This window comes from uncultured Microbacterium sp., from assembly GCF_963524805.1.
Classification (GTDB): domain Bacteria; phylum Actinomycetota; class Actinomycetes; order Actinomycetales; family Microbacteriaceae; genus Microbacterium.
Genome location: NZ_CAURGG010000003.1, coordinates 57,672 through 113,781, shown reverse-complemented (window position 1 = coordinate 113,781; position 56,110 = coordinate 57,672). Strand labels below are relative to the sequence as shown.

The 56,110-nt window shown below is 69.6% G+C and carries 51 protein-coding genes (2 of these 51 only partly in view); 21 read left to right on the top strand and 30 right to left on the bottom strand.

All coding sequences use genetic code 11. The annotated features are described in order from the left end of the window. Together pheA and RWQ91_RS08085 are read right to left on the bottom strand one after the other, a co-directional pair. Positions 1-869, bottom strand: partial view of a prephenate dehydratase gene (pheA, locus tag RWQ91_RS08090; protein ID WP_314505466.1) — the 5' portion only. The gene continues 73 nt to the left of window position 1, outside the view; only the first 869 of its 942 coding nucleotides appear in the window; its start codon is at positions 867-869; its stop codon lies off the left edge, out of view. Between the two features lie 48 nt (positions 870-917). Beyond that, complete coding sequence (locus RWQ91_RS08085) at positions 918-1,043, bottom strand: hypothetical protein (RefSeq protein WP_314504605.1); 126 nt, start codon at positions 1,041-1,043, stop codon at positions 918-920. A gap of 82 nt (positions 1,044-1,125) precedes the next feature. Between RWQ91_RS08085 and pgm the strand changes: the two genes are divergently transcribed. Beyond that, positions 1,126-2,769 carry a phosphoglucomutase (alpha-D-glucose-1,6-bisphosphate-dependent) gene (gene pgm / locus RWQ91_RS08080; RefSeq protein ID WP_314504602.1) on the top strand — a complete coding sequence of 548 codons (1,644 nt, stop codon included), beginning with the start codon at positions 1,126-1,128 and terminating at the stop codon, positions 2,767-2,769. A 7-nt stretch (positions 2,770-2,776) separates the two neighbouring features. Here the strand turns inward: pgm and RWQ91_RS08075 are convergent, their stop codons facing one another. From RWQ91_RS08075 to RWQ91_RS08035, 9 genes are all read right to left on the bottom strand, one after another. Further along, a complete protein-coding gene (locus RWQ91_RS08075; RefSeq protein ID WP_314504598.1) occupies positions 2,777-3,784 on the bottom strand; it encodes a substrate-binding domain-containing protein in 1,008 nt (335 codons plus the stop codon). 21 nt (positions 3,785-3,805) lie between these two features. After that, the gene (locus RWQ91_RS08070; RefSeq protein WP_314504596.1) at positions 3,806-5,317 is read right to left on the bottom strand and encodes an alpha-N-arabinofuranosidase; all 1,512 of its coding nucleotides are present in this window, start codon (positions 5,315-5,317) and stop codon (positions 3,806-3,808) included. 41 nt (positions 5,318-5,358) lie between these two features. Next, on the bottom strand, positions 5,359-6,285 hold the full coding sequence (locus RWQ91_RS08065) for a carbohydrate ABC transporter permease (RefSeq protein ID WP_314504593.1): 927 nt from the start codon (positions 6,283-6,285) through the stop codon (positions 5,359-5,361). Then, positions 6,282-7,211, bottom strand: coding sequence for a sugar ABC transporter permease (locus tag RWQ91_RS08060; RefSeq protein WP_314504590.1), 930 nt, complete (start codon positions 7,209-7,211; stop codon positions 6,282-6,284). Before RWQ91_RS08060 ends, RWQ91_RS08065 begins: the two co-directional genes overlap by 4 nt. 72 nt (positions 7,212-7,283) lie before the next feature. Next, positions 7,284-8,651, bottom strand: coding sequence for an extracellular solute-binding protein (locus RWQ91_RS08055; RefSeq protein WP_314504588.1), 1,368 nt, complete (start codon positions 8,649-8,651; stop codon positions 7,284-7,286). Between the two features lie 267 nt (positions 8,652-8,918). After that, positions 8,919-9,872, bottom strand: a complete 954-nt coding sequence (locus RWQ91_RS08050; RefSeq protein WP_314504586.1) for a 3-hydroxyacyl-CoA dehydrogenase family protein — start codon at positions 9,870-9,872, stop codon at positions 8,919-8,921. Continuing rightward, positions 9,869-11,638: a dihydroxyacetone kinase family protein gene (locus tag RWQ91_RS08045; protein ID WP_314504584.1), complete on the bottom strand. Its 1,770-nt coding sequence runs from the start codon at positions 11,636-11,638 to the stop codon at positions 9,869-9,871. The genes RWQ91_RS08050 and RWQ91_RS08045 overlap by 4 nt, the downstream gene beginning before the upstream one ends. After that, complete coding sequence (locus tag RWQ91_RS08040) at positions 11,635-12,627, bottom strand: sugar phosphate isomerase/epimerase family protein (protein WP_314504582.1); 993 nt, start codon at positions 12,625-12,627, stop codon at positions 11,635-11,637. Before RWQ91_RS08040 ends, RWQ91_RS08045 begins: the two co-directional genes overlap by 4 nt. 81 nt (positions 12,628-12,708) lie before the next feature. Then, positions 12,709-13,410 (bottom strand): GntR family transcriptional regulator, encoded by a 702-nt coding sequence (locus tag RWQ91_RS08035; RefSeq protein WP_314504579.1) that lies wholly within the window; start codon positions 13,408-13,410, stop codon positions 12,709-12,711. 128 nt (positions 13,411-13,538) lie between these two features. Between RWQ91_RS08035 and RWQ91_RS08030 the strand changes: the two genes are divergently transcribed. Next, a complete protein-coding gene (locus RWQ91_RS08030; protein WP_314504576.1) occupies positions 13,539-14,606 on the top strand; it encodes a LacI family DNA-binding transcriptional regulator in 1,068 nt (355 codons plus the stop codon). A gap of 86 nt (positions 14,607-14,692) precedes the next feature. Here RWQ91_RS08030 and RWQ91_RS08025 read toward each other — a convergent pair whose 3' ends face one another. The 3 genes from RWQ91_RS08025 to RWQ91_RS08015 all read right to left on the bottom strand — a co-directional run bounded on the left by RWQ91_RS08025 (position 14,693) and on the right by RWQ91_RS08015 (position 19,252). Then, positions 14,693-16,939 carry an alpha/beta hydrolase-fold protein gene (locus tag RWQ91_RS08025; protein ID WP_314504573.1) on the bottom strand — a complete coding sequence of 749 codons (2,247 nt, stop codon included), beginning with the start codon at positions 16,937-16,939 and terminating at the stop codon, positions 14,693-14,695. A gap of 238 nt (positions 16,940-17,177) precedes the next feature. Next, the gene (locus tag RWQ91_RS08020; RefSeq protein WP_314504571.1) at positions 17,178-18,290 is read right to left on the bottom strand and encodes a glycerate kinase; all 1,113 of its coding nucleotides are present in this window, start codon (positions 18,288-18,290) and stop codon (positions 17,178-17,180) included. After that, a complete protein-coding gene (locus RWQ91_RS08015) occupies positions 18,287-19,252 on the bottom strand; it encodes a LacI family DNA-binding transcriptional regulator (RefSeq protein WP_314505463.1) in 966 nt (321 codons plus the stop codon). The genes RWQ91_RS08020 and RWQ91_RS08015 overlap by 4 nt, the downstream gene beginning before the upstream one ends. Before the next feature lie 273 nt (positions 19,253-19,525). Here RWQ91_RS08015 and galT point away from each other — a divergent pair, with 273 nt between their 5' ends. From galT to RWQ91_RS08000, 3 genes are all read left to right on the top strand, one after another. Then, a complete protein-coding gene (gene galT / locus RWQ91_RS08010; RefSeq protein ID WP_314505462.1) occupies positions 19,526-20,617 on the top strand; it encodes a galactose-1-phosphate uridylyltransferase in 1,092 nt (363 codons plus the stop codon). Further along, positions 20,614-21,783 (top strand): galactokinase, encoded by a 1,170-nt coding sequence (gene galK, locus RWQ91_RS08005; protein ID WP_314504568.1) that lies wholly within the window; start codon positions 20,614-20,616, stop codon positions 21,781-21,783. Before galT ends, galK begins: the two co-directional genes overlap by 4 nt. A 101-nt stretch (positions 21,784-21,884) precedes the next feature. Then, entirely contained in the window at positions 21,885-22,721 is an 837-nt protein-coding gene (locus tag RWQ91_RS08000; protein ID WP_314504565.1) for an alpha/beta hydrolase, read from the top strand. Positions 22,722-22,815: 94 nt separating this feature from the next. On the opposite strand, the gene RWQ91_RS07995 is transcribed toward RWQ91_RS08000, so the two are convergent. Further along, on the bottom strand, positions 22,816-23,655 hold the full coding sequence (locus tag RWQ91_RS07995) for a tryptophan-rich sensory protein (protein WP_314504562.1): 840 nt from the start codon (positions 23,653-23,655) through the stop codon (positions 22,816-22,818). 88 nt (positions 23,656-23,743) lie between these two features. On the opposite strand from RWQ91_RS07995, the gene RWQ91_RS07990 reads away from it, so the two are divergent. Further along, positions 23,744-24,085 carry a DUF2834 domain-containing protein gene (locus RWQ91_RS07990; protein ID WP_314504560.1) on the top strand — a complete coding sequence of 114 codons (342 nt, stop codon included), beginning with the start codon at positions 23,744-23,746 and terminating at the stop codon, positions 24,083-24,085. Between the two features lie 57 nt (positions 24,086-24,142). Beyond that, positions 24,143-25,618 carry a carboxylesterase family protein gene (locus tag RWQ91_RS07985; RefSeq protein WP_314504557.1) on the top strand — a complete coding sequence of 492 codons (1,476 nt, stop codon included), beginning with the start codon at positions 24,143-24,145 and terminating at the stop codon, positions 25,616-25,618. 9 nt (positions 25,619-25,627) lie between these two features. On the opposite strand, the gene RWQ91_RS07980 is transcribed toward RWQ91_RS07985, so the two are convergent. Beyond that, positions 25,628-26,614 (bottom strand): LLM class F420-dependent oxidoreductase, encoded by a 987-nt coding sequence (locus tag RWQ91_RS07980; protein ID WP_314504554.1) that lies wholly within the window; start codon positions 26,612-26,614, stop codon positions 25,628-25,630. A 9-nt stretch (positions 26,615-26,623) separates the two neighbouring features. Then, a complete protein-coding gene (locus RWQ91_RS07975; RefSeq protein ID WP_314504551.1) occupies positions 26,624-27,829 on the bottom strand; it encodes an FAD-dependent monooxygenase in 1,206 nt (401 codons plus the stop codon). 67 nt (positions 27,830-27,896) lie between these two features. Here RWQ91_RS07975 and RWQ91_RS07970 point away from each other — a divergent pair, with 67 nt between their 5' ends. Further along, the gene (locus tag RWQ91_RS07970; RefSeq protein WP_314504548.1) at positions 27,897-28,385 is read left to right on the top strand and encodes a MarR family transcriptional regulator; all 489 of its coding nucleotides are present in this window, start codon (positions 27,897-27,899) and stop codon (positions 28,383-28,385) included. A gap of 2 nt (positions 28,386-28,387) precedes the next feature. On the opposite strand, the gene RWQ91_RS07965 is transcribed toward RWQ91_RS07970, so the two are convergent. The 5 genes from RWQ91_RS07965 to RWQ91_RS07945 form a co-directional block, all read right to left on the bottom strand. Beyond that, on the bottom strand, positions 28,388-29,353 hold the full coding sequence (locus RWQ91_RS07965; RefSeq protein ID WP_314504547.1) for a site-specific DNA-methyltransferase: 966 nt from the start codon (positions 29,351-29,353) through the stop codon (positions 28,388-28,390). After that, complete coding sequence (locus RWQ91_RS07960) at positions 29,350-30,399, bottom strand: biotin/lipoate A/B protein ligase family protein (protein WP_314504544.1); 1,050 nt, start codon at positions 30,397-30,399, stop codon at positions 29,350-29,352. Before RWQ91_RS07960 ends, RWQ91_RS07965 begins: the two co-directional genes overlap by 4 nt. A 39-nt stretch (positions 30,400-30,438) precedes the next feature. Next, positions 30,439-31,617, bottom strand: coding sequence for an ROK family transcriptional regulator (locus RWQ91_RS07955; RefSeq protein WP_314504541.1), 1,179 nt, complete (start codon positions 31,615-31,617; stop codon positions 30,439-30,441). Between the two features lie 94 nt (positions 31,618-31,711). Next, complete coding sequence (locus RWQ91_RS07950) at positions 31,712-32,782, bottom strand: ABC transporter permease (protein WP_314504540.1); 1,071 nt, start codon at positions 32,780-32,782, stop codon at positions 31,712-31,714. Beyond that, the gene (locus RWQ91_RS07945; protein ID WP_314505460.1) at positions 32,779-34,254 is read right to left on the bottom strand and encodes a sugar ABC transporter ATP-binding protein; all 1,476 of its coding nucleotides are present in this window, start codon (positions 34,252-34,254) and stop codon (positions 32,779-32,781) included. The genes RWQ91_RS07950 and RWQ91_RS07945 overlap by 4 nt, the downstream gene beginning before the upstream one ends. Before the next feature lie 287 nt (positions 34,255-34,541). On the opposite strand from RWQ91_RS07945, the gene RWQ91_RS07940 reads away from it, so the two are divergent. The 3 genes from RWQ91_RS07940 (at position 34,542) to RWQ91_RS07930 (ending at position 37,928) form a co-directional block, all read left to right on the top strand. Further along, entirely contained in the window at positions 34,542-35,594 is a 1,053-nt protein-coding gene (locus RWQ91_RS07940; protein ID WP_314504537.1) for a substrate-binding domain-containing protein, read from the top strand. 140 nt (positions 35,595-35,734) lie between these two features. Beyond that, positions 35,735-36,892, top strand: coding sequence for a Gfo/Idh/MocA family oxidoreductase (locus RWQ91_RS07935; protein WP_314505456.1), 1,158 nt, complete (start codon positions 35,735-35,737; stop codon positions 36,890-36,892). Positions 36,893-36,926: 34 nt separating this feature from the next. Continuing rightward, positions 36,927-37,928 carry a sugar phosphate isomerase/epimerase family protein gene (locus tag RWQ91_RS07930; RefSeq protein WP_314504534.1) on the top strand — a complete coding sequence of 334 codons (1,002 nt, stop codon included), beginning with the start codon at positions 36,927-36,929 and terminating at the stop codon, positions 37,926-37,928. A 60-nt stretch (positions 37,929-37,988) separates the two neighbouring features. Here the strand turns inward: RWQ91_RS07930 and RWQ91_RS07925 are convergent, their stop codons facing one another. Beyond that, a complete protein-coding gene (locus RWQ91_RS07925; protein WP_314504531.1) occupies positions 37,989-39,545 on the bottom strand; it encodes a glycoside hydrolase family 6 protein in 1,557 nt (518 codons plus the stop codon). A gap of 169 nt (positions 39,546-39,714) precedes the next feature. Further along, entirely contained in the window at positions 39,715-40,575 is an 861-nt protein-coding gene (locus RWQ91_RS07920; protein WP_314504527.1) for an alpha/beta fold hydrolase, read from the bottom strand. An 84-nt stretch (positions 40,576-40,659) separates the two neighbouring features. Between RWQ91_RS07920 and RWQ91_RS07915 the strand changes: the two genes are divergently transcribed. From RWQ91_RS07915 to RWQ91_RS07895, 5 genes are all read left to right on the top strand, one after another. Further along, entirely contained in the window at positions 40,660-42,303 is a 1,644-nt protein-coding gene (locus tag RWQ91_RS07915; RefSeq protein ID WP_314504525.1) for a DHA2 family efflux MFS transporter permease subunit, read from the top strand. Between the two features lie 6 nt (positions 42,304-42,309). Further along, complete coding sequence (locus RWQ91_RS07910; RefSeq protein ID WP_314504523.1) at positions 42,310-42,753, top strand: MarR family transcriptional regulator; 444 nt, start codon at positions 42,310-42,312, stop codon at positions 42,751-42,753. Beyond that, positions 42,750-44,117: an MFS transporter gene (locus tag RWQ91_RS07905; protein WP_314504520.1), complete on the top strand. Its 1,368-nt coding sequence runs from the start codon at positions 42,750-42,752 to the stop codon at positions 44,115-44,117. Before RWQ91_RS07910 ends, RWQ91_RS07905 begins: the two co-directional genes overlap by 4 nt. 198 nt (positions 44,118-44,315) lie before the next feature. Beyond that, the gene (locus tag RWQ91_RS07900; protein WP_314504516.1) at positions 44,316-44,618 is read left to right on the top strand and encodes a hypothetical protein; all 303 of its coding nucleotides are present in this window, start codon (positions 44,316-44,318) and stop codon (positions 44,616-44,618) included. 81 nt (positions 44,619-44,699) lie between these two features. Further along, on the top strand, positions 44,700-45,299 hold the full coding sequence (locus RWQ91_RS07895; protein WP_314504515.1) for a hypothetical protein: 600 nt from the start codon (positions 44,700-44,702) through the stop codon (positions 45,297-45,299). Positions 45,300-45,404: 105 nt separating this feature from the next. Here RWQ91_RS07895 and RWQ91_RS07890 read toward each other — a convergent pair whose 3' ends face one another. Continuing rightward, the gene (locus RWQ91_RS07890; RefSeq protein ID WP_314504514.1) at positions 45,405-46,643 is read right to left on the bottom strand and encodes a D-arabinono-1,4-lactone oxidase; all 1,239 of its coding nucleotides are present in this window, start codon (positions 46,641-46,643) and stop codon (positions 45,405-45,407) included. Positions 46,644-46,745: 102 nt separating this feature from the next. Between RWQ91_RS07890 and RWQ91_RS07885 the strand changes: the two genes are divergently transcribed. Further along, positions 46,746-47,609, top strand: coding sequence for a ribokinase (locus RWQ91_RS07885; protein WP_314504511.1), 864 nt, complete (start codon positions 46,746-46,748; stop codon positions 47,607-47,609). Positions 47,610-47,678: 69 nt separating this feature from the next. Here the strand turns inward: RWQ91_RS07885 and RWQ91_RS07880 are convergent, their stop codons facing one another. The 4 genes from RWQ91_RS07880 to RWQ91_RS07865 all read right to left on the bottom strand — a co-directional run bounded on the left by RWQ91_RS07880 (position 47,679) and on the right by RWQ91_RS07865 (position 52,070). Next, entirely contained in the window at positions 47,679-48,662 is a 984-nt protein-coding gene (locus RWQ91_RS07880; protein WP_314504510.1) for a D-ribose ABC transporter substrate-binding protein, read from the bottom strand. A 68-nt stretch (positions 48,663-48,730) separates the two neighbouring features. Continuing rightward, on the bottom strand, positions 48,731-49,861 hold the full coding sequence (locus RWQ91_RS07875) for an ABC transporter permease (RefSeq protein WP_314504508.1): 1,131 nt from the start codon (positions 49,859-49,861) through the stop codon (positions 48,731-48,733). After that, a complete protein-coding gene (locus RWQ91_RS07870; RefSeq protein ID WP_314504506.1) occupies positions 49,858-51,423 on the bottom strand; it encodes a sugar ABC transporter ATP-binding protein in 1,566 nt (521 codons plus the stop codon). Before RWQ91_RS07870 ends, RWQ91_RS07875 begins: the two co-directional genes overlap by 4 nt. Beyond that, positions 51,420-52,070, bottom strand: a complete 651-nt coding sequence (locus RWQ91_RS07865) for a DUF2291 domain-containing protein (RefSeq protein ID WP_314504503.1) — start codon at positions 52,068-52,070, stop codon at positions 51,420-51,422. Before RWQ91_RS07865 ends, RWQ91_RS07870 begins: the two co-directional genes overlap by 4 nt. Before the next feature lie 189 nt (positions 52,071-52,259). Between RWQ91_RS07865 and RWQ91_RS07860 the strand changes: the two genes are divergently transcribed. After that, complete coding sequence (locus RWQ91_RS07860; RefSeq protein ID WP_314504500.1) at positions 52,260-52,694, top strand: RbsD/FucU domain-containing protein; 435 nt, start codon at positions 52,260-52,262, stop codon at positions 52,692-52,694. Between the two features lie 6 nt (positions 52,695-52,700). Here RWQ91_RS07860 and RWQ91_RS07855 read toward each other — a convergent pair whose 3' ends face one another. Then, positions 52,701-53,444 carry an FCD domain-containing protein gene (locus tag RWQ91_RS07855; RefSeq protein ID WP_314504497.1) on the bottom strand — a complete coding sequence of 248 codons (744 nt, stop codon included), beginning with the start codon at positions 53,442-53,444 and terminating at the stop codon, positions 52,701-52,703. Between the two features lie 308 nt (positions 53,445-53,752). Between RWQ91_RS07855 and RWQ91_RS07850 the strand changes: the two genes are divergently transcribed. The 3 genes in view from RWQ91_RS07850 to RWQ91_RS07840 are tightly spaced (at most 1 nt apart) and all read left to right on the top strand, a layout consistent with a single transcriptional unit that may run on beyond the window. Beyond that, complete coding sequence (locus tag RWQ91_RS07850; RefSeq protein ID WP_314504494.1) at positions 53,753-55,474, top strand: dihydroxyacetone kinase family protein; 1,722 nt, start codon at positions 53,753-53,755, stop codon at positions 55,472-55,474. A gap of 1 nt (position 55,475) precedes the next feature. Beyond that, the gene (locus tag RWQ91_RS07845; RefSeq protein WP_314504490.1) at positions 55,476-55,952 is read left to right on the top strand and encodes a ribose-5-phosphate isomerase; all 477 of its coding nucleotides are present in this window, start codon (positions 55,476-55,478) and stop codon (positions 55,950-55,952) included. Beyond that, positions 55,952-56,110 carry the start of a triose-phosphate isomerase family protein gene (locus RWQ91_RS07840; RefSeq protein ID WP_314504487.1) on the top strand. It continues 708 nt past the right edge of the window, so the window shows 159 of its 867 coding nt (coding positions 1-159); it begins with the start codon at positions 55,952-55,954; its stop codon lies beyond the right edge, outside the window. Before RWQ91_RS07845 ends, RWQ91_RS07840 begins: the two co-directional genes overlap by 1 nt.

Genomic DNA, 56,110 nt, shown 5'->3' with positions numbered 1-56,110 from the left:
CGCTCCGGGTAGCGGACGATGGCCCGGTCCGCGCGCGGGTACGAGCCCAGGAACACGACCTTCGGGCTGAATCTGCGCAGGCCCAGAAGCGCATCGGCCATGCGCTCGTCCTCGACGTGCCCGTCGGCGTCGATCACGAATCGGTACCGCCCCAGTGCGTCCCCGATCGGGCGCGAGGCCAGCAGCGACAGGTTGATGCCGCGCGTGGCGAACTGCTCGAGCATCTCGAGCAGGGCGCCGGGGTGGTCCTCGGGCAGCTCGGCGATGAGCGAGGTCTTGTCGGCGCCGGTCGGCGAGGGGGGCGCAACGGTGCGGGCGACGAGCACGAAGCGGGTGACCGCCTCGGCGTTGTCGCCGATCTTCTCGGCGAGCAGGTCGAGGTCGTGATGCTCGAGGATGCCGGGCGGCGAGATGGCGGCATCCGCATCGCTCGTGCCGTCGAGCAGGCCGACCGCGCTGGCGACATTGCTGGATGCCGGGATGTGCGCGTGGGCGGGCAGATTCTCGGTCAGCCACTGCAGGCACTGCGCGTAGGCGACCGGGTGGGCGGCGATGAGCGACACGTCTTCGAGCGTCGTGCCGGGACGCGCGACGAGCACGAACTCCACGGGGACGAGGTACTCCCCGACGATGCGCAGGCCCGGCATCGTGGCGAGGGCATCCTGCGCGGTCGAGACCCCGCCGTCGATCGAGTTCTCGATCGCGATCATGGCGGCATCCGACCTGCCCTCGACGACGTCGGCGAGCGCTTCGCCGACGTTGCGCACCGACCGCCAGATCTGGTTGCGCGCCTCGGGAACCTGAGCGAGGGCGGCCTCGGTGAAGGTTCCGGCCGGGCCCAGGTAGCTGTACGTGCGTCGCGCGGGCATCTCGGCGGTCTCCGTTGTCACGGGTGTCAGCCTATCCGCGTGCCGAACTCAGGCTGAGCGCTCGCGCCCGGCCACCGCCTCCGCGGGATTGCGGGAGTACGCTCGGGCGGCATCGGCGTTCAGCCTGAGTTCGGCATCGAGCGGGGCCCGGCGGGTGGCCCTCGAAGCGGTCATGCGGTATGCGACCGGGCTCGGCGATCACGTGCGGCGGAGGCGGAACTGTCGCGCACCGGTGCGGAACAGGCAGACTAGGCGCATGACTCGCGCAGGACAGCCCGCTGAAGCATCCGATCTGATCGACGTCGATGAGCTGATCAACGCCTACTACGACCGAAAGCCGGATGCCGCCATCCCCGAGCAGCGCGTGGCGTTCGGCACGAGCGGCCACCGCGGCTCGTCGCTGAGCACGAGCTTCAACGAGGACCACATCCTCGCCACCACCCAGGCGATCGTCGACTACCGCAACGCCCAGGGCATCGCCGGGCCGCTGTTCCTCGGCCGCGACACGCACGGGTTGTCGCTGCCCGCCGAGCGCAGCGCGATCGAGGTGCTCGTCGCGAACGGCATCGACGTGCGCGTCGATGCCCGCGACTCGTGGGTGCCGACGCCCGCGCTCAGTCACGCGATCCTCGCCTACAACCGCGGGCGGGCGCTGGATGACCCGGGCCGCTCGGACGGCATCGTCGTCACCCCGAGCCACAACCCGCCCCGCGACGGCGGCTTCAAGTACAACCCGCCGAACGGCGGGCCGGCCGACACCGACGCCACCGGCTGGATCGCCGACCGCGCCAACGAGCTGATCGCCGGCGGGCTGGAGGGCGTTCACCGCACGCCGTTCAAGGACATCGACGCCGACGCGCTCGGCGAGTACGACTTCCGCGAGGCGTACGTGCGCGACCTCGAGAACATCATCGACATCGCCGCGATCAAGAAGGCCGGGGTACGCATCGGCGCCGATCCGCTCGGCGGCGCGTCCGTGGAGTACTGGGCGCTGATCGCGGAGCATTACGGCCTCGACCTCACGGTCGTGAACCCCGACGTCGATCCCACCTGGCGGTTCATGACGCTGGACTGGGACGAGAAGATCCGGATGGATCCCTCCTCGCCGTCGGCGATGGCCTCGCTCGTCGCGAAGCGGCACGACTACGACATCCTCACCGGGAACGACGCGGATGCCGACCGCCACGGCATCGTCACCCCCGACGCCGGGCTCATGAACCCCAATCACTACCTCGCGGTCGCGATCGACTACCTCTACGCGCACCGTCCCGGCTGGCCCGCCGACTCGGCCGTCGGCAAGACCCTGGTGAGCTCGATGATCATCGACCGCGTCGCCGAGTCGCTCGGGCGAACCCTCCTGGAGGTGCCGGTCGGGTTCAAGTGGTTCGTGCCCGGTCTGCTCGACGGCTCGGTCGCCTTCGGCGGCGAGGAGTCGGCGGGCGCGTCGTTCCTGCGGTTCGACGGCACGGTCTGGACGACCGACAAGGACGGCATCCTGCTGTGCCTGCTGGCCGCGGAGATCCTCGCCGTCACGGGCAAGACGCCCTCGCAGCGGTATTCCGAGCTCGAGGACACGTTCGGCTCCTCGGCATACCAGCGCGTGGATGCCGCGGCATCCCCCGCTCAGAAGGCGCAGCTCGCGAAGCTCGCGCCCGAAGCGGTCACGGCGACCGAGCTGGCCGGCGAGCCGATCGTCGCGAAGCTCTCGCACGCGCCGGGCAACGGAGCGGCCATCGGCGGCCTGAAGGTCGTGACCGAGCATGCGTGGTTCGCCGCGCGCCCCTCCGGCACCGAGGACGTGTACAAGCTGTACGCCGAGTCCCTGCGTGGCGAGGAGCACTTGCGCGAAGTGCAGGAAGAAGCGCGCGCGGTCGTCGCGGCGGCGCTCGGCGACGCCTGAGCCGGCGTCAGCGCGGCGCGGGAGCGGTGGTCGACCCGCGCACGACCAGAGACGTCGCCAGGTCGAGCCGGGTCGAGTCGACCGGCACGCCGTCGCGCAGTCTGAGCACGAGGCGGGTCGCCTCCTCGGCCATCGCCCGCACCGGCTGGCGGATGGTCGTGAGCGGCGGACTGGTCAGCTCGGCGAGCGGGATGTCGTCGTAGCCCACGACGGAGAGGTCGCGGGGGACCTCGAGCCCGCGACGGTTCGCCGCGCGGATCACGCCCAGCGCCTGGAGGTCGCTGCCCGCAACGATCGCGGTCGGCGGCTCGTCCGCCCCCAGCAGCGCCTCACCCTGGCGCTCGCCGGTGCGCTCCCGGAAGTCGCCGTGGCGGACGCGACCGGCCGGCACGGAAAGGTCGGCCGACCGCATCGCCGAGCGGAATCCGTCCAGACGCGCCTGTGCGGCCATGACGTCGCGCGGGCCCGCGATCGCCGCGATCGCGCGATGGCCGAGGTCGATGAGGTGCCGGGTCGCCAGCACCCCGCCGTGCCAGTTCGCCGAGCCGATCGCCGGAACCCCCGGCGCGGGATCGCCGCTCGGGTCGAGGATGACGAACGGGATGCCGCGCGCCCGCAGCTTGCGACGACCGGCGGGCGGCAGCCCGGCGAAGACGAGCACCACGGCCGCCGGCCGGCGCCGCAGGACGTCGGTGAGCCATTCGGCCGCGGGCGCGTGGCGGTCGCCGTTGACCGAGAGCGAGATGGTCAGGTCCGCCTCGGCGGCCACCTCGCGGACACCCTCGATGACCTCCAGCGACCAGTTCGGATCGAGCCGGTGCAGGACGACCTCGATGAAGTCGCTGCGACTGGTGCCGCGCCGGGCGTATCCACGCCGCTGGAGCTGAGCTTCGACGCGGGCACGCGTCGGGGCGGCGACATCGCCCCGGCCGTTCAGGACCTTCGAGATCGTCGTGACGGACACTCCGGTCTCGGCCGCGATCGTCGCCAGAGTCACCCGTTTCGGATCAGCCATGTGGTCTCGGGTGTCTCGACGTCAGGCGAGCGTCATCGCGGTCCACGAGACCGGCGGCAGGGTGATGGTCACGGTGCCGTCGTGCAGTCGTGCCGATTCGTTGCGACGAAGACCGACGCGCTCGGGGTTCTCCAGAGTGTTCGACGCGTGGATGTCCTCATCCCAGAGCGACTCGACGGATCCGAGCTGGACATCGCCGAGCAGGCGCACGTCGATGTCGAGCGTCACCTCCTCCTCGAGGCTCCGGTTCACCAGGAAGACCGACGCCTCGCCGCTCTCCGCGTCGATCGTCGCCACGGCGTCGACCACCGGCACCGCTCCGTACTGCGCGGTCTCGTAGGTCGGGCAGTCCAGCTTCAGCTCGAGGGTGACCCCTCGGGCGAGGCGCGACGTGACCGCGAACGGGAAGAACGTCGTCTGACGCCACGCCGCCCCGCCCGGCTCGGTCATGATCGGTGCGATGACGTTGACCAGCTGAGCGAGGGATGCCGCCGTCACGCGATCGGCGTGGCGGATCAGCGAGATCATCAGGTCGCCGAAGACGACGGCATCCACCACGGAGTAGACGTCCTCGAGCAGGCGGGGCGCGACCGGCCACTCGTCGACGGCGGTGATGCGATCGACGTCGTTGTAACGGGACTGGTACCAGACGTTCCACTCGTCGAAGGAGATGTTGACCGTCTTGTCGCTGCCGCGCACCGCTTTGACATGGTCGGCGGTCGCCACGACGGATTCGATGAAGCGGTCCATGTTCACCGCCGAGGCGAGGAAGCTGCCGTAGTCGCCCCCGACCGGCTCGTAGTAGGCGTGGCAGGAGATGAAGTCGACGTCGTCATAGGTCTGCTCGAGGACCACGCGCTCCCACGTTCCGAAGGTCGGCATCTGCGCCCCGGAGCTGCCGCACACGACGAGCTCGAGGTCGGGGTCGATCTGACGCATGGCGCGTGCCGTCTTGGACGCGAGCTCGGCATAGCCGCTCGCCGTGCCGTGCCCGAGCTGCCACGGTCCGTCCATCTCGTTGCCCAGGCACCACATGCGCACGTTGTGCGGCTCGGCGGTGCCGTTGGCGACGCGCTGGTCGGACAGGCTCGTGCCGGAGCGGATGTTGGCGTACTCGAGCACGTCGAGGGCCTCCTGCACCCCCCGAGTGCCGAGGTTGACGGCATACATGAGCTCGCTGCCGACCTTGTTCAGCCAGATCGCGAACTCGTCGAGACCGACGTGGTTGGTCTCGGTGGAGTGCCACGCCAGGTCCAGGCGCCGGGGGCGCTCGTCGATCGGACCGATGCCGTCCTCCCACCGATATCCCGAGACGAAGTTGCCCCCGGGGTAGCGGATCGTCGTGACACCCAGTTCGCGGACGAGATCGATCACGTCCGTCCGGTACCCGTGCTCGTCCGCGGTGGGGTGTCCCGGCTCGTGGATGCCGTCGTAGACGCAGCGTCCCAGGTGCTCGACGAACGAGCCGAAGAGGCGGCGGTTGATGGGCCCGACGGCGAAGTGCGGGTCGATGACGAGTCGTGCGGTGATCATGCTTCTCTTCTTGAGTCGATCGCGGATGGGGCGGTCACGGGTTACTTGAGGCTTCCGATGGCGAGCCCGCCTCGCCAATAGCGCTGGAGCGTGAGGAACGCGATGATCAGCGGGATCACCGAGACCAGTGAGCCGAGGATGATGATGCTCCACAGGCTCTGTCCGCCCGCGGCGCCATAGGTCGAGGCAGTGGAGTTCCACAGCCCGATCCCCACGGTCACCGGGAAGAGCCGGTTGTCCGACAGCATGACGAGCGGCAGGAAGTAGTTGTTCCAGGACTGGACGATCGACAGCAGCAGCACGGTCACGATCGCCGGGCGCAGCAGCGGCAGCGCCACCGTGAAGAACGTGCGGAACTCACCTGCACCGTCGACGCGGGCGGCATCCAGCAACTCGTCGGGAACCGCATCACGTGCGTAGACGTTCATCAAGTAGACGCCGAACGGGTTCAGCAGCGTCGGGAAGATGACCGCCCAGATCGTGTTCGTCCAGCCCACCCCCGCGAACAGCACGAAGGTCGGGATCACGAGCGCCGTCGTGGGCACCATGACCGCCCCCAGCAGGATCGCGAACGAGAAGCGCCGGCCGGCGAAGCTGTACTTCGCAAGTCCGTAGCCGGCCAGTACCGCCAGCGCCGTCGCACCGACGCCGCCGACGAGCGCGTACAGCGCCGAGTTGGCCAGCCAGCGCGCGTAGATGCCCCCGCTGTAGGTGAACAGGTCGATGAAGTTCTGCACGTAATTGATGTCATCGGCGAACCAGAGCGAGCTGCCGCCGCCGAACAGGCCCGCCGCGCTCTTCGAGCTGTTGACGATCAGCCACCAGAACGGGATGAGGAAGTACAGCACGAGCAGCCCGAGCACGATGTTCAGAGGCACGCGGCCGGGCTGGCGCGGCATCGTGCGGCGCTCGAGGCCTCTGCGTGACGAGCGCCGTTCGTCGGTGCGCTCGATGGGTGTGACGCTCATGAGGTGAAGCTCCCTCGCTTGCGGGTCGCGAACAGGAAGATGTAGACGCACACGAACACCACGGCGCCCAGGGCGAACGAGATCGTCGCGCCGTAGTTGTAGTTCGCGAGCGAGAACGCCTGCTGATACGCATACATGTTGGGGGTGAAGTCGTTCGGGATCGCACCGGCGGCCAGCTGCTGGAGGATCTGCGGCTCGTTGAAGAACTGCAGTGTTCCGATCAGGGCGAAGACGAGGATCAGCAGGAGTGCGGGCGTCAGGAGCGGGATCTTGATCCGCAGGATGATCTGCCACTGCGACGCGCCGTCGATGCGAGCAGCCTCGTAGAGCGTCGGGTCGATGCCCTGCAGCGCCGCATAGATGATGATCATGTAGTAGCCCGCCCACTGCCACGTCACGATGTTGAGCAGGCCGTAGAAGATCAGGCTGGAGCTGAGGAAGTCGGGCGGCTGCTGCCCGAGGGACTCGAAGATCTCGGCGAGGGGGCCGAAGTTGTCGCTGTAGAGGAAGCCCCACATGAGCGCGCCGATCACGGTCGGGATCGCGTACGGCAGGAAGATCATGAGCCGCGAGAAGCGGGCGTACCTCGTGATCAGGATGTCGAGGATGAGCGCGATCGCCAGCGAGACGGCCATCTGCAGCGGGATCAGCACCAGCGAGAACCTCACGACGAACCAGACGCCGTCCAGAAACGACGGGTCGGTGAAGGCTTTGAGGTAGTTGCCGAACAGCACGAACTTCGTGCCGCCGATCAGCGACTTCTGGAACATGCTCAGGTAGAGCGCGTAGAAGATCGGGAGCACGAGGAGTGCGAGGAAGACGATGCCGAACGGGCCGACGAAGAGCCAGCCCATCAGGTTCTGACGGGCTGATGTCGACCGGCGGCGCTTCGTCGGGATGGCGACGTTTTCGAGCGTGGTGGTCATGATTTCTCCAGGTCTGTGAGGGGAAGGACCGGGGGTCGGACCGCGCGGACGCGGACCGACCCCCGGCTCAGATCACTCGACGACGGTGAATCCCTGCTCCTCGGCGTACGCCACCACGTCAGCCTGAAGGGCGTCCGCCGCTTCGGAGCCGGTCGCCGAGCCATCGATGATGGCGGCGATCTGGTTCGTCAGGGCGGAGTAGTAGTACTGTCCGAGCGGCGTGTAGGTCATGCCGGTGTAGGCGTCGGCCGCCGGCACATACACCTCCTTGTTGGCCTGCTGACCACTGAAGAACGGGACCTCGTAGTCCTGGAACTCGGACGAGGAGAGCACGTTCGTGTTCAGCGGGAAGATGATCTGCTGCTGCCAGCCTTCATCCAGCGATGCCGGGTCGGCGTAGACGCCGAAGGCGACCTTGGCGGCCAGTTCGGGGTCCGACGCCTGGCTGCTCACCACGAAGGCAGAGCCGCCCCAGTTGATCGAGACCGGGTTGGCCGGATCCCACTGCGGCATGGGGGCGGCGCCCCACACACCGGCGTCCGCACCCTCGCCGACGCCCGCACCCTGGAGGTATCCCGGAGCCCATGCGGCGGACAGGTACGTGGCGTAGTCGCCGCCGATCACGCCCGCGATGTACTCGGGGGTGAACTGGTCCTCCGTGCCGACGAGCCCCTTGTCGACGAGGCCGTCCCAGTAGTCCAGGACCTCCTTGATCTCGGGACTGTTCAGGTTGATCCCGATCTCGCCCTCGTTCGCCGGGTCGTACGTGAACGGCTCGGCGCCGTTGCCGTAGAAGTACGCCGTCGTCGTGGCGGGCTGGTTCGCCGCGAAGCTCGCGAACACCGGTCCTCCCGCATCCTTCAGCGCCTGCGCGGTGGTCTCGAGCTCGTCCCACGTCGTCGGCGCCGTGAGGCCGTACTGCTCGAAGATGTCGGTGCGGTAGATCATGCCCATGGGGCCGCCGTCGACCGGAGCGCCGTAGACCGCGTCGCCGACCGAGACGTCCTTCCAGGCGCCTTCGCTGAAGTTGTCCTTGACATCCGCGTAGCCGAGGTCGCTGAGGTCGACCAGCGCGTCCTGCACCTGGAAGGTGGGGATGCGGTCTGCCTCGACCATCATCACGTCGGGGGCGCCGCTTCCCGCCGAGACCGCGGTCTGGAACTTGTCGTAGGCGTCGCCTCCCGCGCCGGCGTTCGTCCAGCAGACCTGGACGTCGTCGCTGGCCTCGTTGAAGTTGTCGACGACCGTCTCCATGTTGGGGTACCACGCCCACATCGTCACCACGGGCAGGTCGGTCTTGGTGATCTTGTTGGTGCAGTTCGTCGCGTCGTTTCCGCCGCCGCCGCCGTCCGCGTCACTTCCGCCACCGGCGGAACATGACACGAGTGCACTCGCGAGTGCGAGTGTGGCTGCTGCAGCGATGACCGGTGTCGTCTTCACTGTGATTTCCTTTCGGATGCTGGACATCTTCGTCAAAGCGCCCACGACCCGCGCGTCGCCTTCGCGATGGAAGGGGTTCGGGCCCGTCCGTCGTGGGAAGTTCGGCGCAGTTCGTGTTTGCAACGTTGTACATTCAACGTTGTATAGCGACTATTCCGGATGCCGTCCCACGTGTCAAGAGGATCCCGAAAACTTCCTGCCGAAAGGTCGGCAGCATGCAACCGCCGCCCTCGCCGGAAGGCGGTGGCGGCGGTGCGGGCGCGGGATTCAGTACGTGACGGGTGCGTCGCCGAGTTCGGCGAGGAGCCTGCTCATCGCTGCGTACGCCGCGTCGCGGTGCGCCACCAGGGCCGGCAGCTGCTCGGGCGGCGTCGCCAGGAATCCGCGCCCGCTCTTGACGCCCAGCGCTCCGTCCGCGACGCGCTCGGAGAGCGCCTCCGGAGCCGAGAAGCGGTCCGGATATCCCTCCGACAGGGAGCGGTAGCAGAAGGCGTAGACGTCGAGTCCTGCCATGTCCGCGATCGCGAACGGACCGAAGAACGGGAGCCGGTAGCCGAAGGTCGTCCGGGTGATCGTGTCGACGGCTTCGGCACTGGCGACGCCCTCCTCCACCAGGCGCGCCGCCTCACTGAACAGCGCGTACTGCAGCCGGTTGAGGACGAAGCCGGTGACATCGGCCACCTCGACCCCGAGCTTTCCCGACTCCGCGAGCAGCGCGATCACCTCCGCGGCGGCCCCGGCACGGGTGGTCGCATGCGGGATGACCTCCACGCCCGGAATGAACGGCGCCGGATTGCTGAAATGCACGCCGAGGAATCGCTCCGGTGCCACGACGGCCTCGGCAAGCGTCGCGATCGAGATCGTGGAGGTGTTGCTGCCGATGAGGGCGTCCGGGCGGGCCGCGGCGCTCACGCGCGCGAGCGTCTCGTGCTTGAGCGCGAGGATCTCGGGAACCGCCTCCTCGATGAAATCCGCATCGCCGACCGCGTCCTCGATCGAGGCGGCCGCCGAGACGTTCGCGGCGATGCGCTCAGGCGCGTCCTCGGGGAACAGCCCGCGCGAGGCGTAGTCGGCAGCCTCGGCGAGGATGCGCTCGCGGCTGCGTGCGGCGTGCTCGGCGCTGACATCCGCGAGGCGCACGCTTCTGCCTGCGAGGGCCAGCACCTGTGCGATGCCGCCGCCCATGTATCCGGAACCGACGACGGCGATCCGATGGATCATCTCTTCTCCTCTGCTTGGACCTTCGTACCGTGTGCGGCAGGATCGTGTGCGGCGGGATCGTGTGCCGCGACGGTCTGGACGATGAGCGCGAACGACACCGCCCCCGGGTCCGCATGCCCGATGCTGCGCTCTGCGAGCGGCCGCGCCCTGCCCTTGCGCGGCGTCAGCTCTGCGGTGGCGTCGGCCGCGGCGGTGGCGACGGCGGCGGCATCCCGCATCGCCTCGCGGATGCCGGCGCCGAACTCGACGCGACGGCGGAACTCCTCGTCGTACGGGATGAGCGCGTCCAGCAGCGTCTTGTCGCCGAGGGCGGCACCACCCAGCTCCGCCATCCGGGTGCGGCCGGCGTGGATCGCCTCGGCGATCGCCGGCGCGCTCGGCTCGGATGCCGACAGCGCGTCGCCCATGGCCTCGAGCGCCGCTCCCCACAGGGCTCCGGATGTGCCGCCGGCGCGGTCTGCCCATGCCGATCCGGCGCGCCGAAGCTGCTCGCCGACGCCGAGACTGGCATCGGTGTCCGCGGTGGCCGCCACCGCCGCGTCGATTCCCCGCACCATGCCCACGCCGTGGTCGCCGTCGCCGGCGATCGCGTCGAGGTCTCCGAGGTCGTCGGCGCGCGCAGCGACGGCGTCTCGCACTTCCCGGAACAGCTGCGTCGCCAACGCGGCGGCTTCGCGTGAGGCAGGTGAGGCGTTCCCGCGCGGCGAAGGCAGCGGCGCAGGCTCCGCGGCCTTCTCGTCCGCCGGCTCCCCCGGCTCCTCTTCCCGCGCGATGCCTCCGCGGGTGAAGGCGGGAGCCGCGGCGGGGGCATTCCACAGCCGCTCCAGCTCGTCGTCGATCCACAGCAGCGTCACCGAGACGCCGCCCATGTCCAGGCTCGTGACCAGTTCGCCGCACAGCGGGCTGACGACGGCGATGCCCCGGGCTTCGAGCAGGTCGGTGAGGTGGCGGTACAGGACGAAGAGCTCTTCGTACTTGACGGTGCCCAGTCCGTTCACGATCAGCACGACTCGGTCATCCGCGCCCTCGGGCCGCTCGGCGAGCAGCGGTTCGAGCAGCGTGCGGGCGAGCTCGGGAGCTGCCTCGAGCGGCACATCGCGCACCCCGGGCTCGCCGTGGATGCCGAGCCCGACCGACATCATGCCCTCCGGCACGGTGAACAGCGGTGCGCCGGCGCCGGGCAGGGTGCAGCCGGCGAAGGCCACTCCGAGCGTCCGGGTGCGGTTGTTGGCGTGGCGGGCGATCCGCTCCACCTCGTCGAGGTCAGCGCCCTCTTCCGCGGCGGCCCCCGCGATGCGGAAGACGCACAGGTCACCGGCGATCCCCCGCCGGCTGTCGATCGCATCGGCGGGGCCGCTGGCGATGTCATCGGTCACCAGCACCGTGCGCACGTCGATGCCCGACTCGCGCAGTTCGCGCTCGGCGGCACCGAAGTGGATCACATCGCCGGCGTAGTTTCCGAAGCTGAACAGGATGCCGCCACCGGCCTCGATCGCGCGCCCGACGCCGACCGCCTGGCGCGTCGACGGTGAGGAGAAGATGTTGCCGCACACCGCACCGGCAGCGACTCCGATGCCGACGAGGCCGGCGAACGCGGGGTAGTGACCCGAGCCACCGCCCACAATGACCGCGACCTTGCCGCTCGCGAGCGGTCGGGCGCGGACGATGCCTCCCTCGACCCGGCGCACGATCTGCCGGTGGGCGCGTGCGAATCCCTCCAGGGCGTCGTCGACGAACGCCTCGGGGTCGCCCACGATGCGGGTCATCGCTCCGACTCCGCGGGCGCTGCGAACTGCTGCCTGACCAGGCTCGGTGCGGCGACGTAATCCCGGCGCGGCAGAATGCGGCTGCGCAGATAGTCGCGGTTGGCCGCGCTCATGCTCAGTCCGTCGCCGCCGTAGTGCTCGGTGCAGATCACGCCCTGGAACCCGCCGTCGATCGCCCACCGGACCGCCGAGCGGTAGTCGATCAGGCCGCTCTCGAGGTAGGTCGGGCTCGTGGCGATTACGCCCGTGGCGGCATCCTCGTCACGCGTGTAGTTCTTCACATGCCAGTAGTTCGCATACGGCAGCGTCTGCCGGGCGACCTCGCGCCAGTCCTCGATCGGCTCGTGCAGCCGGATCAGGTTGCCGAAGTCCGGGTTGAGCCCGACGACGTCCATGCCGATCTCCTCGACGAGCCGCACCGCGGAGGACCCGCTTCCCAGATAGGTGTGCTCGTACATCTCGAGCGAGAGGAGCACGCCGACCTCCTGCGCATGTCGGCCCAGCTCGCGGAAGCGCCGGACGGCGAGGTCCCACGTGGCCGGGTCGTCGGTCGGGTCGCGGTGCCCGGGCGCGGTCCAGAACCACAGCTGCGTGCGCTGCTGCGGGGTCAGGGGTCGATGCAGGCCGACCGAGACGACGCCCACGCCCCACTCCGCCGCCAGATCGAGGCAGCGATGGCTGTACGCGAGGCTCTCGAGGCCGGTCCGCTCGTCGATCACGCTGCGCCGGATCACGGAGAGGGATGCCGCCGCCAGGGTCTCGCGCTGGATGCACTCCCTCATCGCCGCGCGCTGGGCCGGGGACAGGTCGCCGAAGGCGACCCACGTGTCGGTGAGGTCGATCGCATCGAACCCCGCGTCGCGCACGGTGCCGAACACGTGCGACCACTGCGCCTCGACGCCGTCGTCGCGTTCGGCGCCGTGCGACGGCATCGGGTCGAACGGCAGCAGCGAGGCCGCGATCGGCCAGGTCTCGGCAGTGAGAGCCATCGAGCAGTCCTCCCGGTTCACGTATCGTGCACGATACACGATCGCGCAGTACGGAAGTCGGTTGCCCGTCAGCGGAATCGGTCAGAGCGCGGTGGCGAGCTCGCCGAGCGACCGCGTCGTCACGCCGTCGAGATGCGCGTGCATCGCCGCGGCCGCCGCGCGCGCATCTCCGGACTCGATCGCGTCACGCACGGCAGCGTGCTCGGCGATCGTCGCGTCCGCGTCGGTCACCCCGCGCCCCGAGAACAGGCGGAACCGCTGGAACTGTCCGCCGAGCGCCTCGTAGGACTGCATGATGAACCGGTTTCCGGTGCCGGCGACGACGGCATGGTGGAACCGACGATCCGCTTCGTAGTACTCGCGGAACGACTCGTAGCTGCTCCCCCGCGGAGCCTTGGCGAGATCCTCGACGGCGGCATCCAAGGCGGCGACCGTTCCCGCCCGCGGTGTGGCCGAGGCGGCGCGTGCGGCCGCGCCCGGCTCGATGAGCAGGCGGGCCTCCATCAGATCCCGCAGCTCGGACGCCTGCAGAGCCGGCGCCACCCGGTATCCGCGCATCGCCATCCTCCGGATCAGCCCCGTCGCCTCGAGTCTGGCCAGTGCTTCGCGCACCGGGCTGGTCGAAACCCCGAACTCCCGCGCGAGCGCATCGATGCTGAGCGGCTCCTCCGGCGCGACGTGACCGTCCACGATCAGCACGACGAGCTGGTCGTAGACGTCGTCCACGACCAGGCGCGGCCGGATGACGCCCGGCCGCGGCAACCGTCCGGAATCCGTCATCATCTGGTCATGGTACCGGCGAGCCCGCGACACGATCGTGGGAGCGCTCTCGCCCTTTCTGCCACCGGTCGGTGCAACGCTAAGCTGGCCCGAGCGTTCAACACGGCGCGAAGCGACCGGGAGGGGGCGCGATGAATGCGACGATGCATGACGTCGCCCGCGTCGCAGGCGTGTCCATCAAGACGGTCTCGAACGTCATCAACGACTATCCGCACGTGAGGACGACGACGCGCGACCGGGTTCTGGTGGCGATCAAGGAACTCGGCTACCAGCCCAATCTCTCGGCGCGCGGCCTCCGGTCCGGCAAGACGGGCGTGATCGGCCTGGCGATCCCCTCGGTGCGCGAGGCGTACTTCGCCGAGCTCGCCGACTCGATCATCGTGGCCGCCGAGAAGCGGGGGCTGGGCGTCGTCGTCGACCAGACCAACCAGATCCGCGAGCACGAGCTCGACGTGATCGCCGGTCGCCGTCTGCGCCTGACCGACGGGATCGTCTTCAGCCCCGTCACGATCGATGAGACGGATGCCGACCTGCTGAATGTGCCGTTCCCGCTGGTGATCCTCGGCGAGAGCATCTTCGGCGGGCCGACCGACCACGTGACGATGCACAACGTGTCCTCGGCGCGGGCCGCGGTCGAGCACCTGGTTGGCCTCGGCAGGCGCAGGATCGCCGTCATCGGCGCCGTGGATGACGAAGAGGCGAACGCCTTCGGATCCGCGACGCTCCGCGTGCGCGGGTACCATCAGGCGCTGCAGGCGGCGGGGATCCCCGAGGACCCGGCGCTGGTCCGGCCCGCGGGACTGTGGCACTACGACACCGGCGCGGCTGCGACCCGTGCGCTCGTGGCGTCCGGCACCGAGTTCGACGGTCTCTTCGCGCTCAACGACACCCTCGCGATCGGAGCACTGCGCGCGCTCGGCGAGACAGGCGTCCGCGTTCCGGAGGACGTGGCGGTCATCGGCTTCGACAACATCGATGCGACGAGGTATTCGATCCCGTCGCTGTCCAGCGTCGATCCCGGCCGGGACGTCATCGCCGAACTGGCGGTGAGCATGCTCGTCGAGCGGATCGCGGAGAAGGGCGAACGGATGCCGCCCCGACGCATCAAGCCGGACTTCCACATCGTGGGGCGGGAGTCGACCGGGTTTCCCTATGTCGCCGATGTCACGGACCTCGCCGCCGAGTCGCTGACCCTCTGAGCCACTCGCGTATGGCGGGCCGGCACGCGACAGCGTGACACCGCCGCCGAGATCGGCGACGGTGTCACGCTTCCCTGTCGGGCGCGTCAGCCCTCGTACAAGCGGGGCAGGAAGTCGATCAGCGCCTTCTGCCAGACGTCCCAGCTGTGCGGACCGGGGATGATCGGAGCGAACTCGTGCTCGATCCCGCGGTCGTTCAGCGCGCTGATGAGGCTCAGCGTGTTCGGGTAGGTGAAGTCCTGGATGTCACCCGAGTAGATGCGCAGGAGCTTCGTGCCCTCGTTGATCGCCGCCACGTCGGCGCTCGCCGGCGGGTTGGTGAACGCCGACATCGCCCCGATGTAGGCGAACTGACCGGGCATCGTGTACAGCGTGCTCAACGCCGCCGCCGACCCCATCGACAGTCCCGCGAGGGCTCGATCTTCGGGCGCGCTGCTGACGTTGTACTGCGCCTCCGCGGCCACGGTGATGCGCTGGGTGATCTCGTTGGGGAAGTTCACGCCGTTGCCGTTGGCCATCACCACCACCATGGGAACGATGTTCCCCTTGGCGTAGTGGTTGTCCAGGATCTGGGCGGCGAAGCCGACCTCGATCCAGTCCGTCCACGTCTGTCCGCCACCGTGCTGGAGGTAGAAGACCGGGTAGGCCTCAGCGCGATCCGGGTCGTAATCCGGGGGCGTCCACACGTAGGCCGAGCGAGTGGGGTTTCCGTTCGCACTGCTGGTGTACTCCATGATCTCGACGGCGCCGCGAGCCTCGGGGGCGACGGGTGTGGTGTACTCGCCACGGAGCGTCTCATCGCCGGGCACCTGGAACGTGCTCCAGTTGGGCTCGGAGAGCACCGTCGTCGGGTTGGCCTGGTCCTTGCGGTCCGCACCTTCGAGGACGAACTTGTAGTAGTACGAGCCCGCCTCGACCGGCATCGTCAGGCGCCAGCGCCCGTCGTCCTGCTTGGTCATGCGCGTGCGCGGCCAGCTGCCGGAGGGACCGAAGTTGCCCCACACCGTGACGTTGTTCGCGTTCGCGAACTCCGTGCCGGTCTCGAAGGTCACGACACCGTTCTCATCGATCCAGGGCGTCGGCGTGGTGCCGGGAGCCGGGAGCGAGTGCGGCGCGAGCGGAAGGTGGCCCTCGCTGGGACCCGTGTCACCCGAAGCCCGGAAGACGCGCTGCGCGAAGTCGTGCAGGCTCTTCTGCCACGTGTCCCACGTGCCGCCGGTCTCGGGGTCGGAGCCGTCCGACTGGAAGTCGACGCCCGCGGCGCCGAGCTTGTCGGCGAGGTTCACCGTCGCGTTGTAGTTCGGGTCGGTGACGTTGCCGACGTACAGACGGATCATGTCGGTCGCGTCGTTGATCTGCTTCGCCTTGCCCTTGCTGATCTTCCCGCTGCCGTTGCCGAGGTCGCCCTCGAGGTCGGCCGAGAACGAGCCGACGTTCGAGAACTCCTTCGTGGCGTCGACCAGCAGGCTGAGAGCCTGGTCAGCCCCGCGCCCGATACCGGCGATCGCGCGGTCTTCGGCGTCGCGGGAGACGTTGAACGCATCCTCGGAGGCCGGGAGCAGGTTCTTGACGACCTCGCTGCGGATGTCATCGACCTCGCCGTCGCCCATCACGACGACCATGGGCTCGGCTTCTCCACCGAGCGTCAGGTTGTCGAGGATCTGCTGCAGCCGCCCGAGCTCCACCCACTCGCGGTAGCTCTGGCCCTCGTCCTGCAGGAGGTAGAGCACCGGGTACGGCTCGGCACGGTTCTGGTCGTAGCCCGGCGGCGTCCACACCAGCGCCGAGCGCTCGGCCCCCGTGACGGAGCTGTCGTAGGCGAGGGTCTCGAGGCTGCCGCCGCTCTCCGCGTCCGCGAGCCACTCGGCGCCCGGACCGTCGACGAACAGAGTGTTCCACGTGGGCTTGGAGGTGACCTCCTGCGGACTGGCGGGGTTGCGGAAGGCGATCGCATCCTGGTTCCAGGCCGGGCGAGCGGAGTACTGGTAGTAGTAGAGGCCCGGCTCGAGGGGCCCGAGCGTGGTCGTCCAGTTGCCTCCGCCGGAACCCATGTTCAGGGTCGTCCATGTCTTGCCCGGTGCGAAGTTGCCCTCGACCGCCACGACCGACCCGGTGATGCCGGTGGCCGGCTGGATGGCTGCGTTCGGCACGGTGAACCGGTAGACGTCACCCACCGCATTGTTCTGCACCTCGGCGACCCAGGGGTCCTCCTCGGCAGCGGCCGGCTGCGCGGCGATGAGCGAGCCCGCCCCCACCGCGAAGGCCGTCGCCAGCGCGGCCCACTTCCGTCGGGACCCACGCCACGCGCGTGTCTCGTGTTGAACCGTTGTCATCGTTGATCCTCTCTTTCGCACACTGCCGCGTATGCGTGAACCAGAACGCCGCCCGGTCGAACGGCTAGGGGGATGACCGCACCGGCGCCGCAATCCATCGGATTTACAACGTCGTAATCTGCGCTCGCCCCCATGCTGTGCCAGTCCTTCGCCGCGTGTCAAGGAAAATCTTCTAACGTTGTAATTCCCGATCGGCGAATCGCGGAGGATGCCGCGCGCCAGACCGATTCTTCGGAGATCAGCCCCGGGAAGCGCGGGCGAGGACAGCGCCCGCCTCGCGAAGCCACCGCTCCGGTGCGCTTCTGGCGGCGTCTTCACCGCCGGCCAGGTGGCTCAGCGACACGACCGCCGCGAACGCCGAGGTGTCGGCATCCGGCGCGATCCGTCCCGCGACGAGCACGACCGGCACGTCCGCCGCGGCGGCGAGCGCGGCGACATGCGTCGGCGCCTTGCCGGCGGCGGACTGGCCGTCGAACGATCCCTCGCCGGTCACGACGACGGATGCCGCGGACAGTGCCTCCGGCAGGTCGATGAGCTCCGCCACCTCGGCGGCCCCCGGAACCAGCCGGGCGCCCCAGGCCAGCAGCCCGAAGCCGACACCGCCCGCCGCCCCCGAGCCGGGCAGTTCCGGGTCGGCAGGCAGCAGCGCCGCCACGCGCCGCAGCCCCGCCTCCGCTGCGGAGATCTCGGCGGCATCCATCCCCTTCTGCGGCCCGAAGACCGCGGCGGATCCCCGCGCGCCCAGCAGCGGGTTCGACACGTCGCTGAGGACGAGCACCCCACCCGGGGGCGGCTGTCGCAGATCGGACAGGTCCGCGGTCGCGACGGCGGCCGGGCCCCGAGCGCCGTGCGAGATGGCGTGACCCTCGGCATCCGCGAACCGGGCGCCCAGGGCGGTGAGCATACCGGTCCCGCCGTCGGTGGATGCGCTGCTTCCGATACCCAGGACCAGCTGCGACACACCGGCGTCGAGCGCGGCGGCGATCGCCTCGCCGAAGCCCACGGAGTGCGCATCGAGCGGCCGCAGGCGGGATCCGAGCAGCTCGATGCCGGAGGTGGACGCGAGCTCGATGACCGCCGTGCCGTGCGGAGTCGCGGCGGTGGGGGGAAGCAGGAGCCAGGATGCCGCGACCGGGCGTCCGTGCGGACCGGTCACGGTCACCGGCATCCGGCTGCTCCCCGGAACGGCCGCCGCGAAGGCGGCGAGGGTCCCTTCACCTCCGTCGGCCATCGGCCGCGCGATGAGGTCTGCCGTCGGGTCGACGCTGCGCCACCCCGCGGCGAGCTCCGCGGCGGCGTCCGCAGCGCCGATCGATCCTTTGAAGCTGTCGGGGGCCAGAACGACCCTCATCGGCGCGCCGAGCTCTCACGGACGACGAGGCGCGTCGGAACGACGTCGGTCTTCGGGGAGCCGCCGTCGATCGCGTCGATGAGCGCGTCGACGGCTCGCTCGCCCAACGCATCGAAGTCCTGCCGCACGGTGGTGAGCGGGGGCAGGTACTCGGCAGCGTCGGCGATGTCGTCGAATCCGACGACCGAGACGTCCGACGGGACGCGCCTGCCGGCATCGGCGAGCGCGCGCAGCAGGCCGAGCGCCATCTGGTCGTTCGCGACGAACACGGCGGTGACGTCGGGGCGGGAAGCGAGCGCCGCACCCGCAGAGTGCCCCGATGCCGCCGTCCAATCCCCCCGGAACAACGGAGGCACGACCAGCCCGGCACCCTCCAGCGCTGCGCGCCAGCCGCGCTCGCGCTCCGCCGAGGCGTAGGAATCCTCGGGGCCGGCCAGGTGCCACACCGTCGCATGGCCGAGCCCGATGAGGTGGTCGGTCGCCGCAACGGCGCCGGCCTCGTGGTCGGACTGCAGCACGACGAAGCGCTCGTCCGGCGGTGAGTCGACGACTACGAGGGCAAGACCGGCCGGCCCATCGGTCCGGCGGGCGGTTGCGGTCGCCTCGTTCAGCACGATGGCGCCGTCCACGCCCTGGTCGCGGAGGCGCTCGAACGCCTGCGCCAGACCTTCGGCATCCCCCGCGGTCACGACAGTCAGGGCATACCCTCGGGGAGCCGCCGCGTCTGCGACCGCCTGCAGCATCCGGGAGTTCCCGACGCTCGCGAGGGTCGACACCACCAGCCCGATCGTGTGCGTGCGCCCGGTGCGCAGCGCACGGGCAGCCCGGTGAGGGCGATAGCCGAGCTGAGCCATGGCGTCCTCGACGCGGGCCCGCGTTGCGGGGTCGACGCGCGGACTGTCGTTGACGACGCGCGAGACGGTCTGCCCGGACACCCCGGCGCGCTGCGCGACATCGGCCATCGACACCCGCTTGTTCGCGGGCGCGGGCCGCAGCGGGCGCCGCGCGGTGCCTGCCGCGTCGCCCTCAAGACGCTCGAGGGCTTTCATCTCCGCATCGACGTCGTCGCTCATCCGCACCTCCCGTGCACAACGCAGGACAGAGCTTCCGTGTTGACGATAACACAACCCCTGCGGTACCGTGTTGACGTGAACACACCTGCATTGCGCACGGGGGAACCGCTCGGCGCCGGCGTCGTCAAGCGCACCGCACGGCTCGCGGACGGCCGCGAGCTCATGTACTTCGACGATCCCGACACGACCCTCGGACCGGAACGCCGCATCGACGCGCGCATCCTCGACCCGCGCGCGGAGACCGCGACCATGCGCCGCGACGTGCTGACCGGCGACTGGATCTCCGTCGCCGCGGGCCGCCAGAACCGCGCCTTCCTCCCCCCGGCCGAGCTCGACCCCCTCGCGCCGCAGGCCCCGACGAATCCGTCCGAAATCCCCTCCCGCTATGACGTCGCCGTCTTCGAGAACCGGTCGCCGTCCTTCGGCCCGGCGCTGGCGGAGGCCACGGGCGACGCGCCTGCGGGGATCGACCCGCCGACGAGTCTGGACGACCTGGACACTCCGGGCCTGGGCCGAACCCGCACGAGCGTCGGCCGCTGCGAGGTCGTCTGCTTCAGCCCGGAGCACTCCGGCTCGTTCGGCACGCTCACCCCGACCCGCGCCCGCACGGTGATCGAGGCGTGGGCCGACCGTTCGGCCGCCCTGTCCGCCCTGCCCGGCATCCAGCAGGTCTTCCCTTTCGAGAACCGCGGCGAGGCGATCGGAGTCACCCTCGCCCACCCGCACGGTCAGATCTACGCGTATCCGTACGTGACGCCCCGCACGCGCCGTCTGCTGGAAGCCGTCGACCGCGAAGGCAGCGACCTGTTCGCCCGCATCCTCGCCTTCGAGCAGGACTCCGAGCGGGTGCTGCTGCGCGGCGAGCACTGGACCGCGTTCGTGCCCTTCGCCGCGCGCTGGCCGCTCGAGGTGCACCTCATGCCGCATCGCCATGTGACCGACATCGCCGGAACGACGGATGCCGAACGGGACGAGCTCGCGCCGCTCTACCTCCGGCTCCTGCGCGGCGTCGACGCGCTGTACGACTCCCCCACGCCCTACATCGCCGCCTGGCACCAGGCGCCGGTCAATGCGGGGCGCGACTCCGTGCGACTGCGGCTCGAGCTCACCTCGCCCCGCCGGGCCGCTGACAAGCTCAAGTACCTCGCCGGCTCCGAGGCGGCGATGGGCGCGTGGATCGGCGACGTCCCGCCTGAGACCGCGGCTGCGAAGCTGCGCGAGGCGATCGAATCCGTCCCGGAGGTGACCCTGTGACCGGAGCCGCAGAGCTCTTCGAGAGCACCGCGAACGGCGCTCCGGCCGGCATCTGGTCGGCCCCCGGACGCGTCAACCTCATCGGCGAGCACACCGACTACAACGACGGCTTCGTCCTGCCCTTCGCGATCCAGCAGCGCACGCACGTGGCGCTCGGCACACGCGAGGATGGCCGCATCCGGGTGGTCTCGACCTTCGACGCGGATGCGGTCGAGGTCGGTCTCGCCGAACTCGAGGCCCTGTTCCCCGCGCGCCGCTCCGACGTGCCCGAGTGGGCGACGTATCCCCTCGGGGTCGCATGGGCGCTCCTGCGCGCGACCGGCACCGACCCGGCGAGCGTGACGGGCGTGGACCTCGCGATCGCCTCGGACGTGCCGATCGGAGCGGGTCTGTCCTCCTCCGCCGCGATCGAGGGCGCCGTCGCCGCAGCGCTCAACGACACGTGGCGCCTGGGCCTGGACCGTGTGGCGCTCGCGCAGGTCGGGCGCACAGCCGAGAACGAGGCGGTCGGGGCCCCGACGGGCATCATGGACCAGATGGCGTCGATGCTCGGCCGGGCCGACGCGGCGATCTTCCTCGACTGCCGTTCCCTCGAGGCATCGGTCATCGATCTCGGATTCGCGGATGCCGGACTGCAGCTGGTCGTGATCGACACGGGCGTGAAGCACTCCCACGCGACCGGCGGCTACGGCGAGCGCCGGGCGTCGTGCGAGCGCGGCGCCGCGATCATGGGAGTGCCCGCGCTGCGGGACGTCTCTGTCGCCGACCTTCCCCGAGCCGAACAGCTCATGGACGACGAGACCTTCCGCCGCGTCCGCCACATCGTCACCGAGAACCAGCGCGTGCTCGACACGGTCACGGCCCTTCGCGAACACGGCCCGAGGTCGATCGGCGACCTGCTCCTCGCCTCGCACGCCTCCATGCGCGATGATTTCGAGATCTCGGTCGCCGAGCTCGACACCGCGGTCGAGGCGGCGATGGCGGCCGGCGCCGTCGGCGCCCGCATGACCGGCGGCGGTTTCGGGGGCGCGGCGATCGCGCTCGTCGCCCACGCCGACGTGCGGAGGGTGATGGATGCCGCGGCCGCCGCGTTCGCCGCATCCGGGTTCGCCGCCCCGACGATGTTCACCGTCGTTCCGTCGGCGGGCGCCGGGCGGGAGGCCTAACCGCTCCCGGCAGGACCCGCAAGCCCTGGCCCTGCCACGGGTCGGCACGTAGCGTCGGGGGCGAGTCGGGGCACCCAACGCCTCGACCGGAGGGAGCGAAGGTGGCATTCATCACAGTCGGCACCGAGAATTCAGCCGAGGTAAAGCTCTTCTACACCGACCAGGGCAAGGGTCAGACGGTCGTCCTGATTCACGGCTTTCCGCTCGATGCGGAGTCGTGGGGCAAGCAGCAGGCTGCACTCCTGGAGGCGGGATACCGGGTCATCGCGTACGACCGGCGGGGCTTCGGGCAGTCGAGCAAGACCCGAGCCGGGTCGGACTACGACACGTTCGCGGACGATCTGGGCGCTCTCATGCACACGCTCGACCTCGAGAAGGTCGTGCTCGTCGGCTTCTCGATGGGCACGGGAGAAGTCGCCCGGTATTTCACCCGCTACGGCAGCGAGCGCGTCGCCAAGGCAGCCTTCCTCGGCTCTCTCGAGCCGTTCCTGCTGAAGAACGACGACAATCCGGACGGTGCCGGGCCGCAGGAGTTCTTCGACGGCATCGCCGCATCGGTACGCGAGGATCGGTACGCGTTCTTGACCGGGTTCTTCAAAGACTTCTACAACCTCGACGAGAACCTCGGCTCGCGCATCTCGCAGGAGGCGGTCGACGCGAGCGTTGCCACGGCCAACCGGGCCGGCAACGCGGCGATCGCTGCCGCGCCGCTCACCTGGCCCACGGACTTCCGTGAGGACATCGAGAAGGTGGACGTCCCGGCGCTCATCGTGCACGGCACCGCCGACAACATCCTTCCGATCGATGCGACCGCGCGCCGGTTCAAGGACCTGCTGCCGGACGCGACCTACGTCGAGATCGACGGCGCCCCGCACGGGATGCTGTGGACGCACGCGGCCGAGGTCAATTCCGCGCTCCTGGAGTTCCTCGACTCCTAGCCCCGCCGACCGCGAGACTGCATCGGGTGGTCGAGACTGCAGGGTTTACCCGCAGTCTCGACCACCCGTTGCAGTCTCGCGGGTCAGTAGAGGGTCAGTCGTGCTCGGGGCGAAGCAGCCGCAGGCCCGCGACGGCCAGCGGCACCACGAGCACGATGATCGCGACCACGATCGCGCCGATGCCGATGGCCTGGTTCTGCGGTTCCCCGCTCAGCCGGCCGACCGCGAGCCACGACAGACCCCACGCCAGCGCGATCCCCGGGGCGACGCGCCAGCCGCTCGCCCACGCGATGCCCAGTCCGATCACGGCCACGACCGCGAGCACGGCCAGGCCGATGGCGGATGCGGCATCCGCCCACGACTCCGGAACCACGCCGGTGAGCCAGGCCGCTGTGTTCGCGACCGTCGCGAGCGTCACCCAGCCGAGGTGCAGGCCGGTCACGCCGTCGATCAGGAGAGCATCGACCCAGCCGCCGCGAGGAACACGGGTGCGCACGGAGATGCGGAACGTGATGCACAGCGCGATCAGCAGCAGCACGATCACCACGACCGTCCACACGATGGTGAGCAGCTGCGCGGCGACCAGCCACAGCCCGTTGAGCACGATGGTCAGCGCGATCCACCATCCGATCGCCCGCTGGCGCTCCGACGCACGCTGGCTCGGAAGCGCCTGCCAGATGACGTATGCCGCCAGGCCCAGGTAGATGACCGACCAGATGCTGAACGCGGGACCCGCGGGAGCCAGGTACGAGCCCTGCTCGGAGAGCTGCCCGCCCTGGGAGTTCTCGACCTCGGTGCCGCCCAGGCCGCCCACACCCACCAGCACTGCGACCAGCGTGAACCCGAGCGAGGAGATCACCGCGATCTGCCGCGCGATGTCTCTACCGGTGGATGCCGTGGCATTCGTCTTCGTGTTGCGCGAGGTATCGGTCACACTGCCACGGTACGTGCCGCGGGCCGCCCCGGGGCGGGGTTGACACGAATCGGCCCGGCCGGGACGCCGGCGATGGCATCATGGCGCCATGACCCGCGACTGGACTCCCCTGGCCCTCATCTACCTGCTGCTGGCGGTTGCGGGACTCATCGGCACCTGGACCTTCAACGTCCTCGCCATCGTGCAGATGGCCGATTTCCTCGGTGACCTGTCGAGCAGCGGACCGGCGGTGTCCTCGATCACGGTCGACCTGCTCGTCGTCGCCGTGGCGGGAAGCGTCTTCATCATCGTCGAGGCGCGGCGCTTGCGGATGCGCTTCGGCTGGCTGTACGTCGTCGGGGCGGGACTGACCGCGTTCGCCTTCACGTTCCCGCTGTTCCTCGCCATGCGCGAGCGGCGGCTCACGCGGGTCGCCCGGGCGGCATCCTGACCGCGTCCGGCCCCGGCGGCCGATTACCCTGAAGAGTCGAACCCGAGGAGCCGTTCCGTGACGCAGCAGCCAGACCCGATCGTCACCATCGCGCCCGGCCGGGTGCGCGGATTCTGGCGCGACGGCTCGGCCGCGTTCCTCGGCATCCCCTTCGCCCAGCCGCCCACCGGCGAGCTGCGCTTCGCCGCGCCCGTCCCGCCGGATCCGTGGGACGGGGTTCGGGATGCGCTCGCGTACGGGGCGACCGCCAAGCGCGACAAGCCCGGCGAGAAGACCCTGATCCCGGAACCCGCCGTGCCGGGCGAATCGACGCTGAACGTCAACGTGTTCACGCCCGAGCCGGGGAGAACGGACGCCGCGCTGCCGGTGCTCGTGTACATCCACGGCGGCGGCTACACCGAGGGCTCCCCCGCCAGCCCGTGGTACGACGGCGCCTCCTTCAACCGCGACGGCGTCGTGACCGTCTCGCTCTCGTACCGCTTGGGGTTCGACGGCTTCGGTCACATTCCCGGGGCGCCGAGCAACCGCGGCGTGCGCGACTGGCTGGCCGGCCTCGAGTGGGTGCGCGAGAACATCCAAGCCTTCGGCGGCGATCCCGGCCGCGTCACGATCGCCGGGCAGTCCGCCGGCGGCGGTGCGGTGCTGACGCTGCTCGGGATGCCGGCAGCCCAGGGTCTCTTCCACGGGGTCTGGGCACTGTCGCCGGCGCTCGCCGACGTGCCCGCCGAGCTGGCGCGCACGCTCTCGGCCAAGGTGGCGAACCTCGCCGGCGTCACTCCGACGCGCGAGGGCTTCGCCTCCGTCGCCGAATCGACCCTCCTCCAGTACCAGGAGGCCGCGGCCAAGCCCGACTCGAAGGATCCGCTCGCGGCCATCCACGCGCTCTTGATCGACGGCCTGATCTGGGGCCCGATGATCGATGGCGACCTCATCGTCCGGCCCACGGTCGATTCGCTCGGCGCGGGCATCGGCGCCGGCATCCCGCTGGTGCTCGGCACCACCGACGATGAGTTCACGATGGCCACCGAGGGCGTGAAGAACAAGGTGCGGCTCGTGCCGTCGGCACTCGCGCTGCGCGCACTGCGGGTCGGCGGCTCGACACGGACGGCGTACTTGGCGGCCAACAGCGCCCAGCGGCGCAAGGGCACCGCCGCCGTCCTCGGCCGCTATGTCAGCGACGTGGTCTTCCGCTCGGGTGTCGTGCGCGTGGCCGACGCGCGGGCGGGCGAGGACACATGGGTCTACCGGTTCTCGTGGCCCTCGCCGGTGATCGGCTGGGCCTGCCACTGCCTCGACGTGCCGTTCTGGTTCGACTGCCTCGGCGCCGAGGGCGTGCCCGAGCTCGCCGGCGAGCACCCGCCGCGCGCGCTGGCCGATGCGGTGCACGGCTCGGCGGCCGCTTTCGTCCGCGACGGCGCCCCCGGCTGGCCGTCGTGGTCCGCGGCATCCGGAATCACGCGCGTGTTCGGCGGCGACCCTTCACGACCGGACGTGATGGCCGACGGGTACGCGAGCGTGCGCGCCCTGGTCTGACCGCCCGGGTCAGGCCAGCGCGGGGATGACGTCCCGCTCGAACAGCTCCATGCCCGAGCGGTCGTAAGCCGCCTCGGGGAAGTAGTGGATCGCATAGCCGAGGCCGTGCTCGGCGCGCTCGGCGAGGCGCTCGGCGACCTGCTCCGCGGTTCCGAAGCCCGGTGACGACACGTAGTCGGCTTCGATCGCCGCCGCCCGCTCGTCCCCGACGTGCGGGCGCAGGCGGGCGATCACGGCGGCGAGCCGATCGGCCGCCTCGGCCTCGGTCGCTCCGACGATCGTGTTGAAGTTCGAGGACCGCGTGATGGTGTCGAAGTCCCGCCCGAGCGCGTCGCAGTGTCCGCGCAGGATCTCGCTCTTGCGATCGAACTCCTCCAGGGAACCGGCGAAGTTCGTGTACGACGCGCGCTTGGCGGCGATCTTCAGCGTGACCTTCTCGCCGCCGCCGGCGATCCACAGCGGGATGCCGCCCTCCTGCAGCGGCAGGGGACGGACGATCGCGCCGTCGACCTGGTAGTAGGTGCCGTCGAGGGTCGCTGAACCGGTGGTCCATGCCTGGTGCATGATCTCGACCCCCTCGCGCAGACGCCCCAACCGGTCCTTGATCGCGGGGAAGCCGTAGCCGTACGCGCGCCACTCGTGCTCGTACCAGCCTCCGCCGATGCCCATCTCGGCGCGGCCGCCCGAGATCAGGTCGACGGTCGCGGCGACCTTGGCGAGGTACGCCGGATTGCGGTAGCCCATCGACGTGCACATCTGGCCGAGACGGATGCGGCTCGTCGATGCGGCGAACGCCGCCATGAGCGTCCACGCCTCGTGGGTGGCCTCTTCCGTGGGCAGCGGCACCGTGTGGAAGTGGTCGTAGACCCACAGGGATTCCCACGGTCCGGCATCCGCTCGCTGCGCGAGCGTGCTCATCGCGGACCACTGCTCTGCGGGGTCGATGCCGACCAGATCGAGTCGCCAGCCTTGGGGGATGAAGGTTCCGAATCGCATCGGTCCAGACTATGGTCGTCCCGCCTGCACCGGCTCCTCCCACGGGATCCGGTGGTTGTAGAGCCAGTCGTTGCGGGTGTCCTCGGACGCCTTCGCGAGGAACTTCGGCATCATCCAGTCGCGGATCGCGATGCCGATCCTCGACTTCGTCACCCGCTTCTGCCCATCGATCCGGCGGGCGTATCTCACGACGGCCTCCGCGCGGGGCTGCCGCTGTCGCTGGTACTCCGCGAATGCCGCCGCGCGGTCGGGCAGATCGCGCACGCACTTGGCCAGGGTGATCGCGTCCTCGAGCGCGAGCGACGCGCCCTGACCCGAACTCGGTGACGTCGCATGCACGGCGTCGCCGATCGCGACGACCCGGCCGCGGCTCCAGCTCCCCACCCCGGACAGGTCGAAGATCGGGTAGGCGCCGATGTCGCCCTGCACGTTCTGCAGGATCTGCGGCACCGGGAACGGGTCGTCGCTGTGCAGGTCGCGGAGCCTGGTGAGCCAGTCCGCGCTCGGCACGTCGCGCAGCGACCCCCGCTCGGGCTGCGGTGCGGTCATGTTCGCGAACCAGTAGACCTCGCCGTCCTCGCGCACCAGGTACCCGAAGAACGAGCGCGCGCCGAAGACGAAGTACTGCGTGTCCGGTGTGGCCGCCAGTCCAGCGACCCGTGCGAAGCCGCCCGTGCCGACGAGGCCGCTGTACCGCGGCCGTGGAGCACCCGGGTCGATGTAGCGCCGCGTGGCCGACCCGATCCCGTCGGCCCCGATGAGGATGTCGCCCTCGGCCACCGCGCCGTCCGAGAACGTCGCCCGCACGCCGGCGGAGGTCTCATCGATGGAGACGAGCCGAGCGCCGAAGGTGACGGGAACGCCGGTCGCCTCAGCCGCCTCGCGGATCACCGTGTGCAGCCGGCCGCGACGGACGATCACGCTGCCGCGCTCCGGGTCACCGGCCGGGCCGTTCGGCACCGCACCGAGCTCCCGGCCGGTTCCGCTCCGCATGACCATGCGCGACGCCCTATGAGCGTCGGTCAGGAGACGATCGCGGATGCCGAGCTCGGCGAGCACGGAAAGACCGTTCGTGGCGACATTGAGGAAGAGGCCCTCGTACGGGTCCGGCTCCGCTTCGGCCTCATAGACGTGGACGTCCCACCCCGCGCGCTGGAGGAACATGGCGGCGGCCGGGCCGGCCACGCCGGCGCCGATGACGAGTGCTCGTGGCATTTGGTATCCTTGATCCTGCCGAGACTCTCTACTCTAGAGTCTCTCTTAATTAGAGAGAATACCGCCGATGCCGAGGAAGTCAAGTCGCGAGACCGCGATCGAGCGCATGGCCGAAGTGATGCGGGAGTTCATGGCGCGAGCTGTGCTGTTCCAAGACGCGGTGGCCCGCCACGGCGGCATCAACAGCACGGACATGCAGGCGGTCAGCCTGCTCATGAGCGAGGGCCCGGCGACCCCGGGTGAGCTCGCCGAGCGCACCGGTCTGACAGCGGGGGGTGCGATCACCTCGGTCGTCGATCGGCTCGAACGCGCGGGCTACGTCACGCGGGAGCGGGATGCCGCCGATCGCCGCAAGGTGATCGTCACGGCGAATGTCGACGCCGTACTGCAGAAGGTCGGGCCGATCTACGGACGTGTCGGGCAGCGGTGGGCCGACTACCTCGCGACCCTCACCGATGAGCAGATCGAGTTCGCGAACGAGTTGTTCACCCGCGCGGCCGAGGTCAATCGCCTCGAGATCGAGCGCCTGCGCGAGGCCGATCCAGGCCGCAGCTGAGTTCAGCCGAGGAAGGTGGCGTGCGGCATCCGGGTCCGCATCACGGCGACCGCCTCGGGATTCGCGTCGACGAGCACCGCGTGGCGGCCGAGCGCCGACGCGACCGCGCCGGTCGTGCCGCTGCCGGCGAAGAGGTCGAGCACGCGGTCGCCCGGGCGGCTGGATGCCTGCACGATCCGGCGCAGCACCCCTTCGGGCTTCTGGGTCGGATAGCCGGTCTTCTCGCGTCCGGTCGTGGGAACGATCGTGTGCCACCACACGTCCGTCGGCAGCTTTCCGCGGGCGGCCTTCTCGGCCGTGACCAGTCCCGGCGCCATGTACGGCTCGCGGTCGACGGCTTCGGAGTCGAACCAGTACGCGTCGGGGTTCTTCACGTACACGAGGATCGTGTCGTGCTTGGTCGGCCAGCGCTTGCGGGTCTTCGCGCCGTAGTCGTAGGCCCAGATCAGCTCGTTGAGGAATCGGCTGCGACCGAACAGTGCGTCCATCAGGACCTTGGCGTAGTGGGCCTCGCGGTAGTCCAAGTGAACGTAGAGCGTGCCGTCGTCGGCGAGCAGCCGCCACGCCTCGACCAGACGCGGCTCGAGGAACCCCCAGTAATCGTCGAACCGGTCGTCGTAGGTGCGCAGATCACCGCGCAGGCGCTCGTACTCGCGCCCGTGGAAGCCGCGCCGGACGACGGCGGGGCTCACCTGCTCCCCGGCCGACGATGCCGAATTCAGGCTGGATGCGCCGGCGGGATCAGCCGGCGTCCGGAATTGCGGCGGATCACCGTCTGGTCCGGCGGGCTCAGCCTGAATTCGGCTCGACGAGCGCGCGGTCTCGAGCGCCTTGCCCTGCACGCGGCCGGTGTTGAACGGCGGATCCAGGTAGATCAGGGTGAACGATCCGTCCGCGAAGCCCGCGGCGACGGCGAGGTTGTCCCCAGCGTGGATCTCGACCGACCCCGGCAGGGCGCCCTCGGTCACGGAACCCGGTAGAGCCACGGATCGGTCGCGAACTTCGACGCCACCAGCGCCTCGGCCTCGGCGTACTCCTCGTCGGTGATCGTGCCGGGCACGGCGCCGTAGAGCTTCGTGAACGTGTCGATGAACCGCTCGATGATCGCCTCGCGGGGCAGGCCGGTCTGGCGGCGCAGCGGGTCGACGCGCTTGGCGGCGGAGGTGGTCCCCTTGTCGCTGAGCTTCTCGCGGCCGATCCGCAGCACCTCGGTCATCACCTGGCCGTCCATGTCGTAGCTGAGGGTCGCGTGGTGCAGCACTCCCCCGTTGGCCAGCCGCTTCTGGGCGGCACCGCCGATCTTGCCCTGGGGCGAGGCGATGTCGTTCAGCGGCTGATAGGTCGCCTCGACCCCGAGCGAACGCAGCGCCTGCAGCACCCAGTCGTCGAGGAACGCGTACGAATCCGCGAAGGTCATTCCCGCGACGAGGGATGCCGGCACATAGAGCGAATAGGTGACGATCGAGTTCGCGCCCATCATCATGGCGCCACCGCCCGAGATCCTGCGGACGACATCGTAGCCGTGCCGGGCGGCACCCTCCGGGTCCACCTCGTTGCGGTACGACTGGAAGGACCCGATCACGACGGCCGATTCATCCCACTCCCACAGGCGCAGGGTCGGGCGCCGCCGGCCGTCGCCCACGCGCGTGGTCAGCACTTCATCCAGCGCCAGGTTCAGGCGGGGTGAGACCGGCCGGTCGTGCACGACCTCCCAGTCGAAGTCCCGCCAGCCCGGGGCGGTGATGAGTGCGCGACGAACGGCGGTCCCCACCGCTTCGGGCGTGAAGCCGAGCAGCTGCGCCCCCTCGGGAAGCGCCGCGCGCACCGCGGCCGCGATGGCGGCGGCATCCGTCTCGATCGGCAGCCCGTTGACGGCGGCGTCGATGTCATCCAGCGCCGTGTCGGGCTCGAGGAAGAAATCACCCGCCAGCCGGAACTCGGCGATCCTGCCGTCGCGCTCTTCGAGGTCGACGACGACCAGCTTGCCTCCGGGCACCTTGTATTCGCCGTGCATGCGCCCAGCGTATCCGGCGCGGGCGCGGGGCCCGGCGGCTCAGCCCGCGACGAGCATGTGCAGCGCCGCCGGCGACAGCGCGTGCTCGATCGCCAGCATGCTCGCCCCGCGCACCCCGGCGTCTTCGGCGGCCCAGGACTGCACGATCGAGAGGTGCTCGGTCGCCAGCGGCGTGGATCGGGTGTACACCACCTCCCGGACACCGGCGATGAGGTGCTCGCCCACGCGTGCCATGGATCCGCCGATCGCGATCACCGACGGGTTCATCAGGCTCACGCATGCCGTGAGCACCTCGCCGATGTCGCGGCCGGCCTGTCGGACCGCCTGGATCGCGTCGATGTTGCCGCGTTTGATGAGGTCGACGACGTCGTTGCCGTCCGCAGCCTCGACGCCCTGCGCGCGCAGCGCCCGGGCGATCGCCGGTCCGGAGGCGAGTGCTTCGAGGCAGCCGCGGTTGCCGCACGCGCACTGCACGTCCGATCCGCGCGCGACGCGCACGTGGCCGATGTCGCCCGCGACGCCCTCCGCTCCGCGCAGGAGCTGACCTCCGGAGATGACCCCCGCGCCGATGCCCGTGGCGACCTTGACGAACATGAGGTGCTCGGTGCTCGGCCAAGCGGCCGACCGCTCACCCAGAGCCATGATGTTGACATCGTTGTCCACGAGGACCGGTGCCGGCAGGTGCTGACCGACCCACGCCGGAATGTCGAACCGGTCCCATCCGGGCATGATCGGCGGGTTGATCGGGCGGCCGCTGGAGAACTCGACGGGCCCCGGCACACCGACGCCGATGGCCGCGACATCGGCCGCGGTTCGACCGGACTCGGCCAGCAGGGCGAGAGCGGTCTCGAGGGTCCACGTCAGAACCGGAACGGGTCCGAGGGTGATATCCAGCGGCGCGATCCGCTCGGCGAGGATCGTGCCGCCCAGATCGCTCACGGCTACGGTGGCGTGCGATGCGCCGATGTCCGCGGCGATCACCACTCGCGCACCGGGATTCAGGGCGAACTGCGACGGCGGGCGACCACCGGTAGAGGCCGCGCCGGCGACCGGGGCGACCAGTCCCAACCGCATGAGCTCATCGACGCGCATCGCGATCGTGGAGCGGGCCATGCCGGTGGATTTGGCCAGCTCCGCGCGGGTGCGCGGCACGCCGTCGCGCAGCATCTGGAACAGCTCCGTCACGCCGATGCCGGCGGAATTCGCTTCGACTCCCATTGACGGTCCCGTCACTCACACGGCGAGGTCTGCCGGGATCCCGATGCGCGGCGCTGCGACCCGCTGGGCATCTCAGGTTCCCCGGGCAGCCGGGTCAGGATTCTCGCCCGACCGGCTTGGCGAACCGCTGCTGGAGCAGAACGGCGACGACGATGATGACGCCCTTCGCGACCGCCTGCACGGATGAGGAGAGGTTGTTCTGAACGAAGACGTTCGTCAGCGTCGCGAAGATCAGCACGCCGAAGACGGTGCCCGTGATCGTGCCGCGACCGCCGACGAGCAGGGTGCCGCCGACGACGACGGCGGCGATCGCATCGAGCTCGTACAGCTGTCCGTGCGTCGAGCTTCCGGCGGTGGTGCGGCCGAGGATCATGACCGCCGCGATGCCGGCGCTCAGCCCGGTGAGTGCGTAGAGCCACATCGTGTGGCGCTTGACGTTGATGCCGGCGAGGCGCGCGGCCTCGCGGTTGCCGCCGATCGCGACGGTGCGGCGCCCGAACGTGGTGCGGTTCAGCAGCACCCAGCCGAGCGCGGCGACGATCGCGAAGATCCAGATCAGGATGTCGATCCCGAGGAAGTCCGAGTTCATGAAGCTGATGAAGCCCCGGTCTCCGACGATGAGCGTGCGACGCTCGGCGAGGATCTCGGCGAGCCCGCGCGCGGCGACCAGCATCGCCAGGGTCGCCATGAACGCCACGACGTTGCCGTAGGCGATCACGACGCCGTTGATGAGGCCGGCTCCGAGCCCCACCGCGAGCGCGATCACGACCATGACGATCCAGTGCGTCTGGTCTGCCAGGTCCTGGATCGCCGCGAGGGTCGCCACGATCGACGCGAGGCCCATGACCGAGCCGACCGACAGGTCGATGCCGCCGGCGATGATCACGAGGGTCATGCCGATGCTGATGACGCCGATGATGGAGGCCTGGCGCAGGATCACCAGCGCGTTGCTGAACGTGGTGAAACTCTCACCCGCCGTGAGGGCTCCGACGATCACGAGCACCACGAGGGCGAGCACCAGTCCGAGATTGCGGCCGACCGAGCCGGACATCACCTTCTGCAGGCCGGACTTCTCGGATCGCGGGGAGGGCATGCCGGCAGGCGGCGGTGCCTCGGACGACGAGGCGACGGCACCCGAAGTGCCGACATCGGTCTGCTCGCTCATGCGGCGGTTCCTTTCATGACGAGATCGAGCACGCCGTGCTCGTCGATCTCTGACGCGGGGAGGGTCTCGATCACTCGGCCGTCCGAGATGACCAGAACGGTGTCGGCAAGGCCGAGCACCTCTTCGATCTCACTGGAGACGATCACGACGGCGTTGCCGGCGGCGGAGAGGCGTCGGATGAGTGCATAGATCTCGGCGCGCGCACCGACGTCGACGCCGCGGGTGGGCTCGTCCAGCAGCAGCACGCGGGTGCCGTGCACCAGCCAGCGTGCGAGCAGGATCTTCTGCTGGTTGCCGCCGGAGAGAGTGCGCGCGGCTCGATCGGGATTGGCGGGGCGCAGCTCGAGCGCCTCGATCTGCTCGGCGGCGACACGCCGCTCCGTCCGTTCGTCGAGGAAGCCGCCCTTGGCGAACCGGCCCATCGACGACAGGGTGACATTGACGAAGATCGGCTCGTCCAGGACGAGTCCCTGGCTCTTGCGCTCCTCGGGCGAAAGTCCCACACCGGCCCGCACGGCCGCGACGACCGAGCCGCGCCGCAGCGCCTTGCCGCCCACGCTCACGCTCCCGGCCGTCGACTTGCGCGCCCCGTAGACGGTTTCGACGATCTCGGAGCGCCCCGAGCCGACCAGTCCCGCGAGCCCCACGATCTCACCGGCGCGCACGGTGAAGGACACGTCGGCGAACACGCCGGCCAGCCCGAGCCCGTCGACCTCGAGGACCACCGGCGCATCGGGGGCGACGGGAACGGCCGGCGGGAAGACGTTCTCGACCGTGCGACCGGTCATCAGGCGGATCAGCTCGCTCGTGGGAGTGTCGGCGACCGGGATGCCGGACGCCATCGACCGGCCGTCCTTGAGGACGGTGATGCGGTCGCCGATCTGACGGATCTCCTCCAGCCGGTGCGTGATGTAGACCACCGCGATGCCCTCGGCGGTCAGCTCCTTCACGACGTGGAACAGGTTCTTGACCTCTTCGGTGTCCAGGACGGCGGAGGGCTCGTCCATGATCATCAGCTTGATGTCGTGCGAGAGTGCGCGCGCCATGCTGACGATCTGCTTGTTGGCCGCGCTGAGCTGCCCCACTTCGGTGTGGGGCGAGAGGTTCTCGTGTCCCAGCCGGCGCAGCAGTTCCCTGGTCTGCCGCGCCGCCTCGGACCGCTTCGTGAACCCGCCGCGCGCGAGTTCGTGGCCCAGGAAGATGTTCTCGGCGATGCTCAAGCCGTCCACGACGTCCAGTTCCTGGTACATCGTGGCGATGCCCAGCTCGAGCGCGGCCTCGGGTGTGGCGATCTCGACCGTCTGCCCGAGCCACTCGATCGAGCCGCCGTCCGGCCGGTGAACACCGGCGAGCGTCTTGATGAGGGTCGACTTGCCCGCGCCGTTCTGGCCGAGCACGCAGTGCACCTCGCCCGCCCGGACGTCGAGATCGACGCCGCGCAGCGCCTGGACTCCCGCGAAACTCTTCGTGATGCCACGAACGTCGAGTAACGCCGAATGCTGGTCACCTTTGATCACCCCAGGACCATAACACGCTGTCGCAGGCGGATTCGAGAGGTTCGCGCGCGCCCGCGCCATCGCAGAATCGGCGTGAAATGATGCGGAAAGTCAACGAAGATCACCTTTTGCCATCGTTGCAACAAAAGGTGCCACTTCTTCGTGTCGTTCTGTTACGGTGGCACCGTCAGTCTGGGGACTGGGCGCGCGAGCGCCGCGGCCGATCGGGATCTGGCTCTGCATTCACATTCAAGGAGGAATCAATGCGTTCATCACGCACTGCGCGTCACCGGGCCATCGGCGCCGGTCTGGCCGCGATGACAGCCATCGCGCTGCTGGCCGGCTGCACCGCCGGTTCGCCCGAGGGAGAAGAGGACGTCGTCGACCAGGGGACGACGACGGAGGAGAACGAGGCCAGCGGCGACACCGTCGTCATCGGCTTCTCGGGACCGGCCGCCGACCACGGCTGGCTCGGCGCCATCAACTCCGGCGCCATCGCCGCGGCCGAGAGCTTCCCCGACGTCGAGCTGCAGCTCGCAGAGGGCACGAACGACGTCAACGCGCAGATCGCCGCGGTCGAGACGTTCATCAACGACGGTGTCGACGCGATCGTGCTGCTGCCCAGCGACGGCGCGGCGCTGACCGAGGTCGCGACCAAGGCCATGGAGGCCGGCATCCCGGTCATCAACGTCGACCGCGAGTTCTCCAGCCCGTTCGCCGCGCGCGCCACCGTGCTCGGCGACAACTACGGCATGGGCGTCAGCGCCGGTACGTACATCTGCGAACAGCTCGGGGACAACCCCGACGCCGTGGTCGCCGAGATCGCCGGCATCGACTCGCTGCCGCTCACGCAGGACCGCTCCGCGGGATTCGCGGACGCGCTCGATGACTGCGGTCTGGAGGTCTCGGCCCGGGTGGCCGCCGACTTCACCGTCCAGGGCGGCGAGGCCGCGGCATCTCAGCTGCTGTCGGCCAACCCGAAGATCGATGCGCTGTGGAACCACGATGACGACCAGGGCATCGGGGTCCTCGCGGCGATCGACGCCGCGGGCCGCGACGAGTTCTTCATGGTCGGCGGCGCCGGCTCGAAGAACGCGATGGAGGCCATCGAGGCCGACGACAGCGTGCTGAAGGCGACGATCATCTACCCGTCGACCCAGGCCGCCGACGGCATCGCGCTGGCACGTCTGATCGCTCAGGGCAAGACGATGAGCGACCTCATCACGCCGGGTGTCGCGAACCGCATCGTGCTGGACGCGCCCGTGGTCACGAAGGAGAACGTCGACCAGTACATCGGTCTGGCATTCGAATCCTGATCCACGCACGCTGAATCACACGGGAGGGGACGTCCGCGACACGCGGATGTCCCCTCCTGCGCACCACCCTCCCCCCGCTTTCGAACCCTCCACGCAGGACCAGTGACGGAGTACCAGTGACCGAGAACCTCCGCGTCGCCATGATCGGCTACGGCTTCATGGGCGCCGCCCACTCGCAGGGGTGGCGCGTCGCCCCCCGCTTCTTCGACCTTCCCGCCGATCCGACGATGGCCGTCGTCGTCGGCCGCAATCCCGACGCCGTGAGCGCCGCGGCCCGAAAATGGGGCTGGGACGAGGCCGCCACCGACTGGCGCGAGGTGATCGCCCGCGATGACATCGACGTGGTCGACATCGTGACCCCCGGCGACACCCACGCCGAGATCGCCATCGCTGCGCTCGAGGCCGGCAAGCACGTCCTGTGCGAGAAGCCCCTCGCGAACTCGGTCGCCGAGGCGGAGGCGATGACGGATGCCGCCGCCCGTGCCGCAGAGAAGGGCGTGCGCTCGATGGTGGGCTTCACCTACCGTCGCGTGCCCGCAGCGACCTTCGCACGCGACCTCGTGGCGGCAGGCCGGCTGGGAGAGATCCGGCAGGTGCGGGCGGCGTACCGGCAGGACTGGCTGATGGATGCCGAGGCACCGCTGACCTGGCGGATGCAGAAGGACCGCGCCGGCTCCGGATCCCTCGGCGACATCGGCGCGCACGCAATCGACCTCTCGGAGTACATCACCGGCCTGCGTCTGGGAAGCGTCTCGGGAATCCTCGACACGATCGTCGCCGAACGGCCGCTGCTGGCGGAAGGGGTGGGTCTGTCGGGTACTGCCTCGAGCGAGCGCGGCGCGGTGACGGTCGATGACATCGCCCTGTTCGCCGGCCGCTACGGCGGCTCCGGCACGGGGTATGCGCCGCTGGGCACCTTCGAGGCCACCCGCTTCGCCACCGGACGCAAGAACGCTCTCACGGTCGAGGTGTCCGGGTCGCTCGGCGCGATCGCGTTCAACCTCGAGCGGATGAACGAGCTCGAGTTCTACGACGCCATGCTGCCGGCGACGGAGCAGGGGTTTCGCACCATCCTCGTCACCGAGCACGACCACCCGTACCTCGCGCCGTGGTGGCCGCCCGGGCACATGCTCGGCTACGAGCACGGCTTCTCCCATCAGGTCGTCGACTTCGTCACGGCGATCGCCGACGGCAGCCAGCCGGAGCCCTCCTTCGCCGACGGCCTGCACATCCAGCGCGTCCTCGACGCCGTCGAGCGCAGCTCCCAGGACGGCAGCGCCTGGACCTCCACCGACTGACCCCGACCTCCACGAACCCGAAGGGAACACTGCAATGACGCGACCGATCACCCTCTTCACCGGCCAGTGGGCCGACCTGCCGCTGGAAGAGGTCGCACGCCTCGCAGCCGACTGGGGCTACGACGGCCTCGAGATCGCGTGCTGGGGCGACCACCTCGACCCGTGGCGCTGGGACGACGACGAGTACGTGCAGGGCAAGCTCGATCTGCTCGAGCGCCACGGCCTGAAGGTCTGGGCGATCTCGAACCACCTGAAGGGGCAGGCGGTGTGCGATGACCCGATCGACCAACGGCATCGCGACATCGTCAGCGACCAGGTCTGGGGCGACGGCGACCCGGAGGGCGTGCGGCAGCGCGCGGCCGAGGAGATGAAGAACACCGCGCGCATCGCGGCGAAGCTGGGCGTGAAGACAGTGGTCGGCTTCACGGGATCGAGCATCTGGAAGTACGTGGCGATGTTCCCGCCCGTGTCGCAGGCGATGGTGGATGCCGGCTACCAGGACTTCGCCGACCGCTGGAACCCGATCCTCGACGTCTTCGACGAGGTCGGCGTGCGCTTCGCCCACGAGGTGCACCCGAGCGAGATCGCCTACGACTACTGGACGACGGTTCGCACGCTCGAGGCGATCGGACACCGCCCGGCCTTCGGACTGAACTGGGATCCGTCGCACTTCATGTGGCAGGAGCTGAACCCGGTGGACTTCATCCTCGAGTTCAAGGACCTGATCTACCACGTGGACTGCAAGGACGTGAAGCTCAATCTCGGAAACGGCCGCAACGGGCGCCTGGGCTCGCACCTCGCCTGGGCCGACCTGCACCGAGGGTGGGACTTCGTCTCCACCGGTCGCGGCGACGTGCCGTGGGAGGCCTCCTTCCGCGCACTGAACAGCATCGGCTACGACGGCCCGATCTCGGTGGAGTGGGAGGACGCCGGCATGGACCGCCTGCTGGGGGCGCCCGAGGCGCTGGAGTTCGTCAAGCGCAACGCCTTCGCGGCTCCCGAGGCCGCCTTCGACGCCGCCTTCAGCTCGCGCTGAAAGCCGGGAACGACAAGCGGGGCCGGATGCAGCATCCGGCCCCGCTTTCGGCTGTTGCGATCAGTCCGACGTGCAGGGCTTTCCGTCGACCGTGAAAAGCCACGGCTCGGTGGCACCGCCCTTCGCGGTCACGACGACCGATGACGCCTTCGAGGTGATCGAGACCACCTGCCCGTCCTGAGACGCCGCGCCGCGGGCCGCTCCCGAGACCCGCTGGTCATCGCGCCAGGTGAATCCGAGGGTCCACGGACTCGTGGGGGCGCTCACGCTCACCGTCGCGGCGAACGCCTTGCCCTTGCCCTTCGCATCCCACACGACGTGGCACGTCTGCGCAGGAAGCGGCGGCACCGCGTTCTCGATCAGCTCACGCGCCTGCTCGGGGAACCAGGCGCCCGCCGCCGGGTCTTCCATTCCCCGCTCCGGATCCTCGGGCCCACCGGTGCCGCGGTAGCACTTTCCGTCGGACTCCCCAGGGACCTTGATCCACAGGTGCGCGTCGACCAGCGGCGTGCCGGTGTCGGTGGTCGGCTGCTCGCCCAGGCCGCGTCCCGGCGGGTTGCACCAGTCCTCGGCATCCGAATAGACGCCGGCGGGCGCCTGCCACGGTCCCTGCCCGTTGCGGCTCGTGTCGATCACGAAGCCCGTGGTCGGCTCGGTGTCGCCGAGGAGCGTGGCGTAGCGCTCATCGATGCCGCCCGTATTCAGTGCCGGATCGGCTGCGTCGGAACTCCACTCGCCCGCGCTGGAGAGCGCAACGCCCGTCCAGTTGTTGGAAGGACCGCCGTTCCAGTACTGGTTGGCGCATTCGTCGGGCGACGTGCCCAGCTCGGTCACGGCGGTGATGCAGGACGAGATCCACGTGCCGAAGTACGTGAGGTTGGACGTGAACTGATAGTTCGAGACGTTGAGGAAGAACCCGTCGGCGCGCTGCACGCCGGCCTTGACCAGGCGGTCGGTGATGTCACCGACGTTGAGCCATCCCGAGTGCACGCCGTCGAGGTACACCGACGTGGACGGAAGCGTCCCCAGTGCGTCCACGGCGTAGTTCAGCTGCTCGTAGCGATCGCTCGCCGCGGTGGCCGCGTCGAGCTCGGCCGGCTGGCACCACTCGGGCGTGCCGTCCAGGGCGGTGTTCCACGGGATGATGCCCAGTCCGTCGGGCTCGAGGATCACCGTCGCGGGTCGGTCGCCGATCCCGGCGACCAATCCGTCGATCCACGCCTCGTACGCAGCCGTATCGGCCGCACCGCCGGCGGAGTACTGCGCGCAGTCCCGGGAGGGCAGGTTGTAGGCCACGAGCACCGGCATGGCCTCGACGGATGCCGCGGCATCCACGTATGCATCGGCAGCGGCCTGCACTTCGGCCGGCGTTCCCTTCGTGAACCACTGGGCGGACGGAACGCTGCCCAGCAGCTGCGCATCGTAGCGCGGTTGGCCGGACAGCGCTTGACCCGCCTCGGGGGTCGTGCTGTAGGGATTGACGAACAGATCGGATCCGGGCAGGTCGGGCTCGGCGGCCTGCGCGGCACCGAGAGGGATGGCAAGCGCAGCGACGATCGCGGCGGCGGATGCCAGCGCGATGCGGCCGATGCCACGTCGGGGGGACCGTGAATTCATACTCGAGTGCTTCCTTTGGTCGTCGATGACCGAGACCGACGACATCGTCGGCCTGGAGCGAGTGCCGGGGGGTTTGCTATGGGAGCGCTCCCATGCACGTCACTTCTGCCAGGATGCCGCGGGAGCGCTCCCAGGTCAAGAGTCGAGACCGACCGTGCTTCTCGGGCTGTCAGTCCCGCATGGGCAGGCGCGCATCCAGCCACGCGACCAGATCTGCGCGCACCTTGTCCGAGGTGAGTTCGTTGAAGATCTCGTGGCGCGCGTCCGGATACACGTAGGTGGTCACGTCGGTGAGCCCGGCACGCGTGCGGTAGGAATCGGCGAGTCGGTGCACGCTGCGCGGTCCGCCCACGGCGTCATCGCGTCCGACCATGAGGAGGATCGGAACGTCGCCGGCGAGTTCGCGCAGCTTCCGGCGCGGCTTTCCCATCATCTGCAGCTGGCCGAACAGGCCGAACGTCTTGCCCATCGGCACCGTGGTGCACAGCGGATCCGCGATGAACCCGCGCACGACCTCGCCGTCCGCGGACAGCCACTCCATTCCGGTGGCATCGGGAGCCTTCCACCGCTCGTTGAGATCCCCGAGGTTGCCCGATCCGAGCTGTCGGTACACCGTCGCGCTCAGCACCACCATGTCGTAGGCATCGGGATGCCGGTTCAGCAGCATCTGTGCGATGAAGGAGCCCCAGGAGTGGCCGAACAGCACCAGAGGCTGGTCGGGATTCTCCTTGCGGATGATCTCGGTGAACATCCAGACGGCATCGACGGCCGCGGGCACGCCGCCGGGCCCGAGCTTGCCGAGCTGCGATCGATCACCCTGATGCTGCCGCATTCCCGTTCGCCCGTGTCCGCGATGATCGTCGGCGTACACGGTGAATCCTGCAGCCGTCAGCGCCCCGATCAGCACCTCGTAGCGGCCCGCGTGCTCCCCATAGCCATGGCACAGTTGCACCACGCCGCGAGGGGTCGTCTGGGCGGGGTGGACGTCGTAGACGATCGCGATGCCATGTGCATCGGTGAACTCGGGCATGGGGCGAGTATAGGTTCCGGGAGGGGGCGGCTCGGATCGCTAGACAAACTAGCCAAACCCCCGTTCGCTAGATAGGCTAGCGATATGACGGAATCCTCTTCCCGCCGGTGGCTCGGCCTGGTCTTCATCAGCCTGGGCGTGGCCTTGATCATCGTCGACTCGACGATCGTCAACGTGGCAGTGCCGTCGATCGTCGAGGACCTGGGCATCTCCTCGACGCAGGTGCAGTGGGTGCAGGAGGCCTACACCCTGGTCTTCGCCTCGCTCCTGCTGCTGTTCGGCAGCCTCGCCGACAAGTTCGGTCGGCGTCGCATGCTGCTGATCGGCATCGTGGTGTTCACGATCGCATCGGTTCTGGCAGCCTTCGCCCCCACCGGAGACCTGCTCATCCTCGCCCGGCTGATCCAGGGCGTCGGCGGCGCGATGGTCCTTCCCACCACGCTCTCGCTCATCAACGCGACCTTCCGTGGACGGGAACGCGGCATCGCGTTCGCCGTGTGGGGATCCACGATCGGCGGCATGGTCGCGGTCGGGCCGCTCCTGGGCGGCTGGCTGACGACGGCGTTCTCGTGGCGGTGGGCTTTCGGCATCAACGTGCCCCTGGGCATCATCATCTTCATCGGCGTGCTGCTGACCGTCACGGAGTCGCGCGAAGCGCGGTACGGCAAGATCGACTTCCTGGGGGCGGCGCTCTCGGTGCTCATCTTCGGTCCCCTCGTCTTCGGACTGATCGAAGGCCGTACATACGGCTGGTGGCTCACCGACACCGCGATGCAGATCGGCGGCTTCACCTGGCCCTTCGAGCTGTCCCCCGTGCCGGTCGCCTTCGCCGTCTCGGCCCTGGCGCTCGTCGCGTTCATCGCGTGGGAGCGGCGCCGCAAGCGCCGCGGCGACTCGGTTCTGCTGGAGTTCTCGCTGCTGCGGATCGGGTCCTTCCGCAACGGCAACATCGCGGCGATGGTCGTCTCGCTCGGCGAGTTCGGCATCATCCTGACGCTGCCGCTCTGGCTGCAGTTCGTCCTCGGCTTCGACGCGCTGCAGACCGGTTTCCTGCTGCTCGCGCTCGCGATCGGCTCCTTCACCGCGAGCGGATTCGCCGGCGCGACATCCGGCCGTATCTCGGCGATCACGATCGTGCGCGTGGGCATCGTCGCCGAGATCGTCGGCGTCGCCGCCATCGGGTTCATCATCGGACCCGAGGCCGTCTGGGGCTGGCTCATTCCGGCGCTGTTCGTCTACGGCTTCGGCGTCGGTCTGGCCACCGCCCAGCTGACCGGGGTCGTGCTGCAGGATGTCCCGGTCGAGATGTCGGGACAGGGATCGGGCACGCAGTCCACCGCCCGCCAGGTCGGGTCGGCGCTGGGCGTCGCGATCCTCGGCACCATCCTGTTCACCAGCACCGCCGGCATCCTGACCTCGCAGCTCGAGGATCTGAACGTTCCCGCGGACCAGGCCGACAAGGTGGTCAGCGCGGTGGTCGACTCGGCCGGCGGCGCGATCCTCGGGCTGGAGGCGAACCCGCAGACGGCGCAGATCGCGGATGCCGCCAAGTCGGCGTTCTCGGCCGGCACACGTCTGTCCGCCTTCGCGGCGGCCGGATTCCTCGTGATCGGACTAGCCGCGACGTTCTCGCTCGGAAGCGGCCGCAGGCCCGAGGAGGACACCGCACCGGAGGCCTCGGGCGAGGGCGACCCGACTTTACTTAGCAAGGGTAATGAACTAAGCTAAGGATCGATGACCGACACCGCAGAATTCCCCCAGGACCTCTCCCGTGAGGCTTCCGACCTGCGAATCGCCACGTTCCGCCTCGCCCGGCGCATGCGCACCCAGCGCGCTGTCGACTCGATGAGCGATGGGCAGTTCGCGGTGCTCGCCGGCCTCTTCGTCCACGGCCCGCACACCCTGACCGAACTCGCGGACCGCGAGCGCGTGTCGTCCCCGGCGATGAACCGGACGGTGAACTGCCTGCAGGAAGCCGGGTACATCACCCGCAGCGCCGACGAGAGCGACGGCCGCAAGGTCGTGATCGACCTCACCGACGGCGGTCGCGCCGTCGTCGATGAGACCGCGCGTCGGCGTGACGCGTGGGTCGAGGAGGCGCTCGCGGAGATCGAGCCCGGCGAGCGCGAGACGCTCGCGAAAGCCGCCGCGATCATGCAGAGGATGGTGGCGCGATGAGCGGCTCGGCCATGTTCCGCTCGTTCTCGGTGTTCAACTACCGGGTGTGGTTCATCGGTGCGCTCGTCTCGAACATCGGCGCGTGGATGCAGGCGACCGCTCAGAACTGGGTCGTGCTCACTGAGCTCACCGACAACGACGCCGCCGCGATGGGCGTGACGATGGCGCTGCAGTTCGCGCCCCCGCTGCTGCTGGTGGGTGTGACCGGCTGGGTCGCCGACCGCTTCGAGCGGCGCAAGCTCCTCATGGTCACGCAGGGCATCCTGCTGCTGCTGGCGATCGCGCTCGGTGTCATGATCCTCACCGGCATGATGACGCTGATGATGATGTACGGCTTCGCTCTCGCGCTCGGCGTGGTCACCGCCTTCGACAATCCCGCGCGACAGGCCTTCGTCTCCGACGTGGTCAGCCGCGATAACGCCTCCAACGCGGTGGCCTTGAACGCGGCATCCTTCAACGGCGCCCGCATGATCGGACCGGCCGTCGCCGGCGTTCTCATCGTGGCCGTCGGCACCGGCTGGGTGTTCCTGGTGAACGCTGTCACGTTCTTCGGCATGATCATCGCGCTCATGCTCATCCGCCCGAACGAGCTCATGCCGCGGGTCTCGCAGACCGGCGCCTCGCGGCTGGCCGACGGCTTCCGCTACGTCGGGCGTCGACCGGATCTGATCGTGATCTTCGCGATGGTGTTCCTCGTGGGCGCCTTCGGCATGAACTTCCCGATCTTCGCCTCGACGATGGCGCTGGAGTTCGGCCGCGACGCCGACGGGTTCGGCCTGCTCAGCTCGATCCTCGCGATCGGGTCGCTCGCCGGCGCGCTGCTGGCGGCGCGCCGCGACCGGGCACGTCTTCGGGTGGTCGTCGGAGGGACGCTGCTGTTCGCGGTCGCGGCCGCCGTGTCCTCGGTGATGCCCGGGTACTGGGCATATGCCGCAACGCTCATGTTCACCGGCTTCGCCGTGGTCACGATGCTCACGACGGCCAACGGGTACGTGCAGACGACGACCGATCCGGCCCTGCGCGGACGCGTCTTGGCGCTGTACATGGCGATCCTCATGGGCGGCACCCCGATCGGCGCGCCGATCGTCGGCTGGGTCGCCGCGCAGTTCGGACCCCGCATGGCGATCCTGGTCGGGGCCGCCGCCGCGCTGGTGGCCTTCGCGATCGGCTCGATCTGGCTCCTGGCCTCCGGGCGCGTGAAGCGCGACGAGTCGCGGCGCTTCCGCCTCACGATCGACGAGACCCTGCCGATCAGCGTGGTCGCGCCGGCGCCCGAGGAGTTCTCGGATCAGGTGGCCTCGACCACGCCGATCCGGCTGCCGCAGACCTCACGCGACGCCGAGCCCCTGCGCCGCGCGGGCTGACCCCCTTCCTTCGGCGCCGAACCCACCCCTTCGCCGGCAACCCCCGCGCTCCCGTAGACGGCAAGGGATGGGTTGGCGGTGGACGCAGGGGTTCGGCGGCCGTCGCGGCTCCTCCCCAGCGGCATGAGTTCGCGGATGGGTCCACAGCCACGACGAGGGCATGGTGGCGGTTCGCCGGCGGACTGCATCCTCGAACCCATGACTCCCGATGACGCACGCTCGCTGATCCATACGACGGCTTCGCTCGAGGCGATCGGAGTGCCGGCGTCCCGCGTGCGCGCCATGGCTGCCGCCGGTGACCTCGTCGTCGTCCACCGCGGTCGGTACGTTCGATGGGACGATTGGGATGCCGCTTTCCCCGAGTCGCGGCACCTCCTCACGGTGGTCGCCGCCGACTCCGTGCGCCGGTCCGAGGGCAGTCCGTTCGCCTTCGCTTCCGCCGCCGTCGTGCACGGCCTTCCCCTGTTCCGGCACCGTGCGGGGGCGCCTCACATCTGCTAAGGACACGCCGACGGCGTCGTTCGCAACGCCGGGGCCCTGCGCCGTCATCAGATCGAAATACCCGAGACGGACCGCGTCCTGGTGGGCGGCATCCTGGTCACTTCGCTCGAACGCACCGTCTACGACATGATCCGCACGGCCTCACGCGAGACGGCCGTCGCCTGCATCGATGCCGCCATTCGTTCGATCGCGAGCGATCGAAGCGGCCGCGAATACGACGAGGACGCCGCCGACGCCTGGGCCGCTCGTCTTCACGATCGCATCCGACGCCACCCGGGAGCTCGCGGCATCCGGCAGGCTCGCTGGGTTGCCGACTTCGCCGATGGAAAGGCCCAATTGCCGGGCGAGAGCATCAGCCGGCTCTACCTGACAGATCTGGGTTTCCGCCGACCGCGTCTGCAGGTTCCGTTCGGCGGCCCCAACGGGGTGACCTATCGCATCGACTTCGGACTCGACGACGTCCGGGCGTGGGGGGAATTCGACGGAACCGGGAAGTACTTCGATCCCGTGATGCTGAGAAGCGGCTCCTCCCGTGAAGCCCTCCTTGCGGAGAAGGAGCGGGAGGACTGGATCCGCGGGCGCAGCCAGTGGCGCTTCGCCCGCTGGGGCTCACCGCACATCTCCTCGGCCGCGGCCCTGGGCACGCGCCTGCGATCGTTCGGAATCACTCCGCCGCGATGACGGGTGATGCGTCCAACCCACACGTTCGCCGCGAACCCACGCGTTCTCGCGCGATGGAATGCATGGGGTCGCGGGCGAAGCATGGGTTCGCGTACAAGCGGAGGGTCAGCGCACGCCCACGCGCTCGAGGTGCGCGTTCACGAAACGCCCCTCCGGGTCGAGCCGCTCGAAGACCGCGCGCGCATCGCCCAGACGCGGATGCACGCGGGCCATCGCGTCCGCGTCGAACAGGTGCAGCTTGCCCCAGTGCGGTCTCGCACCGAACGGCGCGAGCGCCTGCTCGATGAGGGGGAGCACCGCGCGGACCCCGGCGTCGTCGTTGTGCCACGTGAAGTGGATCGCGAGGAAGTCGCGCTGGTACGCACCGCTCAGCCAGAGATCATCGGATGCCGCCGTCCGCAGCTCGCTGACGAACAGAACGGGCTGGATCTGGGGTGCGAGCTCGCGCACCGCGCGCAGGGCCGCGGGAGCGTCGGAGCGGGCCACGAAGTATTCGCTCTGGATCTCGTCGCCGAAGGACGGCTTGCCCTCCAGCCGGAAGTGGGGCAGGCGCGCGAGCCACGGACCGGGGACGCCGCCGAGCTCGGTGAGGTCCGGCAGCCCCTCGAGCGGGTTGGCCCCGATGACGCGCGAGCCGTTCAAAAGGGCGTCGGGGACCGGATCGTCGTCGGCGTCCAGCCGGGTCTTGACCCACACGTCTCCCAGCAGATCGGGCTCCCACCTCGTGAACACCGACACGCTGTAGCCGGCGCCGGTGATCTCGTCGAACTGCTCGAGCGCGGCATCCCACGACACCTCCTTGTAGACGTCCTGGCGTGCCCGATAGGTCGGCTGCACCGCGAGGGTGAGCGAGACGAGGACCCCGAACGCGCCGAGCCCGACGGCCAGCGCGTCGAAGTCGGGCTCGCCCTGGCTGACCTCGTGCACCTGCGCATCGGCGCCGACGTAGCGGATGCCGCGCACGGCGCTCGTGAGGACGCCGTTCGTGTTGCCCGATCCGTGGGTGGCGGTGGCCGTCGCCCCGCCCACCGAGATGTGCGGGAGTGACCCGAGGTTGTGCAGCGCATACCCGCGCTCGTCGAGCCACAGCGCCAGCACGCCGTAGCGGGTGCCGGCGGCGACCGTGACCGTGCCGGCCTCGGTGTCCAGCGCGAACCCGCCGGTGAGCCCGGCCAGATCCAGCAGGGTGCCGGTCGTGTCGGGCAGGTCGGTGAAGGAATGGCGCGTGCCCATCGCGTGCACCGGTCCCCCGCCGGCGATCACCCGCTGCACCTCGTCGACCGTCGAGGCGGTGACGATCCGCGGCGCGGTGTACTCATGCGTTCCTGCCCAGTTGCGCGTCACCTGCCCCACCCTAATGCGCGGGGAAAGGCGCCCGCCCGAGACCTAGACTTCGGAAGGGGCGGCTCACCCGGAGCCGCGCGCCGACCAAGCCGGAGGATGCCCATGGACCCCGTGGAGTCCGCGCCCGAGCTCGTGGTCGTCGGGGCGATCAACGTCGACCTGATCGCCCGGGTCGCGCGCGCCCCCGGTCGCGGCGAGACCGTCGCCGACGGCGAGCTCACCCGGCAGCCGGGCGGGAAGGGCGCCAACCAGGCCGTCGCCGCGGCTCGCCTGGGTGCCCGCGTGAGGATGATCGGCGCCGTCGGCACCGACGCGCTCGGAGAGTACCTGCGCGATGCGGTCTCGTCCGCGGGCGTCGACGTCGCCGGCATCCAGACCGCCGACGGTGATTCCGGAACCGCGCTCATCGTCGTCGATGACGACGGCGAGAACTCGATCGTCGTCTGCCCCGAGGCGAACCTGCGCATCGATCCCGACTGCGTCTCGGTTGCCGCGGGCAGCGCGATCCTCGCGCAGCTCGAGGTGGCTGACGCGGTCGTGGAGAGCGCCATCGCCCAGACCAGCGGCTTCGTCGCGATCAACGCCGCCCCCGCACGGCCGTTCAGCGCGTCGATCCTCGAGCGCGCGGATCTGTTCATCGTCAACGAGCACGAGTACGAGCTCCTGCCGGCCCTCCGCGATGCCCGGCTGGTCGCGGTCACCCTCGGCGCTGACGGGGCCCGGCTGCTGCGGCGCGGCACGATCATCGCGAGCGCGTCCAGCCGCCCCGCCCGGGTGCGCAATTCGGTCGGCGCGGGAGACGCGTTCTCGGCGGCGCTCACGCTCGGGCTGCTGCGCGGCGACGAACCTGCCGTCGCGCTCGCTCGCGCGTGCGAGGTCGGCGCCGCGGCCGTCGAGGACGACCGATCCCAGCCCGCGCTGTCGGCTCTCGACGAGTACGCGGTCGGCACGCACGAGAACCGCTGAGCGAGCCGGACCCCGCAACGACGATGGCGGGTGGGCGAATCCGCCCACCCGCCATCCTCGTGGAACTGCCTACTCGAGTGCGAACAGCGTGTAGGTCTCGGCGTTCGCGGCGTTGATGACCACGCAGTCGATGGACTGCTTCTCGTCCTCGCCGGTCTCACCGTCGGTGATGAACGCGTCGGCCTGCTGCACGGCCAGCTGGGAGATCAGCACGGCCGGCTGCAGTCCGGTGGCCAGCAGCTTGCCGTCCTTGATCGCGGCCACCGCGTCCGGGCTGCCGTCGAAGCCGGCGATGATGACCTTGCCGGTGAGGCCGGCGGCCTCCACGGCGGCCACGGCACCGAGGGCCATGGTGTCGTTGCCCGCGATGATGCCCTGGATGTCGGGATCGCGCTGAAGCAGCGTCTCGATCTTCGTGAACGCCTCGTCCTGGCTCCAGTTCGCCGTCTCCTGCGCGACCGAGGTGAGGTTCGGGTACTGCGAGATGACGCTCGCGTAGGCCTCGGAGCGCACACCGGCGTTCGTGTCCGACTCCTTGCCGGTCAGCTCGATGTACTTCCCTCCGTCGGGCAGCGCCGCGACGAACTCCTCGGCCACCGCCGCTGCGCCCTGCGCGTTGTTCGCGACGATCTGCGACTTGGCGATTCCGGTTTCATTGATCTCGCGGTCGATGAGGAAGACCGGGATGCCGGCATCCGTCGCCTTCTGCACGGGCCCGATGGATGCGTCGGCGCCGGCGTTGTCGAGGATGATCGCCTTGGCGCCGTTGCTGATGGCGGCGTCGATGAGCTCGCTCTGCTTGTTCGGGTCGTCATCGTGCGAGGACACCGAGGTCTCGTACCCGAGGCTCTCCGCCTCTGCCTTCGCCGCGTCGGCCTCGGCCTTGAAGAACGGGTTGTCCGGCGAGGGGGTGATGATCGCGATGAGCCCGCCGGCCTCGGCGGCGCCGTCGTCGGTCGTGCCCGCCGGCTCGTCGGTTCCGCCGGATGCGCATCCGGCGAGGCTCACGGCAAGGAGGGTCGCCGCAGCAGCGGCGATGATCCTGCGTCGCATGGTTACACCTTTCGATTGAGTGCTATCTCTTGGTCATGCCCACCGGGCGGCGGGCAAGCTGTGGGGCCCTATCCGGGTATCGGCGCCGGATCGTCGGCAGCCTGCTTGTTGGCCGCGGCGAGCGCGGCGTTCTTGGAGCGCTTGACCCTCTGCTGGGCCTGATCGAGCATCACGGCGAGGATGATGACGGCGCCCTTGATCGTGATCTGCCAGAAGGTCGAGACGCCCAGCAGCACGAGGCCGTCGCTGAGGAAGCCGATCACGAAGGCGCCGATGAGCACGCCCCTCACGTTCCCGCGCCCGCCGGTCAGCGCCGCTCCGCCGATGACGACGGCGGCGATCGCGTTGAGCTCGAACGTCTCGCCCAGCTGGGGGGCGGCGCTGGTGAGCTCGGAGCTGATGATGAGGCCGGTCGTGGCCGCGCAGAAGCCGCTGATCATGTAGACGCGCAGGTTGACCTTGCGCACCGGCACCCCCGACAGCGCCGCCGCCCGCTCGTTTCCTCCCGCGGCGTAGACCCAGCGGCCGAAGGGCGTCTTCTTGAGCACGAACGCGGCCACGATCGCGAAGATGACCATGATCCAGATGGCGGTCGGGATGCCGAGGATCCGGCCCCCGCCGATGAGCAGGAATCCCTGATTGCCGAGTTCCTCGCTGCCGCCGAGCCGTGGGTAGGTCGTGCCGCTGGACATGAGCAGAGCCGCGCCGCGGGCGATGTAGAGCATGCCCAGCGTGGCGATGAAGGGCGCGACGTTGAACCGGGTGACGAGCACGCCGTTGACGAAGCCGACCAGCAGGCCGACGCTGAGCGACGCGGCCACCACGACCCAGACCTGCGGATACAGGACGATGTCGAAGAGGCTCAGCTGCCACCCCTGCAGCAGTGTTCCCGCGACGACGCCGGACAGGCCGACGGTCGAGCCGACGGACAGGTCGATGCCGCCCTTGAGGATCACGAACAGCATGCCCAGCGCGAGGATCGCGTTGTAGGCGACGTGCTTGGTCATGGTGACGAGGTTGGCGAAGTTGAGGAACGAATCCGAGAGGAGCGCGAAGACGATGACCAGGACGATCAGCGCGATGAACGCACGCCCTTCGAGCAGCAGCGAGAGGATGTCGACGTCGCGTCCGAAGCGGCTCTTCTTCGGCGGCCCCGGGACGAGCTTCGCGTCGGGAGCGGTGCTGGTTGAGAGGTTCATTCGTCTTCGCTCCTGGAGAGTTCGTCTTCGGTGGCCTCGCCGGATGCCACCATGAGGTCTTCGCGGGTCGCGCCCGCAGAGTCGAGGATGCGGATGATCCGCCCCTTCGACATCACGACGATGCGGTTGGAGACCGAGAGCGCCTCGCTCACCTCGGAGGTCGCGAACAGCACGGCGAGCCCGCGTCGCGCCTCCCTGGCCATGAGGCCGAAGATCTCGGCCTTCGCCCCGACGTCGATGCCGCGCGACGGCTCGTCGAGCAGGATCACGCGCGGCTTGGTCAGGAGGATCTTGCCGATGACGACCTTCTGCTGATTGCCGCCGGAGAGCGAGGTGATGGACGCGTCTGCGCTCGAGGTCTTCACACGGACGTCGGCGATCTCCTGGTCGACGGCTTCCCGCTCGGCGCGCTTTCCGATCCACAGACCCCGCACGTACGAGAGCAGGCTCGCGAGCGAGCTGTTCTCGCCCACGCTCATCGTCTGCACCAGGCCGTCGCGCTGGCGGTCCTCGGGCACCAGGGCGAGTCCCATCCCGATGCGCTCCGCGACCGACTCCCGGGTCAGGGTGCGTCCGTGGATCTGCACCGAGCCCTGCTGCAGGGGGACGCGGCCGGCGAGCGACTCGAGCAGCTCGGTGCGACCGGCGCCCATGAGGCCGTACAGGCACACGATCTCACCCTCGCGGACGTCGAGGTCGAACCCGTTGACGGCCAGGCGTGCTGGATTGGACGGATCGGCGATGGTCACTCCTCGAAGGCTGAGGGCGACGTCACCGAAGGTGTCCAGCAGATCGGGCACCAGATCGTCGGCAGCGCGCCCGACCATGTTCGAGATGACCCACTCGATGTCGATCTCGCTGCGATCACCGGTCGCGACCAGTGCTCCGTCGCGGAAGACGACGGCGTGGTCGGCGATCTCGAGTGCCTCCTCCAGGTGGTGCGAGATGTAGACGATCGCGACTCCGGCCGCCGTGAGCTCGCGGATGAGCGAGAAGAGGACCTCGACCTCGTTGCCGCTGAGCGCGGATGTCGGCTCGTCCATGATGAGCACCCGGGCTTCGCCGGCCAGTGCCCGGGCGATCTCGACGACCTGCTGCTGCCCCAGGCGCAGGTCGCCGACGAGGGTCCGGGGATCGAGGTCCTCCGCGAGGCGCGCCATCAACTCGCGGCTGCGGGCGGCCTCCGCGCGCTCGTCGACGACGAGGCCGCCGCGGACGATCTCGCGCCCCATGAAGATGTTGTCGGTGATGCTGAGGTTGGGGCAGAGGCTCAGCTCCTGGTGGATGATCGCGATGCCGCGCTGGGAGGCATCGACGGTCCCGGTGAGCTCGAGCGGTTCGCCGTCGAGTTCGAGCACCCCGCTGGTCGGGGTCTCCACGCCGGAGAGGATCTTCATGAGCGTGGACTTGCCGGCGCCGTTCTCGCCGAACAGCACCGTGACGGCGCCGCGGCGGATGTCGAAGTCGACGCCCTTGAGGGCCTGGGTCGGTCCGTAGATCTTGGTGATCCCTCGGGCGCGCATCACGACCGAGTCGCGCTCGATGCCGACGGCCGAGCTCACTGCTCCACCTCGAAGACGATCGGCACCACCGAGACGAGCGCCGGGTTCACGCGCGTGTAGGCGCCGACGACGTGAACCGTCTTGCCCTCCAGCTGTGCCGGGTCGACACCCGAGAGCGCGTCGGCGCGCACCCGGTTGTTGAACTCGGTGGCGACCTCCTGGAACTCCAGCTGGTTGGTGAACTCGTTGAAGGACACGGTTCCGGTCACATCGCGCAGCGCGGTTCCGTTGATGGCCGGACCGATCTGCACCTGCACGGTGACTCCGGCGGGAACCCCCTCGACCGTGACGGGCAGGATCGACCCGTTGGGCGCCCCGGCGACCCCGGTGAATTCGACCGGGAAGCTGTAGGCGCTGCCGGCGCCGGGGGTCTGGCCGAACTCGGCCTCGTCGGCCCCGTTCTCGAGGTCGCCGAGCAGAGTCGCCAGATCGACGGCCTCGGTCTGGATCTGCGGCACGATCTCGCTGTCGAAGCGGGCGTCCGCGTATTCCACCGGGTCGAAGCGTCCGACACCCTCGGCCGCTTCGGCGTCCTCGATCGTCACGACCTTCGTGCTGAGCACGGCGGCCACCAGCACCACCAGGGCCACCCCGACCGCGATCATCCACGGCCGGATCAGCCGCCTCTTCACGGGCGTCGCGGGCATGCGTTGCTCCCTTGCAGTTTCATGTCGGTCGACCGGTTGACCAATTCAGGGAGACATTAGCCTCCGGATGCCGTTCCCACAAGCGCCGACCACGAAGTGCCCAAACCGTTACCCACGCCCGATGGGCTAGCATTCCGCGAGCCGGCTCGAGATCGCGTCGGCCATGTCACCGTCGATCGGAGTGCGCTCATGCTGAAAGGGATCGATCCGCTGCTCAGCGGCGAACTCCTGAAGATCCTGGACGAGATGGGGCATGGCGATCAGCTGCTGCTGGTCGATCGCAACTACCCCGCGGCCTCGTCCGGCCGGCCCGTCGTGCGACTGGGCGAGGTGGGAGTCGTCCGCGCGATGACGGCGATCCTCAGCGTGCTGCCGCTCGACGAATTCGTCGCGCATCCGCTCGAGAGGATGGAGGTGGACGGCGATCCGGCGCGCACGACACCGCAGCAGGATGCGGTCCTGGAGGCGGCTCGCGCGTCCCACCCCGCGCCGATCGAGTGGGGCGTGGTGCCCCGCCTGGACTTCTACGAGCGCTCGCGCGGCGCGTACGCGGTCGTGCACACGCTCGAGCCCGAGCCGTGGGGCTGTTTCATCCTCACGAAGGGCGTGGTCTTCCCCCGCTGAGACGGCTCAGGACGCCGACGAGGCGTCGGCCGTCAGACGCGCGGATGCGGTCGCCATGTGCACGGCCATGGCGGAGGCGGCGGCATCCTCATCGCGCTCCACCAGGGCGACGTGCACCGCGTCATGCTCGGCGATCGCCACGCGGGCTTCGGCTTCGTCGTGCACGGCGCGGTCGGCGTAGACCTGCAGCAGCGACCGGACCACGTGCAGCTGGTCGATGAGCACCCGATTGCCGGCCGCCTCGGCCAGGCTGTGGTGGAACTCGAGGTCCGCCTTGGCGAACGCCGAGAGGTCCTCGACCGTTTCGCGCATGTCTTCCACGCGTCTCGCGATGATCTCCAGATCGGATGCCGTCGCCCGGGTCGCCGCGAGTCGGGCGACGTAGATCTCCAGGCCCGACCGCAGCTCGAGCAGCTCCGTCGTGTGGCGCTCGCCGATGAGCAGCCCCCACCGCAGGGTCTGCGGCAGCAGCTCGCTCGCGGTGCCCCGCAGGTAGGTGCCCGATCCCGGACGTACGTCGACGATGCCGAGGATCTCGAGTGCGGCGAGCGCTTCGCGCACCGCGGAGCGCCCCACCCCCAGCGAAGCGGCGAGGTGACGCTCCGGTGGAAGTCGCGTGCCTGCCTGGATCGACCCGCTCGTGAACAGATCCATCAGCCGGCGCGCCACCTCGGACACGGGAGTGCCGCTCGGCAGCACCCCCAGCGAGGCCGAGATCTCCGCGGAGCGGTCGTCGGGATAGGCGGGCATGCGAACAACCTAGCGCCAGATCTGTGAAATGGTACTTGCGATTGGTCAACCGGTTTGCCAAAATAGTTAGAGCCGAGATCGGTGCCGATGCGGGCACCGACGATCCCCAGGAGTCACCGTGGACAACACCCCCGTCATGACCGGCGTCGCCGCGCCCGTCGCCAGACGGGCCGGCAGCGACGCGATCGTGGCCCGGCCATGACGGTCTCGGCGATACTGATGGACATCCTCGCGCGCACCGACCGTGCGGCCGTGACGGCGGCCGGCCCGGCAGCGACGGAAGAGGCCGATGTGAAGGCGCCCCGCCCGTGACCAGACTCTGGAACGACCCTGCAGATTTCGCCGACGAGATGATCGCCGGCTTCGTCGCGGCGAACGAGCGCTCGGTCCGCCGGGTGCCCGGCGGCGTGGTCCGCAGCACGGTCGTCCCCGATGGCCAGGTCGCCGTCGTGATCGGCGGCGGGTCTGGCCACTATCCGGCGTTCGGGGGGCTCGTCGGCCAAGGGCTCGCGCACGGGGCGGCGATGGGCAACCTGTTCGCATCGCCCTCGACGCAGCAGATCCACGCCGTCGCGAAGGCGGCGCACAGCGGCGGCGGCGTCTTCTTCTCCTACGGCAATTACGCCGGTGACGTCCTGAACTTCGACGCCGCCCAGGAGAAGCTTCGCGCCGAGGGCATCGCCTGCGAGACCGTCACGGTCACCGACGACATCTTCAGCGCCTCACCCGCCGAGAAGCACAAGCGGCGCGGCATCGCCGGCGACCTGACGGTGTTCCGCGTCGCGGCCGCCGCCGCGGAGGCTGGCTACGACCTCGACGGCGTGACCGGGATCGCCCGGCGGGCCAACGAGCGCACCCGCTCGTTCGGCGTCGCGTTCTCCGGCTGCACGCTGCCGGGGGCCGAGCAGCCGCTGTTCTCGGTGCCCGAGGGTCGCATGGCGATCGGGCTCGGCATCCACGGCGAACCCGGTATCGACGAGACCGACATCCCCACCGCCGACGGACTGGCGCAGCTTCTCGTCTCCCGCCTGCTCGAAGAGGTGCCCGAGGGCCTCGAGGTCGCGGGAGCCCGGGTGGTGCCGATCCTGAACGGCCTCGGCTCGCTCAAGTACGAGGAGATGTTCGTCATCTACCGCCGCATCGCCGAACTGCTCCGTGATGCGGGCATCGAACCGGTCGACCCGCACGTCGGCGAGTACTGCACGAGCTTCGACATGGCCGGCACCTCGCTCACCCTCTTCTGGCTCGACGAGGAGCTCGAGCAGCTCTGGGACACTCCGGTGGACACCCCGGCCTATCGCCGCGGATCGGTCGTGACGGCCGCGCGAGCGGATGCCGGCGCGGACGCATCGCTCGAGGCCATCGCGATCCCGCCCTCCGATGAGGCGTCGCGCGCGGTCGCCGTCACGGTCGCCGCGGCCGTCGAGACGATCGCGGTCACGATCGATGCGCACGTGGACGAACTCGGCAGGCTCGATGCGATCGCGGGCGACGGCGACCACGGCATCGGCATGCAGCGCGGTTCCCATGCCGCACGCGACGCGGCCGCTGCGGCCCGCGAGGCCGGCGCCGGCGCGCAGGCCGTGCTCGCCCGCGCGGCCGATGCATGGTCCGACCGGGCCGGCGGCACCTCCGGCGCCCTGTGGGGATTGATCCTCGCCGCCCTCGCCGACAGGCTCGGCGATCAGGGCTCACCGACGGCGGCGGATGTCGCACAGGGAGTCGCCGCCGGAGTGCAGAGCGTGATGACGTACGGCAAGGCCGAGGTCGGCGACAAGACGCTCGTCGACGCGCTCGTCCCCTTCAGCGGCGAGCTGACCCGGGCGATCGACGCCGGCGCCGGCCTCGCGGCAGCGTGGACGACAGCAGCGGATGCCGCCACCCGGGCCGCGGCATCCACCGCAGACCTGCTCCCCCGCATGGGCCGCGCCCGTGCGCACGGACAGAACAGCGTGGGCACCCCCGACCCGGGAGCCCACTCGCTCGCCCTCATCGCGACGGCCGTCGGCGCCGTCCTCGAAAGGAACTGACATGACTTCTCCCGAACCGCTGCGGATCGTGATCGGCAGCGACGATGCCGGATTCGACTACAAGGAGATCCTCAAGCGCGATCTCGAGCAGAGCGCGGGCGTCGCCTCGCTGGTGGACGTCGGTGTGGATGCCGACGGTCACACGGCCTATCCGCGCGTGGCGATCGCCGCCGCTGAGCTCGTCGCGGCCGGAGAAGCCGACCGCGCGCTGCTGATCTGCGGCACCGGTCTGGGCGTCGCGATCGCGGCGAACAAGGTCGCCGGCATCCGCGCCGTCACCGCGCACGACAGCTACTCGGTCGAGCGCGGCGTGCTCTCCAACGATGCCCAGGTGCTCACGATGGGGCAGCGCGTGGTGGGCATCGAGCTCGCCCGCCGGCTGGTGCGCGAGTGGCTGACGTACCGCTTCGACCCCGCATCGGCATCCGCTGAGAAGGTGGCCGTGATCGGTCAGTACGAGAGCACCGGCAGCTGCTGATGAGCGACCACGAAGATCGCAGGATCGCACCGACCTCGCAGGATTCCGCCGGAAACCTGCGCAGTTCGTTCGATTCTGCGACCTTCGTGCCCGCCGAGATCACCGTGGGCGTGAGCCTGAAGACCTACTTCGGCCACGAGCGGGCGGGCCTGTGGTTC

Excerpts from the sequence above, each read along its gene's own strand:
- RWQ91_RS08060 (WP_314504590.1), bottom strand. The coding sequence starts at position 7,211 with ATGACCACCACGCTCGAAAACGTCGCCATCCCGACGAAGCGCCGCCGG.
- RWQ91_RS07920 (WP_314504527.1), bottom strand. The coding sequence starts at position 40,575 with ATGCCCGAGTTCACCGATGCACATGGCATCGCGATCGTCTACGACGTC.
- RWQ91_RS08035 (WP_314504579.1), bottom strand. The coding sequence starts at position 13,410 with ATGATGACGGATTCCGGACGGTTGCCGCGGCCGGGCGTCATCCGGCCG.
- RWQ91_RS08045 (WP_314504584.1), bottom strand. The coding sequence starts at position 11,638 with ATGACCCGCATCGTGGGCGACCCCGAGGCGTTCGTCGACGACGCCCTG.
- RWQ91_RS07970 (WP_314504548.1), top strand. The coding sequence starts at position 27,897 with ATGCCGAGGAAGTCAAGTCGCGAGACCGCGATCGAGCGCATGGCCGAA.
- RWQ91_RS08070 (WP_314504596.1), bottom strand. The coding sequence starts at position 5,317 with ATGATCACCGCACGACTCGTCATCGACCCGCACTTCGCCGTCGGGCCC.
- RWQ91_RS08085 (WP_314504605.1), bottom strand. The coding sequence starts at position 1,043 with ATGACCGCTTCGAGGGCCACCCGCCGGGCCCCGCTCGATGCCGAACTC.
- RWQ91_RS07955 (WP_314504541.1), bottom strand. The coding sequence starts at position 31,617 with ATGGGAGTCGAAGCGAATTCCGCCGGCATCGGCGTGACGGAGCTGTTC.
- RWQ91_RS07860 (WP_314504500.1), top strand. The coding sequence starts at position 52,260 with ATGCTGAAAGGGATCGATCCGCTGCTCAGCGGCGAACTCCTGAAGATC.
- RWQ91_RS07900 (WP_314504516.1), top strand. The coding sequence starts at position 44,316 with ATGACTCCCGATGACGCACGCTCGCTGATCCATACGACGGCTTCGCTC.
- RWQ91_RS07935 (WP_314505456.1), top strand. The coding sequence starts at position 35,735 with ATGATCGGCTACGGCTTCATGGGCGCCGCCCACTCGCAGGGGTGGCGC.
- RWQ91_RS07855 (WP_314504497.1), bottom strand. The coding sequence starts at position 53,444 with ATGCCCGCCTATCCCGACGACCGCTCCGCGGAGATCTCGGCCTCGCTG.
- RWQ91_RS07980 (WP_314504554.1), bottom strand. The coding sequence starts at position 26,614 with ATGCGATTCGGAACCTTCATCCCCCAAGGCTGGCGACTCGATCTGGTC.
- RWQ91_RS08075 (WP_314504598.1), bottom strand. The coding sequence starts at position 3,784 with ATGGCTGATCCGAAACGGGTGACTCTGGCGACGATCGCGGCCGAGACC.
- RWQ91_RS07950 (WP_314504540.1), bottom strand. The coding sequence starts at position 32,782 with ATGAGCGAGCAGACCGATGTCGGCACTTCGGGTGCCGTCGCCTCGTCG.
- RWQ91_RS07865 (WP_314504503.1), bottom strand. The coding sequence starts at position 52,070 with ATGCCCGCGACGCCCGTGAAGAGGCGGCTGATCCGGCCGTGGATGATC.
- RWQ91_RS07925 (WP_314504531.1), bottom strand. The coding sequence starts at position 39,545 with ATGAATTCACGGTCCCCCCGACGTGGCATCGGCCGCATCGCGCTGGCA.
- RWQ91_RS07940 (WP_314504537.1), top strand. The coding sequence starts at position 34,542 with ATGCGTTCATCACGCACTGCGCGTCACCGGGCCATCGGCGCCGGTCTG.
- RWQ91_RS07960 (WP_314504544.1), bottom strand. The coding sequence starts at position 30,399 with ATGCACGGCGAATACAAGGTGCCCGGAGGCAAGCTGGTCGTCGTCGAC.
- galT (WP_314505462.1), top strand. The coding sequence starts at position 19,526 with ATGTACTTCGACGATCCCGACACGACCCTCGGACCGGAACGCCGCATC.
- pgm (WP_314504602.1), top strand. The coding sequence starts at position 1,126 with ATGACTCGCGCAGGACAGCCCGCTGAAGCATCCGATCTGATCGACGTC.
- RWQ91_RS07845 (WP_314504490.1), top strand. The coding sequence starts at position 55,476 with ATGACTTCTCCCGAACCGCTGCGGATCGTGATCGGCAGCGACGATGCC.
- RWQ91_RS07880 (WP_314504510.1), bottom strand. The coding sequence starts at position 48,662 with ATGCGACGCAGGATCATCGCCGCTGCTGCGGCGACCCTCCTTGCCGTG.
- RWQ91_RS08040 (WP_314504582.1), bottom strand. The coding sequence starts at position 12,627 with ATGGCTCTCACTGCCGAGACCTGGCCGATCGCGGCCTCGCTGCTGCCG.
- RWQ91_RS08025 (WP_314504573.1), bottom strand. The coding sequence starts at position 16,939 with ATGACAACGGTTCAACACGAGACACGCGCGTGGCGTGGGTCCCGACGG.
- RWQ91_RS07910 (WP_314504523.1), top strand. The coding sequence starts at position 42,310 with ATGACCGACACCGCAGAATTCCCCCAGGACCTCTCCCGTGAGGCTTCC.
- RWQ91_RS07885 (WP_314504511.1), top strand. The coding sequence starts at position 46,746 with ATGGACCCCGTGGAGTCCGCGCCCGAGCTCGTGGTCGTCGGGGCGATC.
- RWQ91_RS07975 (WP_314504551.1), bottom strand. The coding sequence starts at position 27,829 with ATGCCACGAGCACTCGTCATCGGCGCCGGCGTGGCCGGCCCGGCCGCC.
- RWQ91_RS07875 (WP_314504508.1), bottom strand. The coding sequence starts at position 49,861 with ATGAACCTCTCAACCAGCACCGCTCCCGACGCGAAGCTCGTCCCGGGG.
- RWQ91_RS08050 (WP_314504586.1), bottom strand. The coding sequence starts at position 9,872 with ATGATCCATCGGATCGCCGTCGTCGGTTCCGGATACATGGGCGGCGGC.
- RWQ91_RS08065 (WP_314504593.1), bottom strand. The coding sequence starts at position 6,285 with ATGAGCGTCACACCCATCGAGCGCACCGACGAACGGCGCTCGTCACGC.
- RWQ91_RS08030 (WP_314504576.1), top strand. The coding sequence starts at position 13,539 with ATGAATGCGACGATGCATGACGTCGCCCGCGTCGCAGGCGTGTCCATC.
- RWQ91_RS07915 (WP_314504525.1), top strand. The coding sequence starts at position 40,660 with ATGACGGAATCCTCTTCCCGCCGGTGGCTCGGCCTGGTCTTCATCAGC.
- RWQ91_RS07990 (WP_314504560.1), top strand. The coding sequence starts at position 23,744 with ATGACCCGCGACTGGACTCCCCTGGCCCTCATCTACCTGCTGCTGGCG.
- RWQ91_RS07905 (WP_314504520.1), top strand. The coding sequence starts at position 42,750 with ATGAGCGGCTCGGCCATGTTCCGCTCGTTCTCGGTGTTCAACTACCGG.
- RWQ91_RS08015 (WP_314505463.1), bottom strand. The coding sequence starts at position 19,252 with ATGGCCGATGTCGCGCAGCGCGCCGGGGTGTCCGGGCAGACCGTCTCG.
- RWQ91_RS08020 (WP_314504571.1), bottom strand. The coding sequence starts at position 18,290 with ATGAGGGTCGTTCTGGCCCCCGACAGCTTCAAAGGATCGATCGGCGCT.
- RWQ91_RS07930 (WP_314504534.1), top strand. The coding sequence starts at position 36,927 with ATGACGCGACCGATCACCCTCTTCACCGGCCAGTGGGCCGACCTGCCG.